Consider the following 43,951-nt stretch of genomic DNA (forward strand, 5'->3'; position numbering starts at 1 on the left):
ACATCCACCGGGTTCGTGACGTCGCCTTCAATGGCCAGCACGTCAGCCCCGAGCTTCTCACGTGCTTCGGCAACGCCGGCGCGGTCCAGGATGCAAACCTTGTCGCCGCGACGGATGAAATGTTCTGCCGTGGAGAAACCGATACCCTGCGCGCCGCCTGTTATGAGGCTGATCATTACTTTGTCCTTCCAGATTGACTGTCAGTTGGATTTGCCAAGTTCAATGCTGCGGTCGCGGGCTGCTCGCGTGGCTTCCGCCACGAGTTTCCCGGTACGCTCATCGCTCATGAAGACATTCAGGGCCGCTGCCGTCGTGCCGCCTGGGCTTGTGACCTGGCGGCGCAGCGTCGTCGGATCGACGTCAGCCTCCATGGCAAGGCGGCCTGCCCCGCGCACCGTTTGCTTTGCCAGCAATGCAGCGGTTTCCGCCGGCAGGCCAAGCGATACGGCGGCCTCTGTCAACGCCTCGATGAAGTGGAAGACATAGGCCGGTCCGGAGCCCGAAATTGCCGTTACCGCATCCATCTGCGCTTCGTCGTCGATCCAGGCGACCACCCCCGAGGTCGTCAGCAGCGACGCCACAAGGGTTTTCGCGGCAGCCGAAACGTCATCGCACGCGTAGAGAACCATCATGCCCTCGCCTATGGCAGCTGGCGTGTTCGGCATGCAGCGGACAATGGAGGAACCGGCGGGAAGACGCTGCGCCATGGATGCCGTGGTTACGCCAGCTGCGACGGAAACGAAGGTCGCACCCGGCGCGGCAAATTCCGCACAGCCCGCCAGAACCGTTTCGACGAGCTTCGGCTTGACAGCGACAAACACCACATCGGGCGCTAAATCGTGCGGTAGATCGCCCAAGTGCGAGACGGCAACGGCACCCGCCGCGGCCGCACGATCACGAAGCGCATCGACCGGTTCCACCACATAAGCCGAGGGCATCGGGTCTTCGCGAAGCCAGCCGCGCAACATGGCAAAACCCATATTACCGCAGCCGACGAGGAGGAGCGTGTGGGACATGAATCGCTCCTCAAACACTCTTGATCAGGGCACTGATGATGCCGAGCGAAAGATCCGGCGCCTCGAGCTGCGGCACGTGACCGACGTCGGGCAGAAAGTGCAGACCGACATGGCCGGGTGCCTGCAAGGCATCGTGCCAGTCGAGAACCCGGTCCTTGCGACCCCAGATGATCCGCGTCGGGCATTCCAGGCGATGGAGGGCCGCCACAAGATCGAAGCTCTGCGTGCCATCGGCAAACAGCGTCTCGCCCATGTAGGATTGCGCGGCACGAAGGTTCCCGTCTGCGCGCGCCGCAAAGGCGGCGTTGGCGAAGGCGGGATCGACGAGCTTCTGATCATGCACCATTACCTTCAGCCAAGCTGCAAGGCTGTCGGGCCGCGAGGCGCGGGCAATACCTGAGATGAAGTCACCGTTGACCTTGGGGCCGAGACCGCCCGGTGCAAAGAGCGTCAGAGAGGCCAGCTTGCGGGGCCGCGTATCGGCAAGGGCAAGGGCAAGCGCGCCGCCCAGCGAATGGCCGATCACATGCGCGCCGTCGATGCCCAGAGTATCGAAGGCGTCGCGGACCTCCCGCACCAGATTGGCGAAGCTTCCGATCTGCCGCTTCGGCGAAGTGCCATGGTTCGGCAGATCGAGACGGTAAACCGGATGGTCCTTCGCCAACTGACGATCGAGCGGATACCACGACAGCGAGTCGCTGGCGAAACCGTGGATCATGAAAACGGGCGTGCCGTCTTTGGCACCGCTGCGATGCACCTCAAGCGGCCCATTTTCATCGGCGGGCAGGCCTGCCGACACCGGCGTGGCAAATGCCGGCACACTTTGCGATGCCCCGGAAACGTCACGCAATTTGATGCGGCCGGACGGGCTGGACGCTCTCACGGCGCGAAGATCGACGCCGGCAGCACTGGCCGCCCGACGCGCTGCGGGACTTGCAATTATGCGCGCGGAGAACGCTGCCGCACGCGGCGCCTCCGCGGCACGTTCAGCCACCATCATCGCCGGTGCCGGCGCGGATGACAGACTGGAACCCTTTACCGGCGCATCATCGCCATCATAACCAACATCTGAGCTATCCTTGCCGATCAGGCACAGCACGGCCGCAGCCGGTACCTCGCTATCCGCCTCGGCGAAGATGGCGCTGACCACGCCGGCACTGGGCGCCTCAATATCGACTGCCGCCTTGGCGGTTTCGATGGTGAGGAGCACGTCGCCCTCCGCGACCGTATCGCCAACGCCGACGCGCCACTCCACGATCACAAACGTTTCCATGTATTCGCCGGCGACTGCGCCCGCGGTTATCGGCGTTGCCATATCTGTCTCCCGGCCTATGCAAGGGCCTTTTTCGCCGCTGCAGCGATCTTCACCGCGTTCGGCAGCACGGCCATTTCCAGCGGCTCGGAATAGGGAATTGCCATATCGGGCATCGCAACGCGCGCCACTGGTGCATCGAGATCATCGAAGCAATGTTCCATGATCGTCGCTGAAAGTTCCGAGGCGTAGCCGCAGAAAGTCCAGCCTTCATTGACGACCACCGCGTGGTTCGTCTTGGCAATGGACCGGCGGATCGCATCGAGATCGAGTGGGCGCAGCGTGCGCAGATCGATCACCTCAGCCTCTATGCCATCCTTGGCGAGCAGCTTGGCCGCATTCTCAGCCTCAATGACCATCTTCGAAGAAGCGAAGATCGAGACATGCTTTCCTTCCACGACGGTTTTCGCCTTGCCGATCGGCACGAGCACATCGTCACCGTCGGGCACTTCACCGCGCGTGTTGTAGAGCAGCTTGTGCTCAAGGAAGACGACAGGCTGGCGATCACGTATGGCCGATTTCAACAGGCCTTTCGCATCCGCAGGCGTGGCCGGCGCGACGACCTTGATGCCGGGAATATGGCAGACCATGGCATCGAGGCTTTTGGCGTGTTGCGCACCGGTGCCCACACCACCACCACCTTGTGTGCGCAGCACGAAGGGAATATCCACCTGCCCTTCCCAGAGATAGGTGAAGACCGAAGCCTGATTGACGAGTGCATCAAGCGACAGCGGCAGAAAATCGGCATACATGATTTCGAGGACTGGACGCGTGCCGGACATGGCGGCCGTGACTGCCATGGCCGTGAGCGCCTGTTCGGAAATCGGCGTGTCGCGCACACGCGCATCGCCGAACTCATCACGCAATCCCTTGGATACTTTGAAGACACCACCGTATCGCCCGATATCCTCGCCGAACAGGAACACGCTCGGATCGCGCTGCATCTCCTCCCTTAGGGCGGCGTTCAACGCTTCTGCATAACGCATCACGGTCATTACTTGGTCTCCGAATAGGCGGCCGAGGGGGCATGGATTTCAAAGGTCGGGAATGGGTCGGAGAGCGCGGTCTCGAAAGCCTGTGCAACTTCCGCGCGGGCGGCAGCCTCGATGGCGGCAACCGTGTCGGCGCCCACCAATGCCGAAAGCTTCTCGGCCGAAAGCTTGATCGGGTCACGCTCTAGCCAGGGCGCCATCTCCTCTTCAGACTGGTAACCGCCCATATCCGATGTGGAGAAACCCTTCACGCGATAGGTCTTGGCTTCGATGAGGGTTGGGCCGTCGCCGCGGCGCGCCCTTTCGGCGGCAGCGGCAACGGCGCGGTAGACGGCCTCGGCATCGTTGCCGTCGACGATTTCGCCAGGCATCGCATAACCGGCGGCGCGGACGCTCAGATCCTCGACAGGCGACTGCACCTCCTGGCGCACTGTCAGGCCGTACTGGTTGTTCTCGAGCACGAAAATGACGGGCAGCTTCCAGAGACCCGCCATGTTCATCGCCTCGTGGCAGATGCCTGTCTGGGCCGCACCGTCTCCAAAGACCACCATCGAAACGCGGTCCTGCTTGAGGATCTGCATGGACAGTGCCATGCCCGTTGCGGCTGGAATACCGGCGCCGACAATGGCATTGCCGCCGAGCATGCCCGTCTTGACATCGCCAAGCAGCATGTGTCCGCCCCGTCCCTTGCAGTATCCGGTCTCGCGACCGAAAATCTCGGCAACGATACCGCGCGTCGTCAGACCCTTGCCGACATAGACATGGTGGCCGCGATGGGTGGTGCAGACATAATCGTCGGCCCGCAGCGCCGCGCAGGCTGCAACGCCCACGGCCTCTTGGCCATCGCAGCGGTGGATCGGGCCGCGTGTCTTGCCTTCCTTGGCATAGGCGCCAAGCACTTCTTCCAATTCACGCGTCACCACCATCTTGTGGTGGATGTCCTTCAGTTCGTCCGTGGATGGCGCGTTTATCATCTTAATCCTCGTGACCCTTAATTTGTTATAACACGTATCATAATGCAAAATCGGCGCAATTCGTTTTTTTACGCAAGTGCCAAAATTCAACCTGAAACCCTCCAGAAAACGGCATAAATCGCGTATAATCATTTACTTATAAGATTCTTCCACCCGCCACGGGAATCATCTGGACAAATTACAAACCGCGATCATTATATAACAAATAACTTTTGACAGCCGGGTGGTCCGGTTTGTCGGCATCAGCAAAAAAGGGGAATCCATGTCTATCAAGTCGACACTTGTCGCCGCACTCGCGGGTACGGTTCTGCTTTCGGTCACACCGGCCCATGCGGAATTCGGCGACACCCTGAAAAAGGTGAAGGAGCGAGGCGCCCTCGCCTGCACCGGTCATAACGGCTCCTACATGGGTCTTGCCGAAGTGGACGACAAAGGTAACTGGAAAGGCTTCGACATTGACCTGTGCCGCGCCGTTTCCACGGCGATCTTCGGGACCTGGGAAGGTCACGTCGATATCAAGCCGACCAGCTGGGCACAGCGCTGGCCTTCGCTCCAGTCGGGAGAACTGGATCTTGTCATCAAGTCATCCGGCTGGACGTTCAGCCGCGATACCGAAATCCGCGCACAATTCGCGCAGCCCTACATGATGGCCGCGATTCACTACATGGTGCGCAAGGACCTGAACATCACATCTGCCAAGGATCTCGACGGTGGCACGCTTTGCCTTCCGACCGGCACCACCATGGAGCGCTACGCCGTAGAGCACGAGGCCCAGAACGGCTACAAGCTGAACGTCGTTCCATTCGAGAAGACGGAAGAAGCCAACGCCGCTTTCCTCGCCGGTCGTTGCGACGCCATGATGGAGTGGGATCTGCAACTCGGCGTCCTGCGCGCTACTGAGGCCAAGAACCCGGACGAATTCGTTATCCTGCCGGACGTTCTGTCGGCCGAGCCCGTCGGTATCGTCATGCGCCAGGGCGACGACAATTGGGTTGATATCGCCAACTGGGTGCAGACCGCCCTTCTGCTTGCCGAACAGGCCGGCGTGACGAGCGAAAATGTCGATGAGATGAAAGCCAACCCGCCGACGCCCGCCATCGGCAAACTTCTGGGCGCAACGCCCGGCATGGGAGCGCCGCTAGGGCTCAATGATGACTGGGGTTACAATGTCATCAAGACTGTCGGCAACTATTCCCAGATATGGGACCGCAACATCGGCAAGGACTCGCCCTATAAGGTCGAGCGCGGTGTAAACGCCCTGATGAAGAACGGCGGCATCCTCTATCCGCTCGTTCTCGACTGATCCTTCTCCCAAGGCTGGTCGCCGGCGCGTCACGCGTCGGCGACCGCGATGACAGCGGAGGGGTGTTCCGATGCAGATGTTCAGAAACAGAAAAACGCGCAGCCTCGCCTATCAGGTGGCGTTTCTCCTCATTCTCGCTCTCGTCATCTTCGGCGCGGTGCATGAGGCCTCGACGAAGCTTGCCGCCCAGGGCATGACCAGCGGTTTCGATTTCCTTCAAAAGTCGACCGGTTTTCGGATCGGCTTCTCGCTCATCCCGTTCGATCCGTTCGAAAGCTACCTTCGGATGCTGTGGGTCGGCATCGTCAACACGATCTTCCTCGGTATCCTGAGCATCGTCCTGGCCAATATTGTCGGCCTGATCATCGCCGTCTTCCGAATTTCGTCCAATGGCGTACTCAATGATATCGGCACTCTCTATATCGAGACGTTTCGAAATGTGCCGCTCATTCTCCAGGCCTTGTTCTGGTATGCGGCGCTCACTCATCTGCCGCCGACGAGACAGGCTTACTCCGTCTTTGATTCCATCTTCCTGTCCGCCCGCGGCGTGTTCGTGCCCAGCCTTAACGTCGGCGGCCAGTGGTTTGCCGCCGTGGCGCTGGCACTGCTGTTCGGCCTGTCGCTGCTTGCCTGGTTCTCCATGTCGCGGCGCTTCAAGCGTATGAAGAACCGTGGCGTGCTGCAGCTCGGCATTGCAGGCCTAACGCTTGCTGTCATGGTCGGCATTCTCGCTTATGCCCGCGAACCCGGATCGGACATTTTCTCCGTACCAGAGCTGAAAGGCCTGAATTTCCGCGGGGGCATCACCATTCCGCCAGAACTCTCGGCCCTGGCGATCGCCACCGCAATCTATGGCGGCGCCTATATTGCAGAGGTCATTCGCGCCGGTTTCCTGTCTGTCGGCAAGGGCCAAGTGGAGGCTGCGCGCGCGCTTGGTCTCGCTCCCTGGCATGTCTTTTCCCGCGTCCATCTGCCGCTCGCCATCCGCGCCGTGCTGCCGACCCTGATCAACCAGTATGTCTGGCTTTTCAAGGCAACAACACTCGGCATTGTCGTCGGTTTCGCGGACTTTTTCTCGGTCATTTCGGTTTCCATCAACCAGAGCGGCCAGACGCTGGAACTGATCGCCATATTGATGGCCGGCTTCCTGATCATGAACAACACGCTCTCCTTCGTCCTCAACCGCGTCAACAAGGCGATTGCCCTCAAGGGCACGCAGTTGAGAACCTGAGGAGAGCGCCATGACAGCCGTTTTCGACGTGAACACACACCCGCAGCCCCTCAATGCCGGCTTCCAGCCTGACGGGCTGGGCGCGCGCCTGCGCCGTCGTTATTTCCGCACGCCCGGCAACGCCATGATTTCCCTAGCGGGCATGGCAGCCCTCCTATATCTCGTCTACTACGCGCTCGACTGGGCGGTGCTGAAAGCAGTGTGGGCTTCGCCCGACGGCACGTCAGCCGTCTGCCGCGACATCGCGGGCGCCTGCTGGGCCGTTATCCAACAGCGCTGGCGCATCATCATCTTCGGCCTGTTTCCCTATGACGAACAGTGGCGCTCCATGCTGGCGTGCATTGTCATGGTGGCGACGATCGTGCTGTCATGCCTGCCTTGGTTCTGGAAACCGCTGCGGCTCTCTACCCTCTGGTGCGCCGGTTTCATCACTTTCTATGTGCTGATGCGCGGCGGCCTGTTAGGCATGCGGGTCGTTATGCCGGCCGACTGGGGCGGGCTGACACTCACGGTGTTCTTCTATGCCGCCGGCGTCCTCATCGGCATGCCCATGGCTGTTGCCTTGGCGCTGCTTCGTCGATCCGAAATGCCGCTCGTTTCAAGAATGACCGGTGCACTTATTGATGGTGTCCGCTCCCTGCCGCTTATCACCATCCTGTTTACGGCCGCGCTCATCTTCCCCTTCGTCCTGCCGGATTGGCTTCAAGGCGACAAGATCTGGCGCGTCATCATTGGTTTTGCCCTGTTCTTTGCCGCCTATCAGGCGGAGATCATCCGCAGCGGCATACAATCCATCCCTGTTGGCCAGGAAGAGGCTGCCAAGGCGCTCGGACTGAGCTACTGGCATCGGATTGGCCGCATCATCTTGCCCCAGGCCTTCCGCAATGCTTTGCCGCCGACGATCAACCAACTCGTCATCACCTTCAAGGAAACGTCGCTGATCGTCATCATCGGCTTTTTCGATATCCTCGCGTCGGGCAATGCCGCCTATGGCACCGGCGAATGGTCCTTCGCCTATTTCGAGGTCTACATCTTCGTGGCTCTCGTCTACTTCGTGTTCGTCTTCAGCCTTTCCCGCTATGGCGCCTATCTCGAACGGCGCATGCGTTTCGGCCAGCATTGAAAGAAACCCTCATGAGCGAAGCCGCAATACGCATCACCGGCATGAACAAGTACTACGGCAAGTTTCAGGTCCTGCGCGACATCAACCTCGATGTCCGCTCGGGCGAGCGGATCGTCGTGTGCGGACCATCGGGCTCCGGCAAGTCGACACTGATCCGCTGCATAAACCGCCTGGAAGAACACCAGCAAGGCCGCATCGACGTGCTGGGAACGGAGCTGAATGACGATATCGGCAATATCGACCATATACGGCGCGACGTCGGTATGGTCTTCCAGCACTTCAACCTGTTTCCACACCTGACCGTGCTGGAAAACTGCACGCTTGCACCGACCCTTGCCCGCAAGGTTCCGGTCGAGGAAGCCGAAGCGACCGCCATGACCTATCTGAAGCGCGTGCGCATTCCCGAGCAGGCATTGAAGTTTCCGGGCCAACTCTCGGGCGGCCAGCAGCAGCGCGTGGCCATTGCCCGCGCGCTTTGCATGAAGCCCAAGATTCTACTCTTCGACGAACCCACATCGGCCCTCGACCCCGAGATGATCAAAGAAGTGCTCGATGTCATGGTTGAACTCGCGAACGACGGGATGACCATGCTTTGCGTCACCCACGAAATGGGCTTCGCGCGACAGGTTGCCGACCGGGTTATCTTCATGGACAAGGGCGAGATCGTCGAAGAAGGCAGACCAGCCGAACTCTTCGACAATCCGAAGAACGAACGCACCCGTACCTTCCTCAGTCAGGTACTCAGCCACTGAAAGGGGGAGAGGTGCCTAACGCCCCTTTCCGTCCACCAGCAATCACGTGTAAAGTGGTGCATCAAATAACAATACACGCCTCAGTTATCCGGCTTGAGGCGTCTTGGGTGCCGGCGACAATATGAACAAGACCAAGACCGCAGACGCATCCTTCACCGGTATCGATCTGGCGCCGATCGGTCGCAGCGAAACGCTGGGCCAGCAGGTCCGCACCCAGCTCGGCAGCGCCATCATGGCCGGCCGCTTCAAGCCGGGTCAGAAACTCACCATTCGCGCCGTCGCCACGGCGCTCGATGTCAGCCTGACGCCGGCCCGCGAAGCGCTCTACAATCTCGCCGCCGAGGGTATCCTGGAAATGCGCTCGAACGGCTCGGTCTATGTTCCGACTCTGACGACGGAACGGATAATCGAGCTCACGAAGATCCGTGCGGCGCTCGAAGGGCTGGCCGCCCGCGAGGCCGCCTTGCGCATCACCGACGAGGAAATCGAACATATCATCGAAATCAACGACCTGATGGTCCAGGCAAACGAGCGCAAGGACTATGCCCAGGTCATGGAGTTGAACTGGGAATTCCACTTCGCGATCTATCGGGCCAGCGGGATGAATGAGCTGGTGAGAATGATCGAGAAACGCTGGATGATGAACAGTTCGTATCTCAACGTCATCTATCCCCGGTTCGGTCAGATCGAGCAGGGCATCAACAATCATCACATGATGGTGCGCGCACTTCAATCACGGGACCCCGAGCGCCTCGCCAGCGCTGTCGTCGTCGACATCAATTTTGCGGCCGATACGCTGGTCGACATGATAAAGGCGCAGCTGAGTACGGAGCGGCGGCAGAAGGCCGCGCGTTAAGCCACTGAAAGGCCGGGTGTACTGCGCAACCGCCAGACGACTGTCCAGGCGCCGCTTGTCCCGCGATTCCAATTTTCTCAAGAAAAGCCCGGATGTCCAATCTCATCCTTGACGCGAAAAAATGCATCGCGTTAAATGTTACAACAAATAACATCTACCTCCCGGAGGAAGCGAATGACGGCAACAGCAGTTGTAACCGGCGCGACGGGCGGCATAGGCGATGCAGTCACCAGGCGGCTGGTCAGCGAGGGTTTTCGCGTCATTGCGGTCGGCACCCGCCGCGCGGCCCTCGATGAACTCTGTGAAAGATATGGCTGCGAAGGCATCGCTGCCGATATCGGTGACGCGGCAGCCATCGAGGCAGCGCTTGCAGGATTAAACGCGGATGTTCTCGTCCACGGCGCCGGTATCCTCGGCCCGAACCTGCCCATTCACAAGACACCTGCTGAGACGATTTCCCAGTTGATCGCCGTCAATCTCACCGGCCTCTTCAACGTGCTGCGCGCAGTCGTCCCCGGAATGGTTGAAAGACAGCGCGGAACCATCGTGCTCCTTGGCTCGATCTGCGGCAATGTCCCCGGCGCGGGGCCGGGCGCCTACAGCGCTACCAAGGCTGCCATGCAATCGATTGCCGCCAACCTGCGCTTCGAGCTTCAGGAAACACCCGTCCGTGTCGGCGAGATCCGCCTCGGTCGCGTTCGCACGGGCATCCACAACCAGCTCGATATGGATGCCGATTTTTATGACGGCTATGAATGCATCCTGCCCGACGATGTCGCCGCGACGATCTCGCATATGCTTGCAACCCCGCCGGTCGTCGACCTCTCCATCGTCGAGATGCTGCCCACCAGGCAGGTCGTCGGTGGCACCCGCTTCTCGAAAAGCTGATCCCTCTTCCCTCTAAGAAAGGCCTTGTCATGTGCAACGGCACCGCCCACCACAGCACCATCAACTACACGACTATTACGCTCGACGAATGCCTGCCGCTCGCCCAGCGCCTGCAAGGCGAAGGCAAGCCCTGGCATTCGCATGTTCTGTCCCCCGGCTGCCGGTTCAACCCTTTCGACGGCCGTTACGCCGCGGTAGTCGAAGATGACGCGATGCATACGGCTTACATCGCGCCGTCCGACGGCTTCCCGCAGGTCGACAAGCAGCTTGTAAGGATGCTGCATGGCGACGACATTCTCGACGCCGGCCACCCCTCGAGCGCAGAGGAAGCGCTGCTTGATGGCTCGCCGCTCCTGCGCCGCCTCGTGGAGATCGACGACGCCGGCAAGGTGTGGCACCACCACATGAACTTTCCGGACTGCGCGCTGAATCCGCATCGCGGCCGCTGGGCGATCATGATCGAGTGTAGTGATGACCAGTTTTCCGAAAGCTACGACGACGAACCGCGCGATATCCTGCGCGCCATCGAAGTTCGTTATTTCCGCAATCTCGATAAATCGGGCTGAGTTCTGCCCACAGGCGCGCTCAGGCGCGCCTGTCCTTCAGGCGGTTCCAGGCATGCATGCGATTGGCGACCTGAACGGCGACAGGATGAAAGGCAATCGGCTGCATTGACGTGACAGGAAGTGGCATGTCCGCGTCCGTCCGCCGACCCGTCGCCCAACGCCCCATCTCTTGCCCCAGCGCCATGGAGAGCGCGACGCCACGTCCTGAATAAAGCCCCCCGAAGACGAGGCCGGGCGCCAACCGATAAAGATGCGGCTTCAGATCCGGCACCACCGCAAAGGTACCACTCCAGTATTCCGTAATTCGAGGCTCGCCGCCGAGCGGCTTAAACGTGCCCGCCAGCATCCGCGCCACCTTGGCACGACCGCGCCTGTCCTCGTCATGCCAGAACGTGTGCGTCGCACCGCTGACAAGCCGGCCATCGCAATCGTAGTGAAAATAGCGCAGGTCGTTGTGCATGTCCGAGACGGCAGGATTACCGACGAGGATTTGCGCCTTGATGTCGTCAGCCAGTGGCTCGGTCGCCGCCTGAAAGACCTTCATCGGAATCAGCGTGCGTTTCAGGCCCGGCCAGAGATCATCCGTCAGCGCGTTTGTGGCGAGGACGACTTCGCGCGCAGTGACGCTGCCCGCTGCCGTATAGACCCTCCAACCGCGTTCAGCCTTCTCGAGGCGAAGACAGCGCGTATTCTCGAATATGTGCACGCCTTCGCGCTCGATGGCATCCGCCAGTCCCACTGTCATGGCGAAGGGATTGATATGCCCCGAATTGTGAACCATCCATCCGCCGAGATAGCGGCTTCCCACGCGACGTGAAACCTCGTCGCGGTCGAACCACGAAACATGTGCGCCAAAAGCCCTCCACTCATCATGGAACTGCCGCGCGCGGGCATGTGTCGCCTCGGTATGAGCGGGCTGTATCCAGCCTTGCTGGACCTGATGCGCATTGATGCCGAAACGCTGCATCAAGCCAAAGGCCACATCCGCTGCGCCCGCGACGAGCGTGTTGAAACGATCGCCATGGATCTTGCCATAAGCCTTCTCGAGTTCCGACGGCGAGGCCTTGGAATGGTGCGAAATGACGAGGCCGTTGTTGCGTCCGGAAGCGGCCGAACCAATCTCGTTACCTTCAAGAAGCACGACGCCGGCGCCGCTGTCACGAGCACCGAGCGCCGAGGCCAGGCCGGTAAACCCACCACCAACGACGAGCACTTCGGTTTCGATATCGCCGGTCAATGCCGGAGAGGTTTTACGGGCCACTGTCGTCTTCCGCCACAGGTGCGGAGTCTTCCAGTCGACCTCAAACATGAATGGTGTCCTCGGTCGCTCCGCCGAGATAGTGCTCGCCAAGCGCCGAATGCTCCGCCATTTCCTGCGCCGGGCCGTGTAATTTTACCCGGCCCGTATTCAGGAGGTAGCCGTAATCGCCGCATTCCAGCGCAAGCTGGACATTCTGTTCGACGAGCAGGATCGACATGCCGGTTTTCGAAAGGTCGAGAATAATGCGGAAAATCTGGTGTACGATCTTCGGGGCCAGACCGAGCGACGGCTCATCCAGCATCAGGAGCTTCGGTTCCGCCATCAGCGCGCGGCCAATCGCCAGCATCTGCTGCTGACCGCCGGACATCCGACTGGCCATGCCGTTGCGGCGTTCCTTCAATACGGGGAAAAGTTCGAACACTTCGGAACGCAACGTCTCAAAGCTTTTGCCGGCACGGCCGATATGTGCGGCGACCAGATTTTCCTCGACGGTCAGACGCTGGAAGATCTGCCGCCCCTCTGGGCAATGTGTCAGCCCCAGGCGCACGACCTGCTCCGGCCGTGCACCAGTGATGTCGCGCCCTTCAAATTGGATCGAGCCTGCCGTCGGGCGCGCAACGCCTGAAATGGAGTTCAGGAGCGTGGTCTTGCCGGCCCCGTTCGGGCCAAGAATGACTACGATCTCGCGGGTGTCGACCTCGAGATCGACGCCTTCAAGAACGCCGACGCGCCCGTATCCCGAGCTGAGCCCGGCGATCCTGAGCAGCGGCTCTGATGTCATCGATGTCATTGTCAGTCCCCAGATAGGCAAGTTGAACGTCGCTGCTCGCCTGAACTTCAGCGGGCGTGCCTTGGAAGAGAAGTTTACCGTGGTGCATGACCACGATGCGGTCGCAGAGCGTCATCACCAGGTCCATGTCGTGCTCGACGACCAGCATGATCCGTTCGGGCGAGCGCAGTTCGGCGAGCTTTGCGGTCAATTCGGCGGTCTCATGATGGTTGAGCCCGGCGGCCGGCTCGTCGAGCAACAGAACCCGCGGCTTCATCGCCAACGCCCGGGCGATCTCCAGCATGCGCTGGCGGCCATAGGGAAGGCTGCCAGCCTCAGCATCTGCATAGCCCTCGAGCCCGAAGAAGCGCAGGATTTCCATTGCGCTTTCGCGGCGCGCAGCGGCACGTTCTCGGCCATAGGGTGGCCAAAGCACCTCCCGCCAGGTGTTATACACTTCGGCAGGATAGGCGCAGACCTCCAGGTTCTCGAGCACCGTCATCTGATCGAACAGCCGGATATTCTGATAGGTCCGCGCGATGCCCGAATTGGCGATCTGGTGCTTCTTCATCCCGTCGAGGCGACGTCCATCCAGCGAAATGGAGCCGTCCGAAACGGAGTAGGAACCGGCTGTCATATTGATCAGCGTCGACTTGCCGGCACCGTTCGGGCCGATCACGCCGTAGATGAGGCCGGGCGCGAAGTCCGTGGAGACATCGTTGATCGCGACATTGGCGCCGTATTGCTTGCGCAGGTTTTTGAAGACGAGTGTCATTTGCCGAAAAGCCCCCGAATGAGTTTTTCCGGGCCGAAGGTTCGCGGCACGATGCCAGCCGGGCGCACAATGATCAGCACGACCATCAGGATGCCGAGGAAGAGAATACGCCATTCGGCGAATTCGCGCAGCAGTTCCGGCAAGAGGATGAGAATGGCCGCTCCTGCGACGATGCCGAGGATGTTGCCGATGCCGCCGATGACGATCATCAGAACGATCAGGACAGATTCCTGAAGCGTGAAGCTTTCCGGGCTGACGAAACGCTGCGATGCCGCGAAGATCGTTCCGGCGATCGCGCCGATGGTCGCCGATGTGGCGAAGGCAGCCAGCTTGGCATTGGTCGTGTTGATGCCAATGCCGCGCGCGGCATCCTGGTCCTCGCGGATCGCGGCCCATGCCTTGCCGAGGATCGAACGTTCAAGGCGCCAGACGAAAAGGCCGACCAAAAACACGGTGACGAGGAGCAGCCAATAGATTTCCACCGGCCGCGCAATTTCGACTCCGAGAATGGATGCCTTGTCGAGGCGCGCGATGCCCTTCGGCCCACCCGTCAGCCAGTCGACATTGTTGATGACGATACGGATGATTTCGCCAAAGCCGAGCGTGACAATGGCGAGGTAATCGCCCCTCAGCTTCAGCACGGGGATGCCGAGAAGGATGCCCGTGATCATGCCCAGCACGGCGGCAATGCCGACAATGAGAAGGAACGGCAGATGAAGATCGAGCTGCGGGCTTGCCAACAGCGCATAGGTGTAAGCACCGACCGCATAGAAGGCCACGAAGCCGAGATCGAGAAGCCCCGTATAGCCGATGACGATGTTGAGACCGATCCCCAGCAGGATGTAGATGAGCAGGCTGTTGACGACGCGGATATGATAGTTTGGCAGGAACGGCGTTGCGGCCACGAGTGCGACGATGGCCGCAAGCACGAGAATTGCGACGAGACGCGAGGCCTGCGGTTTTGCGGATGAGGAAATGCCGGCGACGGACATCAGAACTCCCTCTTATAGACCATGCTTTCCTCGGATACGGGCTCACCGAGAATGCCGGCGGGCTTTACGAGAAGCACGAGAATGAGAATGGCGAAGGACAGAACGTCGCGATATTCCGTACCGAGAACTCCATTCGTAATAAGCGGCAGCAGCGCGGTCCCGCCAACTTCCACGAAGGCCAGGATATAGGCACCCAGCATCGCACCGGGGATGGAGCCGATGCCTCCGAGAATGGCCGCGGTGAAGGCCTTGAGCCCGATGACGGCCCCCATCGTCGGCGACATGATGCCGTAGTAGCTTGCGTAGAGAATGCCACCGGCCGCACCGAGCAGGGGACCGGAGAAGAACACCGCCGAGATGGCGAGGTTGACGTTGATGCCGAGCAGCTGCGCCGTCGGACGGCTCTCGGAAACGGCGCGCACGATGATGCCCATGCGGCTACGGTTGACCAGCGTATAGAGTGCGAACATCAGGACAAAGGCGGCGACGAGAATGCCGATCTGGACCGACGTTACCGTGCCGCCCATGAAGTCGTAGCGTGTTGCCGGGAAGAAGCTCGGAAACGCAACGGGTTGCGGGCCAGCAAGGATCTGAACGCCTGTAACAAGTGTGAGCGAAACACCGAGTGACGACAGCATCGGCGCAAGCCGCGTCGAGTTGCGCAACGGCTTGTAAGCCAGCCTCTCGATGCCGACACCGAAGAAACCGACGGCAATCACGGCGCCGAAAAATGCCAGTGTGAGGCCGAAGGCGCCGACCGCTCCGATGTCGCCGACGAACACCGTCAGCACGAGGAAGGCGGCATACGCCCCGAGCATGAACATTTCGCCATGAGCAAAATTGATCATGCGCAACACGCCATAGACCATTGTGTAGCCGAGCGCGATAAGTGCGTAGATCGAGCCGATGGTCAGAGCGTTGACTGTCTGTTGAATAAAGGTTCCCAGCATGGATGTCCTGCCCGGAAGAGTTCGCAGCAATCGCGGCGAACGGGAATGGGTGCGCGGCGGCGGCGCTAGATCGCCGGCCGTACGGCGGAGGGCGGGCCGGCTCTGAAGCCGGCCCGAAACCGTTACTTGGAGCCGGCCAGTTTGAAGTCGTTGCCTTCCACCTTGTAGAGGTAAGAGGGCGCAACTTTCAGCTCGCCAACGTCGTCGAATTCAAGTTCGCCAACCGCAGTCTGAACTTTGACCGCATGCAGCGCATCGTTGATTTCCTCACGCGACAGCCCCTTGGTCGACTTCAGCACCGCTTCGAGGATCTGGCCGTGGACATAGCCGTAGATCGAGTACGGGCCAGCTTCCTCGCCATATTTCTCCTTGTAGAGCTTGGCGAATTCGGCAATGGCCGGGGAGGCATCCATCGGCGGAACCTGAATGGCGACCATCGTGCCCTGAACGTTGGCTTCGCCTGCCTGCGTGATGAAGTCAGGCGTATATCCGCCGTCGGGCACCATGAGCGACGCAGTTACACCCTGCTCGTGCATCTGCTTGGCGAAAAGCGCGATCTGCGGCATGACGGCGCCGACATAGATGACATCGGGCGATTTCGCCTTGATCTGTGCGAGCACGGAGGTGAAGTCCACGTCTGTCGGTGCAACAGCGAGCGTGTCGAGCACCTGACCACCGCCGGCCGTGAAGTTCGTTCCGAAGATTTCGGAAATGCCCTGACCGAACACCTGCTTGTCGCTGACGATGACGGCGGTCTTGGCATTAAGCTTCTGCAGAGCATATTCAGCAGGCAGCAGTGCATTTGCCAGATCGTTTGCGACCGGGCGGACCATGAACTTGTAGCCCTGCTTGGTCAGATCCGGGTTGGAGCCGAACGTCATGGTCGGCAGCTCGCAATCCTCGTAGATCGGAAGCGTTGACTGGGCGACGCCGGAATTGAAGTTCACCAGTCCGATGACGACGCTCTCGTCATCGCAGAATTTCTGCGCAACGAGTGTGCCTTCACGCGGGTCGGCCTTGTCGTCCTGCTGGTTGTACTTGACCGTCACGCCGTTGACGCCACCCTCGACGTTCAGCTTGTCCCAGTACAGCTTGAAGCCGTTGTGCCAGGTGTTGCCGAAATAGGCCTGCGGGCCCGACAAGGGAGCAGCGAGACCGACGGAGATTTCTTCGGCGAAGCTCGGCGTGGCAAGCAGCGAGACGCCGAGGCAAAGTGAGGCAGCGATTTTCATGTGAGTTCCCCTGTGATGGACGCTACGCGAAATGTCGGCCGGCCGTTCCGGTCTCTTGCCATGCACATAAGGAAGCAGACATTTAATGCGACGTCAACAAAGTGTCGACACTATTGCGTTCAATTTTTGCATTAGATGCCTTTTGTCCTCCGCCGACCTCGCGGCGGCGCGGCCGGATCCTGCGATGTGTAGACCTTTAGCAAGGCGTCCTTCAGGGCATCCTGCGTTGCCGAAACGGACATTTCGATATGGTCACGCAATAACGTCATTCCGCGTTCCGAATCCCGCCGCACGGCGGCTGCGACGATTTCAGAATGGGATGAAACCTGGCGCGGATCATGGGTGCGCTCGATCTGGATACGCCGTATGAAACGAATTCGCGCATTGATCGCAGCAAGCTGGTTCACCAGTTCGGGATTGCCTGAAAGCTCGGCGATCAGCAGATGAAAGCCCTCATCCTTCGCAAGAATCTCATCCGGCGGATTGTCTTGGTAGCCGTCAACGATGCTGGCCCAGTAGGCCGTTAAACGGCCGATTTCTGAGTCATCGGCCCGTTCGCACATCAGGCGGAACGCCGCGCATTCGATAATGGAGCGCAATTCGTAGAGATCGATAAGGCCCTCTGTAGACAGACTGCGCACGAAGAAACCGCGGTTCGGCGTCAGCGATACAAAGCCCTCAGAGGCAAGCCGGTTGAGCGCTTCGCGGACAGGCGTGCGGGAGACGCCAAGACTGCGCGAAAGCTGCACCTCGTTCAACCGCGCATCGGGCTTGAGCTTGAATTCGACGAGAAGCTGGCGGATCGTGTTATACGCACGCTCGCTGCTGTCGGCGGATCGACGGCTGTCCTGCTCGGATTCAACCATCGACGTGTCTGCCGCTTCCAAATCGATTCTTTCCGTCATGGCGCTTCCTGCGTCTTGTCGCTTGCAATAATAGTGTCTACAGTTTTGTACAATATTTTTTTCTCAACTTCGCGTCGATGGCAAGCCGCCGTCATCACTTTGGAGGCGAACAGTGATTGTCGGCATCATCGGCGTTGGTCATCTCGCAGCTTCGATCCTGTCAGGCCTCTTAAGAGCAGGCGTTGAACCGGCCTCCATTCTCCTTTCCCCACGCGGTCAGGCACACGCGCTCTCCGCGCGCTGGGGCATTCCCCTCGCCGTCGATAATGACGACCTTGTGACTCGCGCGGACATTGTGCTGCTTTCCGTGCGCCCTGTCGATGCGCCCGCCGCCATTGCCGACCTTCCCTGGCGCGCCGGCCAGACGCTCGTGTCGTTTTGTGCCGGTGTGACGATCTCTCATCTTGAAGCAGGCCCCGCTCGCGTGATGCGCGCCATGCCGCTGACAGCCGCCTCGATCAATGCGAGCCCGACCGTGTGCTTCCCGGCTGTCGAACGGGCTATCGCGGTTTTGAAAAAGCTTGGGCCTGTTATCCCGCTTGGCAGTGAAGATGAGTTCGAGATCGCGACTGTCAACGCAGCGGTCTACGGCTGGGCGCAGGATCTCATCCGCCAGTCTGCCGACTGGGCAACAGCGCAGGGGGGGGATGCGGTGGCGATGCGCAAGCTGGCCGCGCTGACCTTCGTCGCAGCCGGTCGTCTGATCGCGGAAACCGACAGGCCGATGGAAACGCTGATCGGCGAATTGGTGACGCCCGGTGGCATCACGGAACTGGGACTTGATGTCCTGGCAAGCGAAGGCCAGCCGCAGGCGTGGCAAGCCGCCTGCGACACCGTTCTACTGAGGTTGTCCGGCCGTTCAAAGGCCTGATGGTAGAGAAATGACCGCCCTCAATCGAGAGCAGCGCGGAACGCTTCGTTGAGATCGTTCCATGGGATCAGCAGATCAAGCCAGGCGCCAATCCGGCCTGCGACAAGGATTGCCTCATCGACGAGGGCCGCCAGCGGCACATCCGTCTGCGTTGCATCGCGCAGGGCGAAAAGCAGGGCCGGCGTCTCCTCCATGTGACAGAAGTCGCGCAAGCGCGTCGCTGTTTTGTCGAGTGTGATCGCCATGGTCTGCCGAAGCACGGCGTCATCATATTGAGATTGGCCGGCGCGAACCCACCAGAGCAGTTCGTGCAGGACACGGGCCTCTGCTTCCGCCGCGAAGACCGGGCCGGCAGGATGCATGATCGCGCGCGATACCGTCAGGCGCGCGATATCGTCAGGCATGGCATCCCACAACGTCTTTCGGCGCGACACAAGATCATCAGGCAAGAGAGATGAAGCCGCAACCGTCGCTTCGGTCTCCTCCCCCTCTGCTAGGGCAAGCGTTCCCTCGATGATCCGATGGCCTTGCTCGTTCTTCAGCATTGCAGCGAGTTCCGCGATACCGTCTACCGGTGCGTCTAGCTGCCCAAGCACGGTGATCTGCGCGTTCTCCGCCTGCAAGGGGGCAAACGTGATCTCCAGGAACTGACGGACGGGCCAATAGATAAAAGCACCGGCCTGCGCGTCGAGGACGTGGGTTGCGCCTTCCACATCCTCGACGAACGGCGCATGCCAGTAGATGTGGCTGCCGGCGATTTTCGGCGTGTGCAGCTGAAGGCGCAGAGGCAAACTCGCAAGCAGTGCCGTGCGTGTGCGGGTCGCATTTCCGCTCAGACGAATTGGCCAGGCCCGACCTTCTGCCGTGAATGTAAGTTGCATTTCCCGTTCCCTTGTTCCCGAAGTGCGGCACCGCCGACACTCGTACTTCAACTTAATACAAATGTGTAGACACTTTTAAGCGCAGTGCTGCAGATCCCGGATTTTGTCTAAGGCGTTTGTGAATGCGCCTTGAGTGCGACCAGCATTCCATCGAGGTCATGACATGGGATGCAGCCAATTGCGGCAATGTCGCTGGACACGTCGACTGGAAGGCCGGAGTTCGAATCCTTCGGCACCTCATTCAATCTGCCACCGATCAAGACAGGTAAGTTGACGCCCTGTGCCTTCATCGCCGCCTTCACCGCCTTGGCATAAGACAATGCAACGCCGTTATAGGTGCTGACCGCAACCATATCGGCACCGGCTTCGACGGCGCGCGCGACCAGTGCCTCAGGGTCTACGGCGACGCCCGCATCGACTGTTTCGACGCCTAGCCCCTCAAAGGCCTTTTCGACGAGATACTTGCCGTGCTCATGGACATCAGTGGTGCCTATGCACACGGAAACGGAGGTCGCACCGACGTCCTTGCCGCGCGAAGCAACCCATTCCTCGGCCTTATGGTTGAGTTCGCGCGCCCACTCCGCGTGAATGAGAGGCGTGCGGGCCCGCACGCCAGGAGCGCCCGGGCCAAAGAGGGCTTCCATGCGCTTTGGTCCCATACGGCGGATTGCCAGCAGCAACGCGGCCGGATCGTCCACCGCAACGCCAAGCGCAGCGAGCCCCTCGAGAGTGGACTTGGCAAAACGGCGCCCACCCTCGACAAGCACACCCGCCATCTTCTCCACCTGCGCCCAGTCGAAGACCGGATCGTAGAACGGCGCTTGCAAGGTCAGCCGGTGCGCGAAGGTCTGTGCGTCGATAATTTCCTCGATGTCGGGGATGCGCTGGTTTTCCGTCACGGGAACCGGATTGACCGCATGCCCCGTCGGCCAGCGCCCGAGCGCGAGAATATCGGCCAGCAGATAGCTTGCAAGGCTCGCATAATTGCCGGCGGGGGTCGATTGATAGGCAACCGTATTGCCGAAAATCATTGTTCCTGGCGTATCACTTACCTGAACCAGGGCGGCATGGAAGGCCGTGCGCGACAGCGGATCGCTGAAGTGGTGACCGTAGCAGTGCGCCAGTCGCGCGCCTATGAGATCTTCTACGATATGCTTTTCAATGAGCACCATACCCAGTGCACAAGCCATATCGATAAAAAGCCCCGCAAAACCGTCATCGAGATTGGAATGAACAAGAATTTCGGCATCCTGCGCGGCAATAAGCCCAAGCGCCGTTACGGTCGCCTCGGTCGTTGCCACGTCGTCGTCCCAATAGGGCAGACGGAACGTGAAATACTGGCCAAGATTGCCGACGGCCGTGGCGCCCGCCGCTATGGCTGCGCGTGTGTTTTCCAGCGCCCCCGGAAGACCGAGCATGAAATCGCCGAAATGTGCGGCGGCAGGCGCCGCCTCGATGATACGGGCGAAGTCCTCTGGACCAGTCAGGACGATGCCGGTGCCGCGCGACGCCTTCGCACGCCAGGATTCGGGATATCCCATAGACCAGTCGAGCGTGATACCGAAACGATCGACTGTCACGCCGGCCTCAGCGCAGGAACCATGGACTGCGCGAATACCCTCGATCGTGCGGTTGACATCGCGGAAACCGATATGGGCATGCTGCATGATCCGACGGCTTGCGGCAGCCTGCCGCTTCCATTCCGCTTCGGAGGCCACGCCCATCTCGCGCATGAAGCGGCTGGTTCCAAGGCGCCAGTCCCGCGCCATCGCTCGCCCACGAACGAGCAGATCCACTCCCGGCGTAAGGCGCGGATCCTGGAGGCCGGGTATGTCGTCTTTGGTCATGATACAGTCCGGTCAGCAAGGGCAAGTTTAGAACACGGCTGGCTTAGGCGGAGAGCCGCACCCTTTCGAGGTGTATGTTAACCACGAAAAGGTGCAGATGGACCCGACGGCATGCCGGAAGGACCGCCTCCTTCCGGAGCAAACCGTACTGAGAGCGTAGCGCGCAAAAAGTGTCTACACAATAGTAGACAGATAAAGATTCTTCTCTCTATAGTGCCGACATACGATTGGAGACGGCAATGAACGAGTTCGACGTTGTGGTGATCGGGTCTGGATCCGCGGCATGCGCGGCAGGCTTGCGCGCCGCCATTGGCGGGTTGAAGGTCCTGGTCATCGAGAAATCCGATCGGCTCGGCGGTACGTCCGCCATGTCGGGGGCGGGCATCTGGATCCCGGCGAACCATATAGCCGCCGCCGCTGGCATTGCGGACAGTAAGCAGGAGGCGCTCGCCTATCTTCATGCCGTCCAACCGCCAAAGCAGAAGGAAACTGACAGCGGCCGGTGGGCTGCCTTCGTGGAAGCGGCACCCGACATGCTCCAGTTCCTTGCGAAGAATACGCCGCTGGATTTCCAGCTCGTCGCGGAACCCGATCCCTTCACGGAAGCTCCGGGCGGCAAGATGTTTGGCCGCATGGTGACGCCGAGGGCCTTAAGCCGCCGCCTTCTCGGCCGTTTCGCCAAGACACTCCGCCGTTCGACCCTGCCGCATAGCTTTACCTATAAGGAAGCCGTCGATCTCGACATCTATCATCACCCCGTTAAGGCAGGCTTGAAGGTCTGGAACAAGCTTCTCTACCGCTGGCTGACCAATGCAGGCGGTCAAGGCACCGCGCTGATGGTTGGCCTGATCAAAGGGTGCCTTGATGTCGGCATTGAGTTCCGGCTGGAAACGCGCGCAGTGCGCCTCATCCAGGATGCGGAAAGCCGCGTCACGGGTGTCGAGGTCGAACACGATGGAAAGAAGAGCCAGATCGATGCCGCCAGAGGCGTAATCATCGCCAGCGGCGGCTTCGAATGGAACAAGGAGATGCTAGACCAGCATTTTCCAGGCCCGATCGACCGGATCGGCAGCCCAAGCAGCAATGAGGGCGACGGACAGATGCTGGCTCGCCTGGCCGATGCAGCGCTGCTCTGCATGGATCAGGCCAACATTTATCCGTGCCTTCCGACGCGGTATGAGCGGCGCCCGAGCGGCCTGCCCATGACATTTCAGGCTGAACCGCATTCCATCGTGGTCAATCGACATGCGAAGCGGTTCGTCAGCGAAAGCGATTTCAATATCGGCGAAGCGTTGGATGCGCGCGACGACAACGGAATAACGGTCAATCTGCCGGCATTCCTCGTCGGCGATCACCGTTTCCTCGACGCCGCACTACCCTTTCGATGGTATGCGGCGTACGACCGGGGTTGGGTCAAGAAGGCGAGCACCGTAAGCGAACTGGCCGGTAAGCTGGGGCTTCCGCCGCATGCCCTTGAAGAAACCATCGCACGCTGGAATGCGCAGTGCGCGACAGGGCGCGATACGGACTTCCGCCGCGGCGAGAATAGCTGGGAAGAATACAAGGCTCACGGCGCGCCGAACCGACTGAAACCCATCGACAAACCGCCATATGTCGGCATGTCGCTCAACCGCTCGATCCTCGGCACAAAGGGCGGCGCCAGTACCAACGAGCGAGGCCAGGTTCTTCGCGAGGATGGATCGGTTATCGCTGGCCTATATGCGGCAGGCCTTGCAATGGCAAACCCGTTCGGTACCCGTGCTGTTGGCGCAGGCACGACACTCGGCCCCAATATGACCTGGGGTTATATCGCGGCAAACACCATTTTAAAGCAAAATCAGTAGCCTCCATGCCTCGAGAAACAGAGCTACGCCTTCTCGCTTTGAATGGACGGCGAAAGGCGGGTGCGCGCAGGGGCTCTTCCCATGCCCTGCAGAAGTGGCCTCTCGCAGAAAAAATACGCGCAGAGCCCGGCAGCCAATCCCGTACACATTGATGTGACGAAGGCGATCGACGGTGCAAGGCTGATCATGCTGCCGGCCTTGACCGCTACGGATATCGCGAATGTGTGCCAGAGATAGATAGAATAGGATGCGGAGCCCAAAAGGGCGGGAAACTTAAACAGCGGGATACCGGTGCCCTGTTTTTCCAGGAAGGCGGTGCCATAGACGAGAGCGGCGGCAAGCGGACCGCAGATCCACTCGTCAAACGGCAGGTTCCAAATGCCGATGGTGGCAAAGCCGGCCACTGCCGCGACGACGAGAGCAGATGCCAGCCAGCGGGGCGCTCTATGCCTGGAGAGCCATAGGCGGCCGATCAGCATACCGGCGACGAACTCCAGGATGATCGGCCTCGTATAGGTGACGAAAAGGGCATTGTCGCTTCTCAGCACGAGACCGAGGGCAACGAGGAACAGGAAGATCGCCGCGATGATAGTAAGGCGCGCGCGCGCAGGCAGGAACAGGCAGACGGCGAAGGCGACGTAGAAGAACATCTCGTAATTGAGCGTCCAACCCTGAACGAGAACCGGCCAGATTTCTCCGCTGCTCGGCGAGCGCATCGGCACAAAGAACAGCGACGCGCCGACATGGCCGGCTGTCAGAACCAGATTGGGAAACAGCCCCGCGAGCGCTCCCGCCACCATGACCCCGGTCGCCAGCCAGTAGACAGGCACGATACGGCGGATCCGCTCGCGCAAAAAGCGTCCGGGCGACACGGGCCGCCGTTCGACAATCACCCACATGATGAAGCCGCTGATGACAAAGAAGACATCAACGCCAGCCGCACCGATGGCAAAGGCATAACCACTGCGCTCGGCTGCATGGAAGGCAAGGACCGCAAGAGCTGCAAATGCGCGCAGATACTGGATACCGTAGAGTGTCTCCCGGCGAGCTTCGGGGATGGCGGCGGGCGTCATGCGGACACGGCTCCCTGTCGACGGCGGACAGGCCGCCCAACCGTCACGAACCGATGAGCCTCGCTTCGCCGCCCATCCGTCAGCTTGCCGGCAGCGAAATACAGCAGGAAGGAGCCGACATGATAGGGATTTAGAATATCGATCTCCACGAAGGTGCGCACCGCCAGCAAAGCCGCGATCGTGAAGAGCACCAGTGCCTCGCGGTCGCGGGCAACCGACAGCAGACGGCGCAAGTGCCCGATGAGCGTGCCAAGGAGCACCATGGACAGCAGCAGGCAGCCGATCAGGCCAGTCTCGACCGTCGCGGCAATGAACGTGTTGTGGAAGTGGAAGCCACTGCGCCCGGCGATGAAGAACGCCGCCCAGAGCCGCTCGGCTTCCGCAAAACCCTGTACCCAGAAAGCCTGGTAGCCGATGCCGACGAGCGGCGCCTCGCTTGCCGTCGCGATGCCCTGCTGCCACAGATAGGTGCGCCCGGTGAGCGTCGCATCCTTGCCAAAGACGCCGAGGACCATCTCGAAGCCTCCACCATAGACGGCGGCGAGACCGAGCCCCAAGGTCAGCACGGCGAGCGTCGCAAACAGCATCTTGCGGTGACGTGGCGCGAGCATTTCCAACGCTCGCAGCGCCAGGCAAAGACCGGCGACGGCGACTGTCGTGAGGACTGACGTCGCCGATTGCGAGGCCTTCAGGCAGTAAAGCGCGACCAGCACACAGCCAACCGCCGCCAGTCTCCAGACACCGCGCTCCATGCCGAGAAAGAGCGCGGCGAAGGCGAACAGCACAGAGAGCGAGGCGTAGAATCCGAGCTGGTTCTTGGAAGCAAAGGCACCGACAAAGCTGTAGGTCCCGTCGAGCGGATCGAGATGATAGACGCCGAAGGCAAGCGAATAGAACAGCACCAGCCCCGTACCGATCAACCCGCCGCGCACCAGCGTGCGCGTGTCAACGACGCGCATCGCGATGAGCGCGCACACGACATGCGAGAGATACTGCAGCGAGGTGCGCATCGTTGCACCTGGCGCCTGTGACCAGAAGACGGAAAGGCAGGCGAAAAGCGCAAAGGCGAAGAGCCAGAGGTAGTTCGCATAGTTGCCGAGAACCCGCCGGTAATCGACAGCGATCAGCGGCAGCCACAGGGCGTAGTATGCGAGGATCGATACCTGGCCGAAGCGGAAGGAATAGGCGAAGACAAAAAACGACAGCGCGACGGCGAAGGCGCCATAGGCCTCGTTGCCGTCAGGTCCGATGAGCCGGCTCCGCGCGATCCGCATCGGCGGTCTCACTGGGTCGCGAGGCTGGCTTCCACCTTGACGACATCGCCCGGCAGGACCGGCGTCGTTTCGGTGGCGCGGATTTGCTCGGTCTTGCCCTTGACCGTACGGAGGATGGAATAGCCGATATTCGCGGTCGAGAGCCCGTCCTTCAGCGTGGCGGCATCGGCCGATTGCATCAGTGCCTCCGACATGAGATCACGGCTGGTGCCAAGCTTCAGCGCCAGTGTGTCGAGCTCCTGCTCGGTGTTTTGCAACTCCTGCGCCAGTTCGGCATCGCGGTCATTGGTCAGGTTCGTCTCGTCCTGAGAGGCCTTGTTGATATCCTGCTTGGCCTTCAGCGAGGCCGTGTCGATATCCAGCAGGGCTGCCTGAAGGTCGGCGGTGCGCTGTTCAAGCGCAAGACGCCGGGAGCTGATGGCGAGTCCCTTTTCCGCGAGCGTATCGACCTTGGAAAGGTCGCCCTGGACGAGTTCAAGCTGGCGCGTCTGGGTTTCGGACTTCTTGGCGAGCGAGTCGATTTCATTCTCGAGCAGTGACTTGAGATCGGCCAGTGCCGTCAATTGCAAGCGCTGCCGCTTTTCGCGCGAGGCCATCAGCGCCTTTTCACTTTCCATGATCGCCAGTGCCTCCTCGGATTTGACGAGTTCCTTCGGCATCTCGATCTCCGTAGCGCCGGTCATCTCCGCCGTGATGCGTGCGCGGCGGATCAGCAGACGATTGCGCTCGGCGACATAGACGGCGGCCTCGCCTTCCGAGCGCAGGAAATCACGAGCAAAGCGCTGGCCGGGATCAGCCCGGCGCAATCCACCACCGAAGCTGACCGCCTTGAGGACCGTCAGGCCCGGCGCATAAGGATAGGCACCGGGTGTCTGTACATCGCCGGACAGATAGACCGGCCGGTATTCGGCGATCTCCACCGATGCTGACGGCAGGTCCTTGAGGCCGAAGAGCACTTGCATCTTCTTTCCGATATCGGCCGAGAGATCCGCAGTGGTGCGGCCATCGGCCGGCAACTGGCCGATGAACGGCAGAGAGAGTGAACCATCTGCGCCGATCCGGTAATCACCGCTGACGGCGCCCCAGTCACGGATCGCGCCTTCGGCTGTCTGCCACTCCGCGACACGGATGCGCAACTTGTCCATGACACCGAGCCGGTACTCCTCCGCAGAGGCTGAGGATCCGGCTGCGAGCATCACAACAAGCGCGAGGCCACCGAGCATTCTCATGGAAAAAGCGTGCGCGGCCGTGGCCGCGGTCGGAATCGTTTTCATAGGAACCTCTTGCGGAAATCAGTAACTGCCGCGCGAAAGGCACACGGCCGGAATGGTGCGCGCAACGATGACGAGATCGCGTGTGAGCGACCAGTTGCGCACATAGTGCGTATCAAAGGCGATCCGCGCTGCGTAGGAAACGTCATTACGGCCACTGACCTGCCAGAGGCCGGTAAGACCCGGGCGGCTGCGCAGATAATAGACGGCGGACGTGTCGTAGAGTTCCAGTTCATCCTCGACCACCGGGCGAGGACCAACGATGCTCATCTCTCCCTTGAGAATGTTGATGAGCTGCGGAAGTTCATCGAGGCTGAGCTTGCGCAGCACCGTGCCAAGAACAGTGACGCGCGGGTCGTCCTGCAGCTTGCGCGTCGCCCGCCATTCCTCGAGGGCTTCAGGGTTCTCTTCGAAATACTGGTGGAGAAGGGCGTCGCCATTCTCTGCCATCGTCCGGAATTTCAGGCAACGGAACGTCGTTCCATTGTAACCGATGCGGCGGTGGCCATAGAAGATGCTGCCACCGTCGGTGGACTTCACAAGTGCCATGATCAACAAGAAGATCGGGCTGAGCAGGATAAGCGCGGCAAGCGCTACCAGGATGTCAAAGCTCCTTTTCGATATCCCCCCCACCGGCGGCGCGCCGGCTGCGACAGAACTGAATAACGGCGAACTGGCCGATCGGCTCGCGGACTTCATAGAGATGGCTCCATTCGAATTGCGATAGGGTCGGGTCCCTCGGACGCGTTCAGACATCCAATGCGCAGTGTGTGGTCACAGTTTGTTTTTCTGCGCGTGATCTGACGAATTATCGCCCTCACCGCACATTTAAGAAAATCGTGATGTCCTAACTTTTTGGATGTCGAAGTATATGAAAAGCATAAAGCACGGCACCTGGTTCAAAAAGATCGCCGATCACGCGCTGATATTCCTTGAGATGCGCCAAATTTGCCTGGAGTGGCCGAGGCTGATGAGCTATTTTTACATGGATATACGTTGCTGTCTCGACACGCGATGGTACATATGCACACCACGACATGAAACCATCTACTAATTTTGCGGCGCAATATTATTTTGCACCGCACACTTTCTCCATAAGAAATCGCTCATGTTGTAACAAAAGGTGATCACTGCCGCGGCGAAGCGCAACCCCATGGCTGCAACGGAAATTTGCAGACTCGCTTTTTCGGCGTATTTCCAGTCGTTCGAGAGGGAAAGGTGCCGAAATCTGGGCAGCAAAGTGGCGGACGCGATTCTCGGGGGGGCCACAACCGTCTTAACGGAAGCGCAAGATCGATCAGGCAAGGATCGGAACCGTCCAGGCATGACCTCATTAATCCTGATAGTTGCATGCGGTCGCGCCACCGCCTATAGTTCCAGCCAGCCTCAGAGGAGAAGGCGATCCACCGATGAAACCAGCGCTGGACACAAAATGGCGGGACAGCATGGCCTATGTGCCACGCTTTTTTCTGAGCATGGCGATCGTGCTCGTGGCGTTCGCTGTCGTCACCTACGCCAGCACCGGATCAGTCGCGACAACAGCGATCCAAACCCTCATCTGCGCAGTTCTCATCCAGGTCGGCTATTTTATTGCCGTGCTCTACCTCACCTGGCGCGTCAGTAAGGCCCGCAAGGCTAAAGCAGGACACCTCACGACAGATCTCGAAAAGGCATCTGCCAAGGTCCCCGTCTCGATGAACGAGCCCGGCCACTCCCAGCCCTGAGCCTGCACTGATCCGGAAGGGCCGTTTTTGTGCCCCCTTTTCCTTTCATGCTGCATTGCAGCGCGGACATGTCCGCGCCATCGGTTCAGTGCGCACGAGAGGTATGCCGTGATCCAGGATGAAAAAGTCTGCGTCATTATCGCCGCGAAGAATGCGGAGAAAACGATTGGTCGCGCGGTGCGCTCGGCCCTTGCGGAGCCGGAGGTCGATGAGGTCGTGGTCGTGGACGACGGATCCGACGACCGCACGCTTGCGGCTGCCGCCGCAGCCGACGATACGACGCGACGGCTGAATATCATTCGCTTCCGCACGAACTGGGGACCTTCCGCAGCGCGTAACCATGCCATTGCGGTGTCCAGAGCGCCCCTGATCAGCATTCTCGACGCGGACGATTTCTTCTTTCCCGGCCGTTTCAAACGCATGCTCGCCTGCCCGGACTGGGATTTCATCGCCGACAACATCGCCTTCATGCCCGAGGGCGAGCTCACCCGGCAGCCGGACAATTTCGCGCCACGCCCACGCCGGTTCGGTCTTGCCGATTTCGTTCTCGGAAATATTTCCCGGCGTGGCGCACCGCGCGGCGAGCTCGGCTTCCTGAAGCCGGTCATGCGCCGTTCCTTCCTGGACACCCACGATCTCCGCTACCGCGAGGACATGCGCCTCGGCGAGGACTACGAACTTTATGTGCGCGCGCTGCTTGCGGGCGCCCGCTACACCGTTATCGAAAGCTGCGGCTATGGCGCGGTCGTTCGCGCCGATTCTCTGAGCGGCCAGCACCGGACGAAGGATCTTGAAGCACTGTATCAGGCGGAGCGTGCGATCCTTGCTGCGGGTAACGTGCCGTACGAGGCGCAGAACGCGATGCGGCGCCATTGCCGCCAGATCGGCCGACGCCATGCGCTGCGTCATTTCCTCGACCGCAAGCGGGAGGGCGGCGCAGGCGCAGCCCTCACCTATGCACTTGAAAACCCCTTGGCAATGCCGGCCGTTGCCAGCGACATCCTGCGAGACAAACTGCAAGCCGCGCAACGCCGGATGCGATCGGAACCGCCAGTGAAGGAAGGCGGGTTGCGCTACCTGCTACCCGCCTCCGCCACGCGTTAGAGTCTAGAGATAGTCGCGTCGCACGCCTTCCAGCACTGCATACAGGCGCTCCTTGCGCTCCCGTAGACGCGCATCTGCGCTGAGCTGCGGCTCGGCACGACTCGCTTGCCAGAGCGCCAACGTGGAGGGCGCGGCGAGCATCTGTTTTGCGGCAATGCGAAGACCTGAACGGGGCGCAGCAGCGGCAACGGCAACCGCGCCTTCCTCTGTACCGTGCCCTGCGCCATCGTAGTCGACACCCCAGAAGCGGGCGCCCTTGATGATGGCCTCGGCACGCGTCGAGATGGGAATGCGCCGGGCGGTCGGATCAACGCCAACCGTCGCAGCCCAGTCCCGCCACTTGAAACCATTGATGTTGGCCGAAGTGCTGACCGCCACCCACGGCACACGAAATGCATCCGCAAGAATGGCGCCGTGCATGGATTCGGCGACAATCAGCTCGCATTCGGCGATCTCGCGGATCACATCCTTTGCCTCGCCGCGCGGGTCGATATAGTGCAGGCCTGCGGTCGCGCAAACGACTGGCCAGAGCCCGGCCAAGGCCGATTCCCAGTGAGGAACAAAGGCGGATTTGATGCGCTTCGGCCGGTTCGAGAATTCCGGCATGTCCGCGACCAGGACGGCCGGGTCGATGATGCCCAGCTCCGCCGGCACGCCGACCCTTGCGGCCGTCAGCGGACCGCGCACGCAGCGCACGTCCCACAGATCCCCGTCGCGCATGTCAGGCAGGGTTCCGTAACCGAAACCGCTGCCGAGCACGAGCTTGCGCCCCTCCTTGGGCAGGAGGGCATCGTTCAGCACGGTGCCGACACCGACGAGCAGCACGTCGGCATGGACCTCCCGGAGCCCGGGCAACAGGAAATCCCATAGCCAGAGATTGAGGTCGTCACCGAAATTGCCGTGTTGCGATTCCCAGTAATAGGGCTTCATCCGTCTCTCCTTGTCGGATCAGCGGGAGAACTTGCCAACGGCAAGTCCCACCGCGCTTGCGAGGATGCGCGGATCGCGCATCGCCCAGCGGGCCAGCATGTCGAATTGCGGCAGCTTGCGGTGCTTGACGCGTCGCGCCTGGCTCCAGAGCGCCTGCTGGCGGGCGGTCTGCTTGTAGGATCGCAGAGAGGCCACCTCGGCCGGGCGCTCGGCAAAACGCGTCTCCAGCCGGTCGAGCGCGACCCAGGTGTTGAACTGTTGGTGCAGGAATTGGGGCGAGTCGTTGTCGATGCCGTGGAAGATGTTGACCCCCTCCCCGCGGACCGCACCGACCGCGCCGCTCAGCACCACCCGCCGGGCCGCAAGCACGCAGTCGCAGAAGAACAGCACGTCCTCCGCCGCGAGCCTCAGTGCCGCATCGAAGCGGATACGCTCGAACACCGGCCGGCCGATCACCATCGAGGAGAGATGCAGGAAGCTCCAGTTCTTCAGCATGACCTGGGTGAGATCGGGAATTTCGATGAGAAGCGGATCGTCCGCAAGACGTATCACCGTCTCGGTCCTTGCGAGGTCCTCCACGCCGAAATGATAGTAGAACGCTTCGCCTCCCGTGATGGAGGCAAAGTAGCAATCCGCGGAAAACCCGGTCATCGCCGCGTGGGCAAGAGCGAGGTGATCGGGCGTCCAGATATCGTCCGAATCGAGGAAGGCCACGAAGTCGGTCGCGGCCGAAACGCTATCAAGCCCGGTATTGCGCGCGCCGCCCGGGCCCGCATTGTCCTGGCGTACGACGCGAACACGCGCCTGCTCATCCTCCGAAAAGGCGATCAGATCGCCATCGGGTGGGAAAGGCGATTCATCGTCTACGACAATGACATCGAAGTCATTGAATTTCTGAGCAAAAACAGACGTGAGTGCACGCCGCAGGATGCCCGGCTCCTTCTGATAGAAGGGAATGATTACTGTCAGCTTCGCCATCTTTTCGTCCCTGTGGTTTCTCTAGAAAGAGGTTCGTCTGGTCTCCTCCCACCGGGGCGTGGCCGTTTCCGGCGCAGGCTTTTGTCTTCGTCGATGCTCCTTTTGAAGCAGGTTTCCGACATGTCCCAGTCCGTGAACGCGAAGTCGGTAACGCGAAATGTCGGCTGGAGCGTCTTATCCAAGACAAGCACATTCGGGCTTAAGTTTGTCACTGTGCCCATTCTTGCCCGACTGCTGACACCCGAAGAATTCGGCGCGGTTGCCGTGGCGCTGGCCGTCGTGCAGTTTTTGGCGATGATCGGCGGGGCCGGTCTCGCCTCGGCACTCATTCTCGAGGCAAAGGAAGAATCCGAGACGATTCACTCGGTTTTCTGGGCCAATCTCGCCTTCGCCTTCCTTATGGCAGCTGGGCTCTATGTCTTCGCCGAGCCCCTGGCGGACTGGTTCGGCGCAGCGGACGCAGCATCGCTTCTGCGGCTTATGTGTTTGCTCATACCCCTGCAGCTCGCTGGCGACGTTGCCTATGCGCTTGTCGCCCGCCGCATGCAGTTCAGCCGGGATGCACTGTGGAGCATGATTTCCGAATCGATCGCGGCCATTGCGGCGGTGATCCTGGCATTCTCCGGCTTCGGCATCTTCGCGCTCGTTTCCCAGCTTTTTGTCGCCGGGGTGATCCGGCTTGTCGGCCTCTTCTTCGTTTCGCGCTATTTGCCGCGCCTGCAGTTTCGTCTTGCCAGCGTCGTTCGGCTGACACGCTTCAGCCTCGGGCTGATGGGCTCGGAGCTCGCCAATTTCGTCACCTTCCAGTCCCCCATGGTCGTGATATCGCGCTTCCTCGGCCTGGCTGATGCCGGCGCTTATTCGGCCGCCAATCGCTTTTCCAGCATTCCCAATCAGGTCGTGCTGTCGGGCGTGATGGGTGTCCTGTTTCCCGCCTTCAGCGCAATGATGCATGACCGCCAGCGCCGCTCGCAGGCGCTGATGCTGAGCACACAGGTCACGACCTTGCTGCTCGCGCCGATGATGTTCGGCCTCTGGGCAGTTGCCGAGCCGGCCATGCTGCTGCTTTTTGGCGCGCAATGGGCCTCCGCCTGGCCCGTGCTTGGGCTCCTGGCCATCTCCAAGGGACTACTGACGCCGTGCAGCACCTTCATTCCCTACCTGAAGAGTTCCGGCCATGGCAGCGCATTGTTCTGGTGGGCGGTGGGTCGTGCGGCGGCAACCACCGCCGCCGTCGCCTACGGCGCCTATAACGGCACGCTCATCGACGCCATGGTCGCGCTTTGCCTTGTCAACGCGGCGGTGCTCGTCGGCTATTCCTGGGTCGTGTTCCGGGCCGATAGAACACCTTTCCTCTCCGGCTTCTACCAGTCGATCCGCCCCATGCTCACTGCCGCACAAATGGCGCTTGCAGTGCGTTATGCCCTCGACCACTATCTGTCGCCTGAGTTCCATCCCGCGCTGCAGGTCGGGATCGGCATTTTGCTTGGCGGCGCGATCTACGCTGTTCTCACCCTCCTCACGGAGCGGCCGTTGCTGCGAAAGCTGCTGGATTTGGTGCGTCGTCCCGGCGCCACATCGCCTGTCAGCCTGCCTTGAGGCCGCCCCAATTCAGGGGCGATCCGCCGCAACAATCGCTGATCCAACCCAAATCGTCGTAGAAAATTGAAAAAAATTCCGGGCCGCCTGCACTCAAAAATTGCGGCTACATCAGTACATTCGAATAGCCTTCAAAGTATTGTTAAACGGGACTTCACATTTGTCTCACGCGTATGTGAGCGTGTGTTTCTGACCGAATGCAATTTCGCGCCCGATGCTGCGATGCAACCGTATATGCCGGCAAATTTGCTGCGCCGCCACATTTTCTGCTGTCCCGTCGCGCAAACTCCTCTTCTCAGGCTTCGGTCTGTCCTTGTTCGAAGGCCGCCCGATGGGAACGGCGCACCAGAGGGGTGACGCAACCGTGCAAATCGACGCGACAGTATCGGCACGCATCAATATGATGCGGATCGTGCTGATATCTGGGATCATCTTCGTGCATGTTCCCCACGATCCGGCAACGAGCCCCTATGCAGGCGCGTTCAGCGGCTTCGACTGGATGCGCGTCTTCCTGGGCGACAGCCTGTTCCGTATTGGCGTGCCCTGCCTTAGTGCCATATCCGGTTACCTGCTCTTTCATCGCGGCTTCGAAGCCTTCGATTATCGCAGGACACTGCGCAGCAAGGCATCGACGATCCTTCTGCCATTCCTGCTCTGGAACATCGCGTTTCTCGCACTCGTCTATCTTGCCCAGGCACGCGGCATCGGCTTCGGTTACCTGCCCGACCTCGTCAATGCGACGCCGCGTGAGGTGATGAACCTCTCCCTCGCCATTGAGAGCTGGCCCATCAATATTCCGCTCTACTTCCTGCGGGATCTGCTTGTTTGCCTCATTCTCTCGCCGGTGATCGCGCTTGCCGTCCTGCGCTATCCGCGCACGGCGCTCGGGCTGATGCTGGCCTATGCCGTGCTGCCGGTGCCCAGTGGCATTTTCCTCAAGAAATCCATTCTGTTCGGCTTCAGCTTCGGCGTCGCTATGGCGCTCCATCGCATCGATATCAAACGGATGGATCGTTTCGCTCTGCCCGTGGTCCTTTCCGTGCTTGCAATGGCGGTACTGCTTTCCGTTGCGCTCTACGCCTATGGTCCGGAGTTTCCCGTCTGGCTCAACATGCTCCGCGCCGTCACTGCTATCGCCGGCATCTTCGGCGCCTGGGCACTTTCGGCGCTCCTTGTCCGCACCGCGACCGGCCAGAGGCTGGCGCAGCTTGGCGGACTGAGCTTCTGGATCTTCTGCGGGCACTATCCGTTGCTCATCCTCTTCTGGATGGTCTGGAATCGGCTCGGCAGTCATGCCGATTACCCGCTGTTCTACGCTGCAAGTCCGCTGCTGGCCCTCGTCATCCTCTTTTCCACCCATGCGCTGGCACGGCGCTTTGCACCCGCATTGCACGCCATCCTTACCGGCCGCCGCATGGGCGATCGCAAGCGGCCGCTGGCCGAACGCCCACACCCGCCGATGAAGCCCGACGGCTCCATCGCTCAACGGAGGTGATCATGACCATTCTGCTGAAACAGGCCATCGGGGCATCCGCCCTCCTCGCCACACTTGGCGGCGCAGGTCCCCTCGCCGCACAGGACGGGGCTTCAGGTACCTCTTTCGTCGAAGAGTTCGACCGACTCGACACCGCCCGCTGGTACATCTCCGACGGCTGGAACAACGGGAAACACCAGAACTGCACATGGTCCAAGGACCAGGTTGGTGTCGAAGACGGAAGGCTCCTGCTTTCCTTCGACGCCAAGCCCTCCGGCGAGCGCCAGTATGCCTGTGGCGAGGTGCAGACTGTCAAACGCTACGGCTACGGCACCTATGAGGTGCGCATGAAAACGGCGACCGGCGCGGGTCTCAACTCGGCCTTCTTCACCTATATCGGCCCGACCGATAAAAAACCGCATGACGAGATCGATTTCGAGGTTCTCGGCAAGGATACCAGTCGTGTCCAGCTCAACCAGTACATCGCCGGTAAGGGCGGCAACGAGAAACTCGTGCCCGTTCCCGGTGGCGCCGACAAAGGCTTCAACGACTATGCCTTCGTCTGGCAAAAGCAAAGCCTGCGCTATTATGTGAACGGCGCTTTGGTGCACGAGGTGACGGACCCGAAGAAGTTGCCCAACCACGCGCAGAAAATCTTCCTGTCGCTTTGGGGCACCGACACACTTTCCGACTGGATGGGTCGTTTTGCGTTTTCCGGCCCGACGCGGGTGGAAGTGGAGCGTCTCGCGTTCACCGCCGAAGGTGAGCCTTGCCAGTTCGACGGTTCCGTCGCCTGCCTGGTGAACTGAGCGGATGACGCCGATGCTCAGGGTCCTCTACCTCGTTCACGACCTGTCCGACCCTGCCGTGCGCCGACGGGTTCTCATGCTGCAGGCGGGCGGCGCGGAGGTGATGCTCGCAGGCTTCCGCCGCGGCGAAAACCGTTTCGCCGCCATCGAGAGCATCACACCGCTGGAACTCGGCACCACCGCAGACGCCCGCTTTGCCCAGCGCCTGGTCGCGGTGGCCGGTGCGGTAGCGCGGCTGCCCCTGAAGCTGGCGGGCCTGCCGCAACCGGACGTGATCCTCGCCCGCAACCTTGAAATGCTGGTGCTGGCGCGGCGCGCCTCGGCGCACTTCGGCGCCGTCCCGATTGCCTATGAATGCCTCGATGTTCACCGCCTGATGCTGAAAACAGGCGCGGTGGGCCGGGTCCTGCGTGGGGCCGAGAGCTATTTCGGCGGCAACGCCGGCCTCGTCGTCACCAGCTCACCGGCCTTCATAGAACACTACTTCAAACCCCTTTCCGGCATCCGCGCGCCGATCCACTTGCTGGAGAACCGGGTGCTGGAGTTGGGCAGCCACGACACCCGCCCGCCGGAGCGCGCCCGCCCGGCCGGCGCACCGTGGCGCATTGGCTGGTTCGGCGCGATCCGCTGCCGCAAATCGCTCGACCTGCTTTGTGCTTTCACCCGGCGCATGGAAGGCCGTTTCGAGGTGGTGTTGCGCGGCCGGCCAGCATACCGCGAATTCGACGATTTCGACGGCATCGTCAGCCGCGAACCTTTCCTCCGCTTCGAAGGCCCCTACCGCAACCCGGAGGACCTGTCGGCCATCTATGCCGAGGTGGATTTCACCTGGGCCATCGACTTCTTCGAAGAAGGCCAGAACTCGCAGTGGCTGCTGCCCAACCGCATCTATGAAGGTGGTCGGCACGGTGCCCTGCCCATCGTTCTCGACGGCACCGAAACCGCGCGCCTCGCCGCCCGGCACGGTATCGGCATTGCCCTTGCCGATGGCCGCCTCGAAACGCTCACCGAGCGCTTTGCCACATTCGGTGAAGATGCCTATCGAGCGCTCAACGCCCGCCTCGTCGCGCTTGGCACACGCCCGTGGATCCTGGATCGCGCCGACTGCGCAGCCTTCGTCCACCGCCTGGGCGCCTTGCGCCAGCCGGCAGGACTGGCGGCTCTTCCTCCCCTCCCGTCCCTCATCGCCAACAAGGTGGATTGCCATGAACGCTGATGCCGTCACCTCGGTGCGTTGCCTGATCGTCATCCCCTGCCTCAACGAGGCGCCTTATCTCGAGCATCTGGTGCGCCAGCTCGAACCGACACTGGCCGGCCTGACTGCCACCCTCGTCGTCGTCGATGGCGGCAGCAGCGACGGCACGCGGGATATCGCTCGTCGCCTCGCGGTGGCGGTGCCCAACATGCACGTGCTCGACAATCCCAAACGCATCCAGAGCGCCGCAATCAACCTCGCCGTCGCGACCTTCGGCGCCGAACACGATTACCTCATCCGCATCGATGCCCATGGCACCTATCCGGACGACTACTGCCGCGTGCTGGTGGAGGAGGCGCTGGAAACCGGCGCGGATTCGGTCGTGGTTGCCATGCAGACGATCGGCTTCGGCACCTTTCAGAAGGCGACGGCCGTCGCGCAGAATTCCGTCCTCGGCAACGGCGGAGCCAAACACCGCGTCGGCGCCGAAAGCCACTGGACGGATCATGGCCATCACGCGCTGATGCGCATCGCCGCCTTCCGCGCCATTGGCGGGTACGACGAAGCGTTTACCGCCAACGAGGATGCCGAATACGACTACCGGCTCCATCGGGCTGGCTACCGTGTGTGGATGACCGCACGCACAAGCATGGTCTACTATCCAAGGTCCAGTGCCTTGCCGCTTTTCAGGCAGTATTTCGGCTACGGCCGCGGCCGGGCGAGAAACTTTCTGAAACACCGCTCGCGCCCGAGCGTCCGACAGATGCTGCCGCTGATGGTGGCGCCCGTCGCCGTCGGTGCGTTCCTTGCCGCCATCAACTGGATTGCCGCCGTGCCGTTCGTGCTCTGGGCTGCCGCTTGCATGGGTTATGGCGCGTGGATGGCGCTCAGCCAACGCAATCCATATGGCCCGCTCGCCGCCGTTTCCGCCATGATCATGCATTTCGCCTGGTCGGCAGGCTTCTGGCGCGAGGTGCTGGATCCGCGCCAGCGGAGGGCCCTCGCATGACGGCTCCCATCCGCATCGACATCGCCATCTGCACATTTCGGCGCACCGCACTGACGGAAACACTCACCTCACTCTCGCAGCTGATCGTTCCGGCGGGCGTACGCCTCGGCATCATCGTCGCCGACAACGACGTGGAGCCGAGTGCCCGCGATCGCGTCGAAGCTGCGATGCCAATGCTGCCGGCCAGCATCCTCTATGTGCATTGCCCCGCTGGAAATATCTCCATCGCCCGCAACGCCTGCCTCGAACACAGTGATGCCGACTTCATCGCCTTCGTCGATGACGACGAGACGGTGGAGCCCCTCTGGCTGGACGCGCTGCTCGCCGCCGCAGGAAAACGTCGCGCCGACGTGGTGCTTGGCCCCGTGCGCGCGGTCTACGGCCAAGGCGCGCCGGACTGGATGCGCGAGGGCGATTTCCACGCCACGCGTCCCGTCTGGGTGAACGGCGAAATTCGCACGGGATACACCTGCAACGTCCTGATGCGTCGTGCCGCACCGTCCATCGCTGGCCGGCGCTTCGATCTTGCGCTGGGCCGTAGCGGCGGTGAGGACACCGCCTTCTTCAGCGCGGTTCATGCCGAAGGCGGGCACATCGCCTTTGCCGCGGAGGCATGGGTGAAGGAAGTCGTTCCGGCGGAGCGTGCCTGCCTTTCCTGGCTGGCGCGCCGGAGGCTGCGCATGGGGCAGACCCATGGCCGGCTTCTCGCTGCGCGCCATGAAGGTGCATCGCGCCTGAGCGCGGCCGCGCTGGCAGCTGCGAAAAGCGCTGTCTGCTTTGCGGGTGCGACGGCCTTCGCCTTCTCCCCTGTACGCCGTAACCGCTTCTTCTTGCGCGGTCTTCTTCATGCTGGCGCGATCGGCGGTCTGTTCGGTGCACGCGCCATCGAGCCCTATGGAAATCTGGAGGCGGTGCAATGACCACTCCCGATGTCAGCGTCGTGATCGCCGCATATAACGCGGCCGACACGATCAAGAGAGCCTTAGGCAGTGCCCTGGCGCAGGATGGCGTATCGGTAGAGGTAATCGTTGCCGACGACTGCTCGACCGACGCGACACGGCAAATCGTCACCACGCTGGGCGAGCCGGCCGTGAAGCTTGTATCGCTCGACTGCAACGGCGGACCCGGCGCAGCGCGCAATGCCGGCTTTGCCAACGCGCGCGGGCGTTGGATCGCAGTTCTCGATGCCGATGACACGATGCGGCCGGGCCGTCTTGCCCGCATGATCGGTGCAGCGGAAAGCGCGGGTGCGGTAGCGGCAGTCGATAATCTTGACGTGCTGCATGCGGATGGCCGCACGGAGCGGATGTTTCCGCAAAGCCTCCTTGCTGCCATGCCCGGCCTGACATTGCCGGCATTCATCGATTCCAACCGGATTTTTCGCAGCACGCACAATTTCGGCTACATGAAACCGATCTTCCTCCGCGCCTTCCTGCGGGAAAACCGACTCGCCTACGACGAGACCCTGCGCATCGGCGAAGATTATCTTCTGCTCGCCGCCGTGCTTGCTTCGGATGGCCGCTGCACGGTCGTTCCGGAGGCGGGCTATCTCTATCATATCCGCGAAAGCTCGATTTCCCGCGTGCTGCACCTCCACCATGTCGACGGCATGCTGGCGGGCGATTGTCGGCTTCTCGCACGCTTCCCGCTTTCGGGCGAAGCCGCCGCCGCGCAGCGCCGGCGTACGCGCAACCTTATGGAAACGCGTGCCTTTCTGGCACTCGTCCAACATCTCAAGAACCGTTCGTTCGGCGCTGCCGCCAAGGTAGCGCTTGGCGATCCGCGTGCTCTGCGGCATCTCGCGATGCCGATCGCTGCCCGTTGGCGCCGCCTGACCGCGCCGCCGATCCACCGCAAGACGGCCGCGCCCCGCGCGGCCTCATCTCCCCCGACAGCGCAGGACCTCGCGCTCAAGAACAAAGGATAATGCCATGGTGCGAACCAAGACCGTCCGCAAGGCTGTCATTCCCGTCGCCGGCAACGGAACCCGATTCCTGCCGGCCACAAAGGCCATGCCCAAGGAAATGTTGACCATCGTCGACCGCCCCGTCGTGCAGTATGCGCTCGACGAGGCCCGCGAGGCCGGCATCGAACATGTCGTTTTCGTCACCAGCCGCAACAAGCAGGTCATCGAAGATCATTTCGACGACACGCCGGAGCTCATCTCTTCGCTCGAACGATCCGGCAAGAACGACAAGGTCAGCGAGCTCTCCCGCCTGCTGCCAACCGCAGGCTCGGTGAGCTTCACCCGCCAGCAGGCGCCGCTCGGCCTCGGCCATGCCGTCTGGTGTGCACGTGACCTTATCGGCGACGAGCCCTTCGCGCTGCTTCTTCCCGACATGATTTCTTTCGGCGCGCGCGGCTGCCTGGCGGGCTTGATGGAGCTTTACGGCGAAGTCGGCGGGAATGTCGTCGGTGTCGAACAGTGCGCACCTGAGGATGCCTCGCAATATGGCATCGTCGGCAGAGGTGCGGCCGTGCGTCACGGCTTTGCCGTAACTCATATGGTGGAAAAGCCGAAAGCCGGCGAAGCACCGTCAAATCTCTTCCTCAACGGCCGCTACATTCTCCAGCCGGAGATCTTTCGCCATCTCGCTCGACAGCAGCGCGGCGCAGGCAACGAGATCCAGTTGACCGACAGCATGCTGGAACTTTCCAGGGGCCAGCCGTTCCACGCCCATCCCTATGAGGGGCGGACCTATGATTGCGGCTCCAAGCACGGCTTCATCGAGGCCAATGTCGCCTTCGCGCTCGCTCGTCCGGATATCGGAGGCGCCGTCTATGAATCCCTGCGCGACATGATGTCGTCGCACGAGGGCCGGATTCGCGCGGCATAATCTCGTGTCTCCGGGCCAAGAGCAGTCCGGAGACATATCGGGGAGGAAAGCATCCATCGCGCCGAAAGGCAGAACGGAGCCCCATGCATCAACGTACGGTAACGCAAAGCCGCATCCTTCACAGGGAACCGGACCCGTCCGATTCTTTCATCGACCTCAATCGCCTGATGACGATCCTCGTTCGCAGGGCGCGCCTGATTGCCCTTTCGGTCGCGGTCGCCGTCGCGCTTGCCGTCGCCTATCTGGTGTTCGCGACACCCGTCTATACGTCGATGACTCAGATCCTGCTCGACGAGGATCTGTCGCGTTATGCCGAGGAGAGCGAGCCTTCGCCCCAAAGCAGCCAACAGGTCGACATGCGTATCGCAAGCGCCGTCGAAATTCTGAAGTCGGGGCGGCTGGCGCTGCGCGTGGTCGATGACCTCAAGCTGGCCGACAATGAAACCGTTCTCAACCCGCCGCAGTCGCCCGTCGCGACCGTCAAGGGCTGGGCGAAGTCGCTCGCCTCGCTTGGTTCCTCCGGCCCGGAAGCCTCGCAGGAGGCGCTTGCAAAGGGACGTCGCGACAAGGCGGCCAGCATTCTGCAGCAGTCATTGGCCGTGGAGCGCGTTTCCCGCAGCGCCGTGCTTGCCGTTTCTTTCCGCTCGACCGACCCCCAGCTAGCGGCCGCTGTTACCCGGCGCTATTCCGAGGCCTTTTTCGAAGACCAGCTCAGCGCCAATTTCACGGCGACGGAACAGGCCTCGACCTGGCTGCAGGAGCGCCTTACCGACATTCAGACCCGCGCGCAGGACGCCGCGCTGGAAGTCGAACGCTACCGCAGCGAGAACGGTCTCACCACCGCCCGCGGCGAACTGATGTCCGAACAACAGCTTGCCGACCTCAACAGCCAGCTCATCCTCGCCCAGGCCGATGCGGCAAGCGCCTCCGCCCGTTACGCCCAGTTCAGGGCCATCGTCGATCAGGGACCGGACAAGGCCATCGACAATGCCTCCATCCCGACGCAGCAGGCGGGTGGCTCCGTGCTGCAGGATCTGCGAGAGCGCTACAATTCCGTCGTGAAACGCGCGCAGGACATCACGCAGAATTTCGGAGCAGACCATCCACAGGCCATCGCGCTGCGCGCCGAGAAGGAAAACCTCGCCGGGCAGATCTACCGCGAGCTCCAGCAACTGACAGCGAGCTTCCGCAACGAATACGAAGTTTCCCGTTCACGCGAAGTTTCGCTGCGGGAGAGCATCCGGAAGGTCACCGGCAGCAATGCCGATGCGAACCTTTCCTCCGTGCACCTGCGTGAGCTGGAGCAGAAGGCAACGGCGCTGAAGGCGCTTTCGGAATCCTATCTCGCCCGTTACGAGCAGGCCTCTCAGAAACAGTCCTTCCCGATCCCCAAGGCGCGGGTGATCTCCGACGCCGGTGTGCCCACATCCCCCTCCAGCCCCAACAGAACCATGGTGCTTGGCCTTGCTGCCGTGCTGGGCCTGATGGCCGGCGGTGCACTGACCTTCGTGCAGGAAATGCGCGAACGCGCTTTCCGTCTCGAAAGCGACATACGCTCCATCCTTGAACTGAAGCCGCTCGGCTACCTGCCGCTCATCGGCGGTACAAGGAAAGGCAGACCCGCGACGATTGGCGCCCAGGCAGTGAAGTCGGAGTCCGGACCAGGCAGCCCTACCGGGGAAACCGGCGAGGACAACGTGCCGCTCGAGCGGATGACACGCGTCGTTCTCGATGCGCCCCGCTCGGTCTTCGCCGAAACCCTTCGCAATGCCAAGCTGATCAGCGACATGACAATCCCGAGCAAGAATCGCGTGATCGGCGTGACCTCGGCCCTGCCGGGGGAAGGCAAATCGACCGTTGCGATCAATTTCGCAGCCCTTCTTGCTGCGAGCGGCAGAAGGACGCTGCTGATCGACGCCGATATGCGCAGGCCGAGCCTGGGTGCGATCATGAAACCAGCACCGCAGGCGGGTCTCGTAGAAGCCCTTATGGGAACCATTTCGTGGGGCCAGGCCGTGAAGACCGACCGGCAATCCCAGCTCTCCATGCTGCCGATTGCAGTCCAGCCCGGCGGTGCCTGCGCACCCCACGTCAACGACCTCATCTCCTCGCCAGCCATGCAACAACTCATCGAGGAAGCACGCCAGGCCTTCGACTATGTCATCGTAGACCTGCCCCCGCTGGCCCCCGTCATCGATGCCAAGGCTTTCGAGCCACTGGCCGACGGCTTCCTGTTTGTCGTCGAATGGGGTCGCACCCCCGCGAACCTGGTGCGCGACCTCCTCGCCGCCGAAAGCCGCATCGATGCAAAAACCATCGGCGTCATCCTCAACAAGACGGACATGGACACATTGCCCCGCTACAGCGATGCCGGTACGGCCGAAAAGTACCGCGACCTCTATCAACAGTACTACGTCGACCAGATGCGGGGTGGCACGCGCCAGTGATGGCGCGCCGCCGCGCATTCCCCATCTCGGCCACCTTCCATCAGCGTTCAAAGCTGTTAGCGGGAAGCCGATTGCGTCCGCAAGCACTGTTGCTAATGTGGTTTTGATTTCGAATTCCTCATCATCGGCTTTTTCCATCCCACTTCATGACATACTTCATGGGCGGCTTGAGGCACCTTTTCTGACAAGGCCCCGGTCGCCCATCTCCAACATGCGGCCTTTTGCTATCTGATCGACTACGCGGATGAAGAAACCGGCCTTGTCGCGGATACTCTCCCCCCGGCTATGCTCACGATGGTACACATCTATCCTTCGCAATCCGGGGCACTCATACTGGCCGCGCGGGCCTACAGGCGCGATGTCGATGAAGCCGTAAAGCTATCGACATTGGCCTGATCGAACGCAGGATGCAGACGCAGGGCCTGCGTCAGCAGACACGCCCTTTTGTCGACAGTGCCAATTGTCAGGATGGCTGCGTCAGCCTACTCTTTCTGCATAAGAGATACGACCCTCGCACCGCCACGGCCCATGGTGACGTCATGTACGTTGTCTATAACGATGTTGAACGATGCTCGTGATTTACTTATTAGCATAGAGAACAACGCCGCCCCTTGCTTGGAGCTACACAATCAGCCAGACGCATTTCAGCATTTTCGCTACTGATGCGCAATCCGGCAACTGTTGCATCGCAAACGTGCGTCGGCGGCTTTGAGATCCGACTTCGCGAATCCATAGACGCGTATGGTAACGACATAGCGCCCGTGACTAATGGTTTCGATCACGTCATGGGCGCGGATGATCGCGTCATTATGGCCTTCCTGCTCCCGTCCTTGTCTTCTCCCTTCATGTTGGCGCCCTACTCACCGAATGATGCCCCGCCCGCGGTC

41 protein-coding genes (1 of these 41 only partly in view) are annotated in these 43,951 nt (G+C 61.1%); 21 read left to right on the forward strand and 20 right to left on the reverse strand.

Annotated features, from left to right (window positions below):
- The 5 genes in view from MKI86_RS19600 to MKI86_RS19620 are tightly spaced (at most 24 nt apart) and all read right to left on the reverse strand, a layout consistent with a single transcriptional unit that may run on beyond the window.
- Positions 1 to 176, reverse strand: partial view of an SDR family NAD(P)-dependent oxidoreductase gene (locus MKI86_RS19600; protein WP_241604457.1) — the 5' end (the start) only. It extends 559 nt beyond the left edge of the window; only the first 176 of its 735 coding nucleotides appear in the window; the start codon lies at positions 174 to 176; its stop codon lies beyond the left edge, outside the window.
- Between the two features lie 24 nt (positions 177 to 200).
- Positions 201 to 1,016 carry a pyrroline-5-carboxylate reductase gene (gene proC, locus MKI86_RS19605; RefSeq protein WP_241604459.1) on the reverse strand — a complete coding sequence of 272 codons (816 nt, stop codon included), beginning with the start codon at positions 1,014 to 1,016 and terminating at the stop codon, positions 201 to 203.
- Between the two features lie 10 nt (positions 1,017 to 1,026).
- Positions 1,027 to 2,331, reverse strand: a complete 1,305-nt coding sequence (locus MKI86_RS19610; protein ID WP_241604461.1) for an acetoin dehydrogenase dihydrolipoyllysine-residue acetyltransferase subunit — start codon at positions 2,329 to 2,331, stop codon at positions 1,027 to 1,029.
- A 14-nt stretch (positions 2,332 to 2,345) separates the two neighbouring features.
- Positions 2,346 to 3,323 (reverse strand): alpha-ketoacid dehydrogenase subunit beta, encoded by a 978-nt coding sequence (locus MKI86_RS19615; protein ID WP_241604463.1) that lies wholly within the window; start codon positions 3,321 to 3,323, stop codon positions 2,346 to 2,348.
- Entirely contained in the window at positions 3,323 to 4,294 is a 972-nt protein-coding gene (locus MKI86_RS19620; RefSeq protein ID WP_241604465.1) for a thiamine pyrophosphate-dependent dehydrogenase E1 component subunit alpha, read from the reverse strand. Before MKI86_RS19620 ends, MKI86_RS19615 begins: the two co-directional genes overlap by 1 nt.
- A gap of 262 nt (positions 4,295 to 4,556) precedes the next feature.
- Here MKI86_RS19620 and MKI86_RS19625 point away from each other — a divergent pair, with 262 nt between their 5' ends.
- The 7 genes from MKI86_RS19625 to MKI86_RS19655 all read left to right on the forward strand — a co-directional run bounded on the left by MKI86_RS19625 (position 4,557) and on the right by MKI86_RS19655 (position 11,013).
- Positions 4,557 to 5,597 (forward strand): transporter substrate-binding domain-containing protein, encoded by a 1,041-nt coding sequence (locus MKI86_RS19625; protein ID WP_241604467.1) that lies wholly within the window; start codon positions 4,557 to 4,559, stop codon positions 5,595 to 5,597.
- Positions 5,598 to 5,667: 70 nt separating this feature from the next.
- Positions 5,668 to 6,828, forward strand: a complete 1,161-nt coding sequence (locus MKI86_RS19630) for an amino acid ABC transporter permease (protein ID WP_241604469.1) — start codon at positions 5,668 to 5,670, stop codon at positions 6,826 to 6,828.
- A gap of 10 nt (positions 6,829 to 6,838) precedes the next feature.
- Entirely contained in the window at positions 6,839 to 7,951 is a 1,113-nt protein-coding gene (locus tag MKI86_RS19635; RefSeq protein WP_241604471.1) for an amino acid ABC transporter permease, read from the forward strand.
- Between the two features lie 11 nt (positions 7,952 to 7,962).
- Positions 7,963 to 8,703: an amino acid ABC transporter ATP-binding protein gene (locus MKI86_RS19640; protein ID WP_241604473.1), complete on the forward strand. Its 741-nt coding sequence runs from the start codon at positions 7,963 to 7,965 to the stop codon at positions 8,701 to 8,703.
- A gap of 121 nt (positions 8,704 to 8,824) precedes the next feature.
- Entirely contained in the window at positions 8,825 to 9,559 is a 735-nt protein-coding gene (locus tag MKI86_RS19645) for a GntR family transcriptional regulator (RefSeq protein WP_241604475.1), read from the forward strand.
- Between the two features lie 174 nt (positions 9,560 to 9,733).
- Positions 9,734 to 10,447: an SDR family oxidoreductase gene (locus MKI86_RS19650; protein WP_241604477.1), complete on the forward strand. Its 714-nt coding sequence runs from the start codon at positions 9,734 to 9,736 to the stop codon at positions 10,445 to 10,447.
- A gap of 29 nt (positions 10,448 to 10,476) precedes the next feature.
- Positions 10,477 to 11,013 carry a hypothetical protein gene (locus tag MKI86_RS19655; RefSeq protein WP_241604479.1) on the forward strand — a complete coding sequence of 179 codons (537 nt, stop codon included), beginning with the start codon at positions 10,477 to 10,479 and terminating at the stop codon, positions 11,011 to 11,013.
- Between the two features lie 19 nt (positions 11,014 to 11,032).
- Here MKI86_RS19655 and MKI86_RS19660 read toward each other — a convergent pair whose 3' ends face one another.
- The 7 genes from MKI86_RS19660 to MKI86_RS19690 all read right to left on the reverse strand — a co-directional run bounded on the left by MKI86_RS19660 (position 11,033) and on the right by MKI86_RS19690 (position 17,897).
- On the reverse strand, positions 11,033 to 12,322 hold the full coding sequence (locus MKI86_RS19660) for an NAD(P)/FAD-dependent oxidoreductase (protein WP_241604481.1): 1,290 nt from the start codon (positions 12,320 to 12,322) through the stop codon (positions 11,033 to 11,035).
- Positions 12,315 to 13,064 carry an ABC transporter ATP-binding protein gene (locus MKI86_RS19665; RefSeq protein ID WP_370880022.1) on the reverse strand — a complete coding sequence of 250 codons (750 nt, stop codon included), beginning with the start codon at positions 13,062 to 13,064 and terminating at the stop codon, positions 12,315 to 12,317. Before MKI86_RS19665 ends, MKI86_RS19660 begins: the two co-directional genes overlap by 8 nt.
- Positions 12,988 to 13,818 (reverse strand): ABC transporter ATP-binding protein, encoded by an 831-nt coding sequence (locus MKI86_RS19670; RefSeq protein WP_241604483.1) that lies wholly within the window; start codon positions 13,816 to 13,818, stop codon positions 12,988 to 12,990. Before MKI86_RS19670 ends, MKI86_RS19665 begins: the two co-directional genes overlap by 77 nt.
- On the reverse strand, positions 13,815 to 14,810 hold the full coding sequence (locus MKI86_RS19675; protein ID WP_241604485.1) for a branched-chain amino acid ABC transporter permease: 996 nt from the start codon (positions 14,808 to 14,810) through the stop codon (positions 13,815 to 13,817). Before MKI86_RS19675 ends, MKI86_RS19670 begins: the two co-directional genes overlap by 4 nt.
- Positions 14,810 to 15,760 carry a branched-chain amino acid ABC transporter permease gene (locus MKI86_RS19680; protein ID WP_134646273.1) on the reverse strand — a complete coding sequence of 317 codons (951 nt, stop codon included), beginning with the start codon at positions 15,758 to 15,760 and terminating at the stop codon, positions 14,810 to 14,812. Before MKI86_RS19680 ends, MKI86_RS19675 begins: the two co-directional genes overlap by 1 nt.
- Before the next feature lie 122 nt (positions 15,761 to 15,882).
- Positions 15,883 to 16,992: a branched-chain amino acid ABC transporter substrate-binding protein gene (locus MKI86_RS19685; RefSeq protein ID WP_241604487.1), complete on the reverse strand. Its 1,110-nt coding sequence runs from the start codon at positions 16,990 to 16,992 to the stop codon at positions 15,883 to 15,885.
- Positions 16,993 to 17,123: 131 nt separating this feature from the next.
- Positions 17,124 to 17,897, reverse strand: a complete 774-nt coding sequence (locus tag MKI86_RS19690) for a GntR family transcriptional regulator (protein ID WP_241604489.1) — start codon at positions 17,895 to 17,897, stop codon at positions 17,124 to 17,126.
- A 112-nt stretch (positions 17,898 to 18,009) separates the two neighbouring features.
- On the opposite strand from MKI86_RS19690, the gene MKI86_RS19695 reads away from it, so the two are divergent.
- Positions 18,010 to 18,768 carry a pyrroline-5-carboxylate reductase family protein gene (locus MKI86_RS19695; RefSeq protein WP_241604492.1) on the forward strand — a complete coding sequence of 253 codons (759 nt, stop codon included), beginning with the start codon at positions 18,010 to 18,012 and terminating at the stop codon, positions 18,766 to 18,768.
- A 20-nt stretch (positions 18,769 to 18,788) separates the two neighbouring features.
- Here the strand turns inward: MKI86_RS19695 and MKI86_RS19700 are convergent, their stop codons facing one another.
- Positions 18,789 to 19,649: a hypothetical protein gene (locus MKI86_RS19700; protein WP_241604493.1), complete on the reverse strand. Its 861-nt coding sequence runs from the start codon at positions 19,647 to 19,649 to the stop codon at positions 18,789 to 18,791.
- Between the two features lie 107 nt (positions 19,650 to 19,756).
- Complete coding sequence (locus tag MKI86_RS19705) at positions 19,757 to 21,496, reverse strand: cobalamin-dependent protein (protein WP_241604495.1); 1,740 nt, start codon at positions 21,494 to 21,496, stop codon at positions 19,757 to 19,759.
- Positions 21,497 to 21,735: 239 nt separating this feature from the next.
- On the opposite strand from MKI86_RS19705, the gene MKI86_RS19710 reads away from it, so the two are divergent.
- The gene (locus MKI86_RS19710) at positions 21,736 to 23,340 is read left to right on the forward strand and encodes an FAD-dependent oxidoreductase (RefSeq protein WP_241604497.1); all 1,605 of its coding nucleotides are present in this window, start codon (positions 21,736 to 21,738) and stop codon (positions 23,338 to 23,340) included.
- A 23-nt stretch (positions 23,341 to 23,363) separates the two neighbouring features.
- Here MKI86_RS19710 and MKI86_RS19715 read toward each other — a convergent pair whose 3' ends face one another.
- From MKI86_RS19715 to MKI86_RS19730, 4 genes are all read right to left on the reverse strand, one after another.
- The gene (locus MKI86_RS19715; RefSeq protein ID WP_241604500.1) at positions 23,364 to 24,413 is read right to left on the reverse strand and encodes an acyltransferase family protein; all 1,050 of its coding nucleotides are present in this window, start codon (positions 24,411 to 24,413) and stop codon (positions 23,364 to 23,366) included.
- Positions 24,410 to 25,687, reverse strand: a complete 1,278-nt coding sequence (locus MKI86_RS19720) for an O-antigen ligase family protein (protein WP_241604502.1) — start codon at positions 25,685 to 25,687, stop codon at positions 24,410 to 24,412. Before MKI86_RS19720 ends, MKI86_RS19715 begins: the two co-directional genes overlap by 4 nt.
- Before the next feature lie 8 nt (positions 25,688 to 25,695).
- Positions 25,696 to 26,916, reverse strand: a complete 1,221-nt coding sequence (locus MKI86_RS19725) for a polysaccharide biosynthesis/export family protein (protein WP_241604551.1) — start codon at positions 26,914 to 26,916, stop codon at positions 25,696 to 25,698.
- A gap of 63 nt (positions 26,917 to 26,979) precedes the next feature.
- Positions 26,980 to 27,657 carry a sugar transferase gene (locus tag MKI86_RS19730; protein ID WP_241604504.1) on the reverse strand — a complete coding sequence of 226 codons (678 nt, stop codon included), beginning with the start codon at positions 27,655 to 27,657 and terminating at the stop codon, positions 26,980 to 26,982.
- A gap of 710 nt (positions 27,658 to 28,367) precedes the next feature.
- Here MKI86_RS19730 and MKI86_RS19735 point away from each other — a divergent pair.
- Positions 28,368 to 28,682 carry an exopolysaccharide production repressor protein gene (locus MKI86_RS19735; RefSeq protein WP_269470874.1) on the forward strand — a complete coding sequence of 105 codons (315 nt, stop codon included), beginning with the start codon at positions 28,368 to 28,370 and terminating at the stop codon, positions 28,680 to 28,682.
- A 108-nt stretch (positions 28,683 to 28,790) separates the two neighbouring features.
- Positions 28,791 to 29,786 carry a glycosyltransferase family 2 protein gene (locus MKI86_RS19740; protein ID WP_241604506.1) on the forward strand — a complete coding sequence of 332 codons (996 nt, stop codon included), beginning with the start codon at positions 28,791 to 28,793 and terminating at the stop codon, positions 29,784 to 29,786.
- Between the two features lie 3 nt (positions 29,787 to 29,789).
- Here MKI86_RS19740 and MKI86_RS19745 read toward each other — a convergent pair whose 3' ends face one another.
- Together MKI86_RS19745 and MKI86_RS19750 are read right to left on the reverse strand one after the other, a co-directional pair.
- The gene (locus MKI86_RS19745; RefSeq protein WP_241604508.1) at positions 29,790 to 30,716 is read right to left on the reverse strand and encodes a polysaccharide pyruvyl transferase family protein; all 927 of its coding nucleotides are present in this window, start codon (positions 30,714 to 30,716) and stop codon (positions 29,790 to 29,792) included.
- Positions 30,717 to 30,734: 18 nt separating this feature from the next.
- Positions 30,735 to 31,694 carry a glycosyltransferase family 2 protein gene (locus tag MKI86_RS19750; RefSeq protein ID WP_241604511.1) on the reverse strand — a complete coding sequence of 320 codons (960 nt, stop codon included), beginning with the start codon at positions 31,692 to 31,694 and terminating at the stop codon, positions 30,735 to 30,737.
- Positions 31,695 to 31,814: 120 nt separating this feature from the next.
- Between MKI86_RS19750 and MKI86_RS19755 the strand changes: the two genes are divergently transcribed.
- The 10 genes from MKI86_RS19755 to MKI86_RS19800 all read left to right on the forward strand — a co-directional run.
- Positions 31,815 to 33,293: a lipopolysaccharide biosynthesis protein gene (locus MKI86_RS19755; RefSeq protein WP_241604514.1), complete on the forward strand. Its 1,479-nt coding sequence runs from the start codon at positions 31,815 to 31,817 to the stop codon at positions 33,291 to 33,293.
- A 370-nt stretch (positions 33,294 to 33,663) separates the two neighbouring features.
- Positions 33,664 to 34,788, forward strand: coding sequence for an acyltransferase family protein (locus tag MKI86_RS19760; protein ID WP_241604555.1), 1,125 nt, complete (start codon positions 33,664 to 33,666; stop codon positions 34,786 to 34,788).
- A 2-nt stretch (positions 34,789 to 34,790) separates the two neighbouring features.
- Positions 34,791 to 35,576 carry an endo-1,3-1,4-beta-glycanase ExoK gene (gene exoK, locus MKI86_RS19765; protein ID WP_241604516.1) on the forward strand — a complete coding sequence of 262 codons (786 nt, stop codon included), beginning with the start codon at positions 34,791 to 34,793 and terminating at the stop codon, positions 35,574 to 35,576.
- 13 nt (positions 35,577 to 35,589) lie between these two features.
- Positions 35,590 to 36,792: a glycosyltransferase family protein gene (locus tag MKI86_RS19770; RefSeq protein ID WP_312409762.1), complete on the forward strand. Its 1,203-nt coding sequence runs from the start codon at positions 35,590 to 35,592 to the stop codon at positions 36,790 to 36,792.
- Positions 36,782 to 37,780, forward strand: a complete 999-nt coding sequence (locus MKI86_RS19775) for a glycosyltransferase family 2 protein (protein WP_241604518.1) — start codon at positions 36,782 to 36,784, stop codon at positions 37,778 to 37,780. The genes MKI86_RS19770 and MKI86_RS19775 overlap by 11 nt, the downstream gene beginning before the upstream one ends.
- Positions 37,777 to 38,700 carry a glycosyltransferase family 2 protein gene (locus MKI86_RS19780; protein ID WP_241604520.1) on the forward strand — a complete coding sequence of 308 codons (924 nt, stop codon included), beginning with the start codon at positions 37,777 to 37,779 and terminating at the stop codon, positions 38,698 to 38,700. Before MKI86_RS19775 ends, MKI86_RS19780 begins: the two co-directional genes overlap by 4 nt.
- Complete coding sequence (locus tag MKI86_RS19785; protein ID WP_241604521.1) at positions 38,697 to 39,707, forward strand: glycosyltransferase family 2 protein; 1,011 nt, start codon at positions 38,697 to 38,699, stop codon at positions 39,705 to 39,707. Before MKI86_RS19780 ends, MKI86_RS19785 begins: the two co-directional genes overlap by 4 nt.
- A gap of 4 nt (positions 39,708 to 39,711) precedes the next feature.
- Positions 39,712 to 40,617 carry a UTP--glucose-1-phosphate uridylyltransferase gene (locus MKI86_RS19790; protein ID WP_241604523.1) on the forward strand — a complete coding sequence of 302 codons (906 nt, stop codon included), beginning with the start codon at positions 39,712 to 39,714 and terminating at the stop codon, positions 40,615 to 40,617.
- A gap of 83 nt (positions 40,618 to 40,700) precedes the next feature.
- Entirely contained in the window at positions 40,701 to 43,064 is a 2,364-nt protein-coding gene (locus MKI86_RS19795) for a polysaccharide biosynthesis tyrosine autokinase (RefSeq protein WP_241604525.1), read from the forward strand.
- 662 nt (positions 43,065 to 43,726) lie between these two features.
- A partial coding sequence (locus MKI86_RS19800; protein ID WP_241604527.1) for a hypothetical protein occupies positions 43,727 to 43,951 on the forward strand: 225 nt, incomplete at its 3' end.

This window comes from Shinella sedimenti (genome assembly GCF_022601905.1).
GTDB classification, from domain to species: Bacteria; Pseudomonadota; Alphaproteobacteria; order Rhizobiales; family Rhizobiaceae; genus Shinella; species Shinella sedimenti.

What these genes read in the sequence shown, in the direction of transcription:
- proC (WP_241604459.1), bottom strand. Translation starts at nt 1,016, where the DNA reads ATGTCCCACACGCTCCTCCTCGTCGGCTGCGGTAATATGGGTTTTGCC.
- MKI86_RS19610 (WP_241604461.1), bottom strand. Translation starts at nt 2,331, where the DNA reads ATGGCAACGCCGATAACCGCGGGCGCAGTCGCCGGCGAATACATGGAA.
- MKI86_RS19615 (WP_241604463.1), bottom strand. Translation starts at nt 3,323, where the DNA reads ATGACCGTGATGCGTTATGCAGAAGCGTTGAACGCCGCCCTAAGGGAG.
- MKI86_RS19620 (WP_241604465.1), bottom strand. Translation starts at nt 4,294, where the DNA reads ATGATAAACGCGCCATCCACGGACGAACTGAAGGACATCCACCACAAG.
- MKI86_RS19625 (WP_241604467.1), top strand. Translation starts at nt 4,557, where the DNA reads ATGTCTATCAAGTCGACACTTGTCGCCGCACTCGCGGGTACGGTTCTG.
- MKI86_RS19630 (WP_241604469.1), top strand. Translation starts at nt 5,668, where the DNA reads ATGCAGATGTTCAGAAACAGAAAAACGCGCAGCCTCGCCTATCAGGTG.
- MKI86_RS19635 (WP_241604471.1), top strand. Translation starts at nt 6,839, where the DNA reads ATGACAGCCGTTTTCGACGTGAACACACACCCGCAGCCCCTCAATGCC.
- MKI86_RS19640 (WP_241604473.1), top strand. Translation starts at nt 7,963, where the DNA reads ATGAGCGAAGCCGCAATACGCATCACCGGCATGAACAAGTACTACGGC.
- MKI86_RS19645 (WP_241604475.1), top strand. Translation starts at nt 8,825, where the DNA reads ATGAACAAGACCAAGACCGCAGACGCATCCTTCACCGGTATCGATCTG.
- MKI86_RS19650 (WP_241604477.1), top strand. Translation starts at nt 9,734, where the DNA reads ATGACGGCAACAGCAGTTGTAACCGGCGCGACGGGCGGCATAGGCGAT.
- MKI86_RS19655 (WP_241604479.1), top strand. Translation starts at nt 10,477, where the DNA reads ATGTGCAACGGCACCGCCCACCACAGCACCATCAACTACACGACTATT.
- MKI86_RS19660 (WP_241604481.1), bottom strand. Translation starts at nt 12,322, where the DNA reads ATGTTTGAGGTCGACTGGAAGACTCCGCACCTGTGGCGGAAGACGACA.
- MKI86_RS19665 (WP_370880022.1), bottom strand. Translation starts at nt 13,064, where the DNA reads ATGACATCGATGACATCAGAGCCGCTGCTCAGGATCGCCGGGCTCAGC.
- MKI86_RS19670 (WP_241604483.1), bottom strand. Translation starts at nt 13,818, where the DNA reads ATGACACTCGTCTTCAAAAACCTGCGCAAGCAATACGGCGCCAATGTC.
- MKI86_RS19675 (WP_241604485.1), bottom strand. Translation starts at nt 14,810, where the DNA reads ATGTCCGTCGCCGGCATTTCCTCATCCGCAAAACCGCAGGCCTCGCGT.
- MKI86_RS19680 (WP_134646273.1), bottom strand. Translation starts at nt 15,760, where the DNA reads ATGCTGGGAACCTTTATTCAACAGACAGTCAACGCTCTGACCATCGGC.
- MKI86_RS19685 (WP_241604487.1), bottom strand. Translation starts at nt 16,992, where the DNA reads ATGAAAATCGCTGCCTCACTTTGCCTCGGCGTCTCGCTGCTTGCCACG.
- MKI86_RS19690 (WP_241604489.1), bottom strand. Translation starts at nt 17,897, where the DNA reads ATGACGGAAAGAATCGATTTGGAAGCGGCAGACACGTCGATGGTTGAA.
- MKI86_RS19700 (WP_241604493.1), bottom strand. Translation starts at nt 19,649, where the DNA reads ATGCAACTTACATTCACGGCAGAAGGTCGGGCCTGGCCAATTCGTCTG.
- MKI86_RS19705 (WP_241604495.1), bottom strand. Translation starts at nt 21,496, where the DNA reads ATGACCAAAGACGACATACCCGGCCTCCAGGATCCGCGCCTTACGCCG.
- MKI86_RS19710 (WP_241604497.1), top strand. Translation starts at nt 21,736, where the DNA reads ATGAACGAGTTCGACGTTGTGGTGATCGGGTCTGGATCCGCGGCATGC.
- MKI86_RS19715 (WP_241604500.1), bottom strand. Translation starts at nt 24,413, where the DNA reads ATGACGCCCGCCGCCATCCCCGAAGCTCGCCGGGAGACACTCTACGGT.
- MKI86_RS19720 (WP_241604502.1), bottom strand. Translation starts at nt 25,687, where the DNA reads ATGCGGATCGCGCGGAGCCGGCTCATCGGACCTGACGGCAACGAGGCC.
- MKI86_RS19725 (WP_241604551.1), bottom strand. Translation starts at nt 26,916, where the DNA reads ATGAGAATGCTCGGTGGCCTCGCGCTTGTTGTGATGCTCGCAGCCGGA.
- MKI86_RS19730 (WP_241604504.1), bottom strand. Translation starts at nt 27,657, where the DNA reads ATGAAGTCCGCGAGCCGATCGGCCAGTTCGCCGTTATTCAGTTCTGTC.
- MKI86_RS19735 (WP_269470874.1), top strand. Translation starts at nt 28,368, where the DNA reads ATGAAACCAGCGCTGGACACAAAATGGCGGGACAGCATGGCCTATGTG.
- MKI86_RS19745 (WP_241604508.1), bottom strand. Translation starts at nt 30,716, where the DNA reads ATGAAGCCCTATTACTGGGAATCGCAACACGGCAATTTCGGTGACGAC.
- MKI86_RS19750 (WP_241604511.1), bottom strand. Translation starts at nt 31,694, where the DNA reads ATGGCGAAGCTGACAGTAATCATTCCCTTCTATCAGAAGGAGCCGGGC.
- MKI86_RS19755 (WP_241604514.1), top strand. Translation starts at nt 31,815, where the DNA reads ATGTCCCAGTCCGTGAACGCGAAGTCGGTAACGCGAAATGTCGGCTGG.
- exoK (WP_241604516.1), top strand. Translation starts at nt 34,791, where the DNA reads ATGACCATTCTGCTGAAACAGGCCATCGGGGCATCCGCCCTCCTCGCC.
- MKI86_RS19770 (WP_312409762.1), top strand. Translation starts at nt 35,590, where the DNA reads ATGCTCAGGGTCCTCTACCTCGTTCACGACCTGTCCGACCCTGCCGTG.
- MKI86_RS19775 (WP_241604518.1), top strand. Translation starts at nt 36,782, where the DNA reads ATGAACGCTGATGCCGTCACCTCGGTGCGTTGCCTGATCGTCATCCCC.
- MKI86_RS19780 (WP_241604520.1), top strand. Translation starts at nt 37,777, where the DNA reads ATGACGGCTCCCATCCGCATCGACATCGCCATCTGCACATTTCGGCGC.
- MKI86_RS19785 (WP_241604521.1), top strand. Translation starts at nt 38,697, where the DNA reads ATGACCACTCCCGATGTCAGCGTCGTGATCGCCGCATATAACGCGGCC.
- MKI86_RS19790 (WP_241604523.1), top strand. Translation starts at nt 39,712, where the DNA reads ATGGTGCGAACCAAGACCGTCCGCAAGGCTGTCATTCCCGTCGCCGGC.
- MKI86_RS19795 (WP_241604525.1), top strand. Translation starts at nt 40,701, where the DNA reads ATGCATCAACGTACGGTAACGCAAAGCCGCATCCTTCACAGGGAACCG.